The sequence below is a fragment of the Weissella sp. ESL1177 genome, from assembly GCF_058107185.1.
This window is the reverse complement of record NZ_CM176591.1, coordinates 2,074,577-2,132,247: the sequence shown is the minus strand read 5'-3', so window position 1 is coordinate 2,132,247 and position 57,671 is coordinate 2,074,577. Positions and strand designations below refer to the sequence as shown.

49 protein-coding genes, 3 tRNA genes and 1 riboswitch (2 of these 53 running past the window's edge) are annotated in these 57,671 nt (G+C 38.1%); of the genes, 5 read left to right on the top strand and 47 right to left on the bottom strand.

Annotated features, from left to right (window positions below):
• From AC3B5D_RS10340 to AC3B5D_RS10255, 18 genes are all read right to left on the bottom strand, one after another.
• On the bottom strand, positions 1 to 1,030 hold the 5' portion of the coding sequence (locus tag AC3B5D_RS10340; RefSeq protein ID WP_489840120.1) for an MDR family MFS transporter. It extends 167 nt beyond the left edge of the window; only the first 1,030 of its 1,197 coding nucleotides appear in the window; it begins with the start codon at positions 1,028 to 1,030; its stop codon lies beyond the left edge, outside the window.
• 94 nt (positions 1,031 to 1,124) lie between these two features.
• Positions 1,125 to 2,540 (bottom strand): replicative DNA helicase, encoded by a 1,416-nt coding sequence (dnaB, locus tag AC3B5D_RS10335; protein ID WP_489840121.1) that lies wholly within the window; start codon positions 2,538 to 2,540, stop codon positions 1,125 to 1,127.
• A 177-nt stretch (positions 2,541 to 2,717) separates the two neighbouring features.
• Positions 2,718 to 3,170 carry a 50S ribosomal protein L9 gene (gene rplI, locus AC3B5D_RS10330; RefSeq protein WP_489840122.1) on the bottom strand — a complete coding sequence of 151 codons (453 nt, stop codon included), beginning with the start codon at positions 3,168 to 3,170 and terminating at the stop codon, positions 2,718 to 2,720.
• Between the two features lie 19 nt (positions 3,171 to 3,189).
• Positions 3,190 to 5,193 (bottom strand): DHH family phosphoesterase, encoded by a 2,004-nt coding sequence (locus tag AC3B5D_RS10325; protein ID WP_489840123.1) that lies wholly within the window; start codon positions 5,191 to 5,193, stop codon positions 3,190 to 3,192.
• A gap of 147 nt (positions 5,194 to 5,340) precedes the next feature.
• A complete protein-coding gene (locus AC3B5D_RS10320) occupies positions 5,341 to 6,294 on the bottom strand; it encodes an ABC transporter ATP-binding protein (protein ID WP_489840124.1) in 954 nt (317 codons plus the stop codon).
• Complete coding sequence (locus AC3B5D_RS10315) at positions 6,294 to 7,397, bottom strand: ABC transporter ATP-binding protein (RefSeq protein ID WP_489840125.1); 1,104 nt, start codon at positions 7,395 to 7,397, stop codon at positions 6,294 to 6,296. Before AC3B5D_RS10315 ends, AC3B5D_RS10320 begins: the two co-directional genes overlap by 1 nt.
• Positions 7,398 to 7,414: 17 nt before the next feature.
• Positions 7,415 to 8,446 (bottom strand): ABC transporter permease, encoded by a 1,032-nt coding sequence (locus AC3B5D_RS10310; protein ID WP_489840126.1) that lies wholly within the window; start codon positions 8,444 to 8,446, stop codon positions 7,415 to 7,417.
• 14 nt (positions 8,447 to 8,460) lie between these two features.
• Positions 8,461 to 9,381, bottom strand: coding sequence for an ABC transporter permease (locus AC3B5D_RS10305; RefSeq protein ID WP_489840127.1), 921 nt, complete (start codon positions 9,379 to 9,381; stop codon positions 8,461 to 8,463).
• 424 nt (positions 9,382 to 9,805) lie between these two features.
• Positions 9,806 to 11,422: a peptide ABC transporter substrate-binding protein gene (locus AC3B5D_RS10300; RefSeq protein ID WP_489840128.1), complete on the bottom strand. Its 1,617-nt coding sequence runs from the start codon at positions 11,420 to 11,422 to the stop codon at positions 9,806 to 9,808.
• Between the two features lie 293 nt (positions 11,423 to 11,715).
• Positions 11,716 to 12,372: an amino acid ABC transporter permease gene (locus tag AC3B5D_RS10295; protein ID WP_489840129.1), complete on the bottom strand. Its 657-nt coding sequence runs from the start codon at positions 12,370 to 12,372 to the stop codon at positions 11,716 to 11,718.
• The gene (locus tag AC3B5D_RS10290; RefSeq protein WP_489840130.1) at positions 12,369 to 13,022 is read right to left on the bottom strand and encodes an amino acid ABC transporter permease; all 654 of its coding nucleotides are present in this window, start codon (positions 13,020 to 13,022) and stop codon (positions 12,369 to 12,371) included. The genes AC3B5D_RS10295 and AC3B5D_RS10290 overlap by 4 nt, the downstream gene beginning before the upstream one ends.
• On the bottom strand, positions 13,019 to 13,867 hold the full coding sequence (locus AC3B5D_RS10285; RefSeq protein WP_489840131.1) for a transporter substrate-binding domain-containing protein: 849 nt from the start codon (positions 13,865 to 13,867) through the stop codon (positions 13,019 to 13,021). The genes AC3B5D_RS10290 and AC3B5D_RS10285 overlap by 4 nt, the downstream gene beginning before the upstream one ends.
• Before the next feature lie 11 nt (positions 13,868 to 13,878).
• Positions 13,879 to 14,613: an amino acid ABC transporter ATP-binding protein gene (locus AC3B5D_RS10280; protein WP_489840132.1), complete on the bottom strand. Its 735-nt coding sequence runs from the start codon at positions 14,611 to 14,613 to the stop codon at positions 13,879 to 13,881.
• 178 nt (positions 14,614 to 14,791) lie between these two features.
• Positions 14,792 to 15,589 (bottom strand): DUF6681 family protein, encoded by a 798-nt coding sequence (locus AC3B5D_RS10275; RefSeq protein ID WP_489840133.1) that lies wholly within the window; start codon positions 15,587 to 15,589, stop codon positions 14,792 to 14,794.
• On the bottom strand, positions 15,589 to 16,053 hold the full coding sequence (locus AC3B5D_RS10270) for a hypothetical protein (RefSeq protein ID WP_489840134.1): 465 nt from the start codon (positions 16,051 to 16,053) through the stop codon (positions 15,589 to 15,591). The genes AC3B5D_RS10275 and AC3B5D_RS10270 overlap by 1 nt, the downstream gene beginning before the upstream one ends.
• Positions 16,054 to 16,059: 6 nt before the next feature.
• Positions 16,060 to 16,635, bottom strand: coding sequence for a guanylate kinase (locus tag AC3B5D_RS10265; RefSeq protein WP_489840135.1), 576 nt, complete (start codon positions 16,633 to 16,635; stop codon positions 16,060 to 16,062).
• Between the two features lie 379 nt (positions 16,636 to 17,014).
• Positions 17,015 to 18,433, bottom strand: a complete 1,419-nt coding sequence (gene pepV / locus AC3B5D_RS10260; RefSeq protein WP_489840136.1) for a dipeptidase PepV — start codon at positions 18,431 to 18,433, stop codon at positions 17,015 to 17,017.
• Positions 18,434 to 18,510: 77 nt separating this feature from the next.
• A complete protein-coding gene (locus tag AC3B5D_RS10255) occupies positions 18,511 to 19,356 on the bottom strand; it encodes an NAD(P)H-hydrate dehydratase (protein WP_489840137.1) in 846 nt (281 codons plus the stop codon).
• A gap of 160 nt (positions 19,357 to 19,516) precedes the next feature.
• Between AC3B5D_RS10255 and AC3B5D_RS10250 the strand changes: the two genes are divergently transcribed.
• Positions 19,517 to 20,572, top strand: coding sequence for a Gfo/Idh/MocA family oxidoreductase (locus AC3B5D_RS10250; protein ID WP_489840138.1), 1,056 nt, complete (start codon positions 19,517 to 19,519; stop codon positions 20,570 to 20,572).
• Between the two features lie 624 nt (positions 20,573 to 21,196).
• Here the strand turns inward: AC3B5D_RS10250 and AC3B5D_RS10245 are convergent.
• The 11 genes from AC3B5D_RS10245 to AC3B5D_RS10195 form a co-directional block, all read right to left on the bottom strand.
• Positions 21,197 to 22,126, bottom strand: a complete 930-nt coding sequence (locus AC3B5D_RS10245) for a Ppx/GppA phosphatase family protein (protein WP_489840139.1) — start codon at positions 22,124 to 22,126, stop codon at positions 21,197 to 21,199.
• Positions 22,127 to 22,149: 23 nt separating this feature from the next.
• Positions 22,150 to 23,169, bottom strand: a complete 1,020-nt coding sequence (gene trpS, locus AC3B5D_RS10240) for a tryptophan--tRNA ligase (protein ID WP_489840140.1) — start codon at positions 23,167 to 23,169, stop codon at positions 22,150 to 22,152.
• Positions 23,170 to 23,270: 101 nt separating this feature from the next.
• Complete coding sequence (gene helD, locus AC3B5D_RS10235) at positions 23,271 to 25,565, bottom strand: RNA polymerase recycling motor HelD (RefSeq protein WP_489840141.1); 2,295 nt, start codon at positions 25,563 to 25,565, stop codon at positions 23,271 to 23,273.
• 81 nt (positions 25,566 to 25,646) lie between these two features.
• Complete coding sequence (locus AC3B5D_RS10230; RefSeq protein ID WP_489840142.1) at positions 25,647 to 26,009, bottom strand: type II toxin-antitoxin system PemK/MazF family toxin; 363 nt, start codon at positions 26,007 to 26,009, stop codon at positions 25,647 to 25,649.
• Between the two features lie 13 nt (positions 26,010 to 26,022).
• Positions 26,023 to 27,537 carry an alanine racemase gene (gene alr / locus AC3B5D_RS10225; protein ID WP_489840143.1) on the bottom strand — a complete coding sequence of 505 codons (1,515 nt, stop codon included), beginning with the start codon at positions 27,535 to 27,537 and terminating at the stop codon, positions 26,023 to 26,025.
• Positions 27,538 to 27,761: 224 nt separating this feature from the next.
• Positions 27,762 to 29,306, bottom strand: coding sequence for a degradosome RNA helicase CshA (cshA, locus tag AC3B5D_RS10220; protein WP_489840144.1), 1,545 nt, complete (start codon positions 29,304 to 29,306; stop codon positions 27,762 to 27,764).
• 293 nt (positions 29,307 to 29,599) lie between these two features.
• Positions 29,600 to 30,862 (bottom strand): UDP-N-acetylglucosamine 1-carboxyvinyltransferase, encoded by a 1,263-nt coding sequence (gene murA / locus AC3B5D_RS10215; protein ID WP_489840145.1) that lies wholly within the window; start codon positions 30,860 to 30,862, stop codon positions 29,600 to 29,602.
• Between the two features lie 339 nt (positions 30,863 to 31,201).
• Positions 31,202 to 32,812 (bottom strand): CTP synthase, encoded by a 1,611-nt coding sequence (pyrG, locus tag AC3B5D_RS10210; RefSeq protein WP_489840146.1) that lies wholly within the window; start codon positions 32,810 to 32,812, stop codon positions 31,202 to 31,204.
• A 212-nt stretch (positions 32,813 to 33,024) separates the two neighbouring features.
• On the bottom strand, positions 33,025 to 33,615 hold the full coding sequence (gene rpoE, locus AC3B5D_RS10205; RefSeq protein ID WP_489840147.1) for a DNA-directed RNA polymerase subunit delta: 591 nt from the start codon (positions 33,613 to 33,615) through the stop codon (positions 33,025 to 33,027).
• A 79-nt stretch (positions 33,616 to 33,694) separates the two neighbouring features.
• Complete coding sequence (locus tag AC3B5D_RS10200; RefSeq protein ID WP_489840148.1) at positions 33,695 to 34,531, bottom strand: Cof-type HAD-IIB family hydrolase; 837 nt, start codon at positions 34,529 to 34,531, stop codon at positions 33,695 to 33,697.
• Between the two features lie 16 nt (positions 34,532 to 34,547).
• Entirely contained in the window at positions 34,548 to 35,924 is a 1,377-nt protein-coding gene (locus AC3B5D_RS10195) for an HD domain-containing protein (protein WP_489840149.1), read from the bottom strand.
• Between the two features lie 103 nt (positions 35,925 to 36,027).
• On the opposite strand from AC3B5D_RS10195, the gene AC3B5D_RS10190 reads away from it, so the two are divergent.
• Complete coding sequence (locus AC3B5D_RS10190) at positions 36,028 to 36,474, top strand: YwiB family protein (protein ID WP_489840150.1); 447 nt, start codon at positions 36,028 to 36,030, stop codon at positions 36,472 to 36,474.
• 343 nt (positions 36,475 to 36,817) lie between these two features.
• Here AC3B5D_RS10190 and AC3B5D_RS10185 read toward each other — a convergent pair whose 3' ends face one another.
• From AC3B5D_RS10185 to yycF, 6 genes are all read right to left on the bottom strand, one after another.
• Positions 36,818 to 38,050 (bottom strand): S1C family serine protease, encoded by a 1,233-nt coding sequence (locus AC3B5D_RS10185; protein ID WP_489840151.1) that lies wholly within the window; start codon positions 38,048 to 38,050, stop codon positions 36,818 to 36,820.
• 110 nt (positions 38,051 to 38,160) lie between these two features.
• The gene (locus AC3B5D_RS10180) at positions 38,161 to 38,961 is read right to left on the bottom strand and encodes an MBL fold metallo-hydrolase (protein WP_489840152.1); all 801 of its coding nucleotides are present in this window, start codon (positions 38,959 to 38,961) and stop codon (positions 38,161 to 38,163) included.
• Positions 38,962 to 39,197: 236 nt separating this feature from the next.
• A complete protein-coding gene (yycI, locus tag AC3B5D_RS10175; protein WP_489840153.1) occupies positions 39,198 to 40,016 on the bottom strand; it encodes a two-component system regulatory protein YycI in 819 nt (272 codons plus the stop codon).
• Positions 40,017 to 41,342 (bottom strand): two-component system activity regulator YycH, encoded by a 1,326-nt coding sequence (gene yycH, locus AC3B5D_RS10170; RefSeq protein ID WP_489840154.1) that lies wholly within the window; start codon positions 41,340 to 41,342, stop codon positions 40,017 to 40,019.
• Positions 41,329 to 43,212, bottom strand: coding sequence for a cell wall metabolism sensor histidine kinase WalK (gene walK, locus AC3B5D_RS10165; protein WP_489840155.1), 1,884 nt, complete (start codon positions 43,210 to 43,212; stop codon positions 41,329 to 41,331). The genes yycH and walK overlap by 14 nt, the downstream gene beginning before the upstream one ends.
• A gap of 84 nt (positions 43,213 to 43,296) precedes the next feature.
• Positions 43,297 to 43,998: a response regulator YycF gene (gene yycF / locus AC3B5D_RS10160; RefSeq protein ID WP_489840156.1), complete on the bottom strand. Its 702-nt coding sequence runs from the start codon at positions 43,996 to 43,998 to the stop codon at positions 43,297 to 43,299.
• Between the two features lie 220 nt (positions 43,999 to 44,218).
• Here yycF and AC3B5D_RS10155 point away from each other — a divergent pair.
• Positions 44,219 to 44,291: transfer RNA gene (locus AC3B5D_RS10155), tRNA-Lys, on the top strand.
• Positions 44,292 to 44,353: 62 nt separating this feature from the next.
• Here the strand turns inward: AC3B5D_RS10155 and AC3B5D_RS10150 are convergent.
• Both AC3B5D_RS10150 and guaB read right to left on the bottom strand, forming a co-directional pair.
• Positions 44,354 to 45,217, bottom strand: coding sequence for an IMP dehydrogenase (locus AC3B5D_RS10150; RefSeq protein ID WP_489840157.1), 864 nt, complete (start codon positions 45,215 to 45,217; stop codon positions 44,354 to 44,356).
• Complete coding sequence (guaB, locus tag AC3B5D_RS10145) at positions 45,217 to 46,368, bottom strand: IMP dehydrogenase (protein ID WP_489840158.1); 1,152 nt, start codon at positions 46,366 to 46,368, stop codon at positions 45,217 to 45,219. Before guaB ends, AC3B5D_RS10150 begins: the two co-directional genes overlap by 1 nt.
• A gap of 78 nt (positions 46,369 to 46,446) precedes the next feature.
• A riboswitch (purine riboswitch) is annotated at positions 46,447 to 46,549 on the bottom strand.
• A 131-nt stretch (positions 46,550 to 46,680) separates the two neighbouring features.
• On the opposite strand from guaB, the gene AC3B5D_RS10140 reads away from it, so the two are divergent.
• Both AC3B5D_RS10140 and AC3B5D_RS10135 read left to right on the top strand, forming a co-directional pair.
• A tRNA-Lys gene (locus AC3B5D_RS10140) sits at positions 46,681 to 46,753 on the top strand.
• Between the two features lie 106 nt (positions 46,754 to 46,859).
• Positions 46,860 to 46,932: transfer RNA gene (locus AC3B5D_RS10135), tRNA-Lys, on the top strand.
• A 50-nt stretch (positions 46,933 to 46,982) separates the two neighbouring features.
• On the opposite strand, the gene purD is transcribed toward AC3B5D_RS10135, so the two are convergent.
• The 10 genes in view from purD to purK are tightly spaced (at most 22 nt apart) and all read right to left on the bottom strand, a layout consistent with a single transcriptional unit that may run on beyond the window.
• Positions 46,983 to 48,218: a phosphoribosylamine--glycine ligase gene (gene purD / locus AC3B5D_RS10130; RefSeq protein ID WP_489840159.1), complete on the bottom strand. Its 1,236-nt coding sequence runs from the start codon at positions 48,216 to 48,218 to the stop codon at positions 46,983 to 46,985.
• Positions 48,219 to 48,235: 17 nt separating this feature from the next.
• Complete coding sequence (purH, locus tag AC3B5D_RS10125; protein WP_489840160.1) at positions 48,236 to 49,765, bottom strand: bifunctional phosphoribosylaminoimidazolecarboxamide formyltransferase/IMP cyclohydrolase; 1,530 nt, start codon at positions 49,763 to 49,765, stop codon at positions 48,236 to 48,238.
• Between the two features lies 1 nt (position 49,766).
• Positions 49,767 to 50,351: a phosphoribosylglycinamide formyltransferase gene (gene purN, locus AC3B5D_RS10120; RefSeq protein WP_489840161.1), complete on the bottom strand. Its 585-nt coding sequence runs from the start codon at positions 50,349 to 50,351 to the stop codon at positions 49,767 to 49,769.
• Positions 50,351 to 51,367 carry a phosphoribosylformylglycinamidine cyclo-ligase gene (gene purM / locus AC3B5D_RS10115; protein ID WP_489840162.1) on the bottom strand — a complete coding sequence of 339 codons (1,017 nt, stop codon included), beginning with the start codon at positions 51,365 to 51,367 and terminating at the stop codon, positions 50,351 to 50,353. The genes purN and purM overlap by 1 nt, the downstream gene beginning before the upstream one ends.
• 22 nt (positions 51,368 to 51,389) lie before the next feature.
• Complete coding sequence (gene purF, locus AC3B5D_RS10110; protein WP_489840163.1) at positions 51,390 to 52,841, bottom strand: amidophosphoribosyltransferase; 1,452 nt, start codon at positions 52,839 to 52,841, stop codon at positions 51,390 to 51,392.
• The gene (gene purL / locus AC3B5D_RS10105; protein WP_489840164.1) at positions 52,826 to 55,060 is read right to left on the bottom strand and encodes a phosphoribosylformylglycinamidine synthase subunit PurL; all 2,235 of its coding nucleotides are present in this window, start codon (positions 55,058 to 55,060) and stop codon (positions 52,826 to 52,828) included. Before purL ends, purF begins: the two co-directional genes overlap by 16 nt.
• Entirely contained in the window at positions 55,053 to 55,739 is a 687-nt protein-coding gene (gene purQ, locus AC3B5D_RS10100) for a phosphoribosylformylglycinamidine synthase subunit PurQ (RefSeq protein WP_489840165.1), read from the bottom strand. The genes purL and purQ overlap by 8 nt, the downstream gene beginning before the upstream one ends.
• A complete protein-coding gene (purS, locus tag AC3B5D_RS10095) occupies positions 55,736 to 55,999 on the bottom strand; it encodes a phosphoribosylformylglycinamidine synthase subunit PurS (RefSeq protein WP_489840166.1) in 264 nt (87 codons plus the stop codon). The genes purQ and purS overlap by 4 nt, the downstream gene beginning before the upstream one ends.
• 5 nt (positions 56,000 to 56,004) lie before the next feature.
• A complete protein-coding gene (gene purC / locus AC3B5D_RS10090; protein WP_489840167.1) occupies positions 56,005 to 56,742 on the bottom strand; it encodes a phosphoribosylaminoimidazolesuccinocarboxamide synthase in 738 nt (245 codons plus the stop codon).
• A 2-nt stretch (positions 56,743 to 56,744) separates the two neighbouring features.
• Positions 56,745 to 57,671 carry the 3' portion of a 5-(carboxyamino)imidazole ribonucleotide synthase gene (purK, locus tag AC3B5D_RS10085; RefSeq protein ID WP_489840168.1) on the bottom strand. Its footprint extends 207 nt past the window's final position, so 927 of the gene's 1,134 nt are visible here — the last part of the coding sequence; its start codon lies beyond the right edge, outside the window; its stop codon occupies positions 56,745 to 56,747.

Sequence of the window (57,671 nt, the reverse complement as noted above, 5' to 3'; positions counted from 1 at the left end):
AAGGTGCAGCAGCAGATAATCCTTGGTAACGTCCTTTCAAAGCCATTGGTGTTAATTCATTAACTAATGCAGGAATCATTGGGAAAGCAGTTGCTTCACCAATCGTCGTAATAATCATGGCCAAAGCAAAACCACCAAAATGATGACTAAAAGGCAACACTAGAAAGGACAAACCAAACATAATAATACCGACAAATATTTGAATAAACATTGATCGTCGATTAGCCGATAAATTTAAGGCATTCATCCCTAATTGAATAATTGCAATTAATACACCATTAATCGTCCATAAAATAGAATATTGCCAAAGCGGTAATTTCAGAACACTATTCATATAAACAGAAACATTTCCTTGCCATTGCGCATATGAAATCCATAAAATCACTAAGCCTAACACACTCGCATAAATAAGTACGAGATTCCATTTCGGTAATCTTATTTTTGTTGCTAATGTTTCCCGACTCTGATTGCCCAAATCAATCCGGAATTTCACGTGTACAATCACAAACAACACGATATACAATAGTAACGCCAATAAAAATAGCCATGTGATACCGAAAGGATAAATTGGTCCAACTAAAGCCGTTGAAAATACCATCCCAAAATTACTCATAAAATACAGCATGTTAAATACGAATCGCCCATCATGTGACCGAACTTGTGTCCCATAGGCATTAATTGCGGCTGTCAACCAGCCACCAAAAAAGCCAACCATCGTTAAAATAATGGCATATATTGGCCAACCATGCCATAAAATGAACGCAATTTGCAAAATCATCATCGATATCACACCAAACTGAATCAGTTGATAGGGTTTAAAGCAATCAAATAAACGTCCACTAATAATTGAACCAATTGCTTGACCAATTGCATTCGCCATCATAACCCACCCAATAGTTACAAGGGTTTGATACAGCTCATTGTATAAATAAACCGAAGTGAGTGGCCAAATAAAGCCAAACGCGAAACTATTAATAAAACTTGCTGTTAATAACCAGCGCAATGACATTCCTTGCGCACTACTTTGCATGATAAACCTCTTTTCATTTTGCCCACACAAAATAGAGCGAGGTTAATGAATTTAATCATCAACCTCGTTCTTCACGATTTACGACACCTACATGTTAACCAAAACCACCTGGCTCTTCATTATGAAAATCAATATTAGAAAATTTATTGTATGACTTTACAAATAATAATCGTGCAGTTCCACGAGCACCAGAACGATTTTTCTCTAAAATAACTTCAATTTCACCAATATCTTGCTGCTCTTCCTCACGTGGATCATTTTGGTTATCCGCATCATCGTTTGATTTTTCATAATAATCATCACGATATAAAAATGCCACGATATCCGCATCCTGCTCAATAGAACCAGATTCACGAATATCTGATAACATTGGTCGTTTATCTTGGCGTTGCTCAACACTACGTGATAATTGTGACAATGCAATGATTGGCACATTCATTTCCATCGCCATCATCTTGATTGCTCGTGAAATTGCCGAGACTTCTTGTTGACGTCCTTCATTACGAGTTCCCTCAATCAATTGCAAATAATCAATGATCACAAGTCCTAAGCGTCCTTCACGCTTATAAAGGCGTCGTAACTTTGAGCGAATCTCTGTCACCTTAATACCTGGTGTATCATCAATGTAAATGTTCGTTCGTGCTAATGAACCAGTTGCCACGGCCAATGCGTTCCATTCGTCTGACTCTAACTGTCCCGTTCGCATATGTTGTGAATTAATATTACCCTCTGCTGCTAACATACGATTAACTAACGCCGTGTCTGGCATTTCCAAAGAGAATATGACCACTGGCAATGTCGGATCAGCAACCGCCACTTTTTGCGCAATGTTTAGCACGAAGGCCGTTTTACCTACGGCCGGACGGGCAGCAATAATAATCATCTCGCCTTCATGAAAGCCTGTTGTTAAATTATCTAACGCTGGAAAACCCGAAGCAAGTCCCGTTACTGTTTCATCAGTTCTTGAATTTTGTTCAATTTGTTCGAACGACTTATTAACAACATCGGCAATATTTTTAAAATCGGCACTTTTTTCGCCACCGTTAATTAAGTCTAACTTTGTCGAAAGATCTGCCACAGCATCATCAACTGAATCACTACCCTCATATGTTTGTGTCAAACTATCCTGCAGTGTATCAATCATATTACGGCGCACTGAACGTTCACGCACAATGCGTGCATAATACAATGCATTGCCTGCAACTGGTACGCTTGATGCTAATTCGGTTAAGTAGGCCATGCCACCAACATTTTCAACTTGATTATCTTTATCCAATTCATCAGTAATTGTTAAGATATCAATAGCACGTTGTGACTCATCAAGTGCTAAGATAGCTGAATAAATTAAGCGATGTGCTGTCCGATAAAAATCATCTGGTTCCAGAATTGTCATTAAATCAGCTAATAGATCTTGTGGATCCGTTGCTAATAAAATTGACCCCAGTACAGCTTGTTCTGCTTCAACATCTTGTGGCACTTGTAATGGTGCAGCCTCATTTTGATCAGCCATGTGAACATAACCTCCTTTCACAAATAATCCATTTCTCATTGTATCAAATAACCAACAATTTTGCCTATCGTTACTGTCATCTTTTGACACTAGTTTAAAACCAGCAACCCACCAAATAAAAATGGTTAGATTACTGGCTCTTTGATGAGATATGATGACAATATCTCAACTGATAGGTTATTGTTCATCCGTGTGAACACGAATTGTTGCTTCAACATCACGATGAAGTTTCACCTTAACATTACGATAACCCAATGCGCGAATAGGTTCTTTCATATCCATTTTGCGCTTATCAATTTTAATATCGTACTGGTTTAACAAAGCTGCCACTACTTGTTTTGATGAAATCGCACCAAACAAACGCCCATCTTTACCTGCTTTTGCTTTTAACTCAACAACAGTTGCATCATCTTCTAATTTATTTTTTAAAGCAATTGCTGCTTCTTTTTCTTCAGCAGCCTCACGATCCGCCGCTTTCTTCTGACCACGTAAAGCAGAGACATTAGCATTTGTTGCTGCTTGTGCCTTATGATTCTTAATCAAGAAATTATTAGCATAACCATCTGGCACATTTTTTACTTCACCTTTTTTTCCACGACCCTTAACATCTTCTAAGAAAATAACTTTCATTATTCATACCTTCTTCTAACTAATTTTCTTGATCACTATCTTTATTAAGTTCGGTCAACAGCATCTGGTAAACATCTTCAGTGGTCGCTTCTTTAACTTGGGTAGCCGCGTTACTTAAATGACCACCGCCACCCATTGCTTCCATTACTAATTGGACACTAACGGTTCCTGTAGAACGGGCCGAAACAGCAACAGTATCGGCATCTCTACGAGTAATAACATATGCTGAAGACACACCAATCATTTGTAACAACGAGTCTGATGCTTGTGCTGCAACGACTGAATCATACTGCACATCATCTTCACCAACAACAATGGCAACTGTATCATGTATTTGCGCACGCTCAATAAGATGTGCCCGATTTCGATACGAATCAACCGATTCTTTCATAAAGTCTTGTAATAAAGTTCCGTCTGCGCCCACGGCACGTAAATAACTTGCCGCATCAAACGTTCGTGTACCTGACCGTAATGTAAATGACTTCGTATCAATTTGAATACCAGCTAACATTGCCGTTGCTTCCAAACGTCTAAGTCCTTGGGCACGACGTGGTTGATACTCAAATAATTCTGCAACCAATTCTGAAGTTGATGACGCATACGATTCCACATACACCAATTGTGGTTCTTCAGGAAACTCTTCACCGCGTCGATGGTGATCAATAATAACAACACGGTCTTTCATTGCTTCGTATACTTCTTGTGACTCTGATAACGATGGCTTCGAATGATCAACAATAACTAACAAACTTTGATCCGTCATCTGACTTAACACTTCACTCGGTGTGAGCATCGCATTCTCATCGGAAGCATCTTCTGCTAACTGACCCAATAATAATTGAATATCAGAGTGCTCTTGGCCCGTTTCTTCATAAACAATCCAAGCTGGTTTACCCAACATTTCAGCTAACCGCCGAACACCTAAGGCGCCACCAAACGAATCCATATCTGGTCGTTTATGCCCCATGACAAACACTTGATCCGCTTGGTCAAACAAATCAGCCAAAGCTTGTGAAATCACACGTGCACGAACACGCGTTCTTTTTGCCATTGGATTTGTATTTCCCCCATAGAATCTTGCAGAACCAGTAGATGACTTCACAACAACCTGATCGCCACCACGACCTAATGCCAAGTCCAAGTTAGCTTGTGCATTTTCAGCTAATACATCGATAGCCATTTCATTATAAGCAATCCCAATACTTAATGTAATTTGTGCATTTTGCATTGAAGTTGACTCACGAATGGCTTTTAACAGATTAAATTTATCATTTTCTGCTTTCTTCAATGCTTCGCGGTAACCAATCATTAAATACCGATCAACTGATAAACGCCGAACGTAGATATCGTGGTCCGCCATCCAATCAGATAACGTTTTCGTAACATATGTACGTAATGTCGATGCATCTGCATCACTCATGCCTTCGGTTACTTCATCATAATTATCAAGCGATACAATCCCTAAAAATAATTTATGATTTTCATAATCTGCTGATATTTTAGCAGATGTTGTCCGATCCATTAGATAGACCGCATTCAACTCTGGCTGCACTTGTAATTGAAAAATATGACCCAACCAATTCAATTCTGTTATTCTCTTAGTTTCATCTGGCCACACAGTAACAATTTCAGCTAATTGCTCAGACACCTGCTGCAAATCGCTGCCAACAATCGTTTCATCACCTAATAATTGTTGCAAATAAGGATTGACCCATTCAATTTCTCCATCATCTGTACAAAGAATAACACCTAGTGGCATTTGAATAATGGCTTCTTGCTCACCACGATTAATGCGATAAGATAAATTTTCAATATAATGGGTTGTTTGTTCGCTCAAGCCTTGTAGTGTTTTAAAAATGACTATTAGCGCAATGACAACTAAAACTAACCAAATAATACCGACAATCCAATTGACCAACCAGGCCAAAATTGCCCCCACAATTGCAATGAACGATACTAAGGTTGCCATGCCAGCAAGGCGCTGATTTTTAAAGAATGTCGGTAACGCTGTAAAATTCCTCACCCGTCTCACCTAACCTATTCTTTTATTTGTATCGTATAATTATAACATAAACGCTCATCACGATAAAATTGACCCTAATAAAATAAGACGAAAGATTGTTGCTCAAATCAGTCAGAGCTTACACATTCTTCCGTCTTATTTTCATTTTTAATCAATTAACCCGAATTCACGAGCACGTTCTTGATACATGGCAACTTCATCTTCACCGGCCCAAACAAAATGTTGTGGGGCGATTTCAACCATTTGTCTATCACGTCCATCTAATTCATCAGTTGGATCATATACCAATGGTACACGTTGCTCTTCAACGCTTGGATCGGGTACCGGGATCGAGCTCAACAATGAACGCGTATAATCATGTAGCGGATGATTATAGACTTCATCGGCAGATCCTATTTCAACCATTTTACCCCAGTGCATAACACCAATACGATCTGAGATATACTTGACCATCGACAAATCGTGGGCAATAAACAAATAAGTTAATCCTTGTTGGACTTGTAAATCTTTCAGCAAATTAACCACTTGTGCTTGAATCGAAACATCCAATGCTGAAATAGGTTCGTCAGCAATGATGAATTTTGGACGCACTGCAAGTGCCCGCGCAATACCAATACGTTGTCGCTGACCACCTGAAAATTCATGTGGGTAACGACTAGAATGGTCACGGTTTAAACCAACAATTTCCAATAGATCTTCGACTTGCTTAGAACGATCCGCTGCATCCTTTGCTAAATGATTAACATCAATACCTTCCGCTACAATATCCTTAACTTTCATACGTAAATCAAGAGATGCTTGTGGGTCTTGGAAAATCATTTGCACTGCTTGATGGAACTTGCTTAGTTTATCATGCTTCTTTAACTTTGCAAGGTCTTCACCTTCAAATAAAATCTTACCATTTGTTGGTTCATATAGTTTCATAATGGCACGACCTATTGTTGTCTTACCTGATCCTGATTCCCCAACCAAACCAAAAGTTTCACCTTCATAGATATCAAAGGAAGCATTTTGAACCGCTTTTGTTTCATTAGATTTTCCTTCATTAAAAGTAATATCTAATCCTTGTATTTCAACTAACTTTTTACGATCATCAGCCATTATTTGCCACCTCCATTTCCTAGAACAGCAGCATTATCGACTGGAACAGCCTTTGAACGGTCCGCTTCTGGATGTTCAGCTTGGAAACGTGCCCATCGCTTTTGCACCTCTAACGGTGGCTCAACTTCCGGTGCTCTTTCGTCTAACAACCAAGTTGCAGCATAATGTGTCTGTGATAGCTTGAAGTAAGGTGGTTTCACCTTTTCATCAGCTGCAATAGCATAGCGATTACGTGGTGCAAAGGCATCACCAGCCGGTGGATTCAATAGATCAGGTGGCGTTCCTGGAATAGCTTCCAACTTACCACGTTCTGTTTTAGTCGTCGGCATTGAATTTAGCAAGCCCCACGTATATGGATGTTGTGGAAAGTTAAAGACTTCATCAACTTTACCAATTTCAATAATCTCACCAGCATACATTACAGCAACACGATCAGCCATTCCGGCAACCACACCCAAATCGTGCGTAATGAAAATGATTGATGTCTCTGATTTTTCTTGAATATCCTTCATTAAATGAAGAATTTGGGCTTGAATAGTCACATCCAAAGCAGTCGTCGGTTCATCAGCAATCAAAATCTCTGGATTATCAATCAGTGCAATCGCAATAACAATACGTTGTCGCATACCACCAGAAAATTGGTGGGGATAATCATTAATATGAGCTTTTGCATTGGGAATACCCACTAATTTCATCATTTCTAAAGCTTTTTCCCAAGCTTTTTTCTTACTTAAATGTTGATGTTTAATTAACGGTTCTGCAATCTGTTGTCCAATTTTCATCGTTGGATCTAATGATGTCATAGGATCTTGGAAAATCATTGCAATTTCAGAACCACGAATTTTTTGCATTTGTGCTTCTGATTTGCCAATGATTTCCTCACCTTTAAAGGTAATTGATCCCTTTTCAACACGGGCATTTTTGGCTAACAATCCCATCAATGAACGTGTTGTGACTGATTTTCCTGATCCTGATTCACCCACAATTGCTAATGTCTCACCTTTGTACAAATCAAATGAAACATCGCGGATGGCCTGAACACTTCCATTATAAGTATTGAAATTGATTTTAAGGTCATCAACTTCAAGAATTTTCTCTGCCATATCTTCACTCTCTTCCATTAATCCTTTGTACGTGGATCAAACGCATCACGTAATCCATCACCTAATAAGTTAAATGCAATCATAATAATTCCTAAAACGACTGCCGGAATAACTAATTGATAAGGGTAGAATTGCATGGCTTTTTGTCCATCATTTAACAAAGTACCCAACGATGCCATCGGTACCGGAATACCCAATCCAATAAATGAGAGCAATGCCTCAAAGAAGATTGCAGATGGAATGGTAAACATTAGTTGAACGATAATTGTCGAGCTTAGATTAGGTACCAAATGCCGTAACCCAATCCGCCAAGTAGACGAACCTAATGTCCGTGCAGCTAAAATATAATCTTGTTCTTTCGCTGTCAAAACTTGTGCCCTGACCAATCTGGCCATCGACGTCCATGATGTCAAAGCAATTCCTAATGAAATTGAAAGCATACCTGGCTTCATAACTAAAATCAATAGCACGAAAACAACTAAATTAGGAATTGATGACACGATTTCAATAATTCGTTGCATGACCATATCTGTCTTACCACCACGCCAACCTGAGAGAATACCATAAGCAACACCAAAGGCCAAATCCATCAAAGTTGCAATCAATGCAACTTCCAATGAAATACGCGTACCATATAAAACACGTTTGAAGATATCTCGTCCAAATTGATCTGTTCCAAACCAGTAATTTTTCTTATCAGAAACCCCTGCTGATTTGTATTGGTCGACCTTTTTTCCATCCAGCTTAGCTTCACCAGTAAATCCAGGAATATCACCTAGTACACCTGGTAAACGAGCCGGTAAGTTTTGAATCGTCACATCTTGACGAGCAGTTGCGGTTGAATTAGCAACTGGCGTTGAAGCAAATGCAACTACAAAAACAAAGATCAATACCCAAAGCGAGATAAAAGCACCCTTATTCTTTTTTAAACGACGCCAAGCGTCTTTTAAGAAACTGACAGATGGCTTTAAAATCTTTTCATTGTCAGTTTGACGATCAGCGGGAAGCAATTGAAAATCATCTGCTGTTAAATTTACTTTTTCAGACATTAGCTACTCCTTCCTTATTTGGCCAATCGTATACGTGGATCAATAATTCCGTACAAGATATCGGTTAACAACAAAACGACCATCAACATCATTGAATAAACAATCGTTGTTCCCATGATGATTTGATAATCATTTGTCAAAATTGAATCAACGAATTGACTACCAATACCAGGAATCGAGAAGATGTTCTCCACAACAATTGATCCAGTCAACAAATTAACCGCCATTGGTCCAATCAATGTGACCAATGGAATCAATGAATTACGCAAAGCATGTTTCCAAATAATTTCATTCTTTGACAAGCCCTTCGCACGAGCTAATTCTATGTAATCTGAACCAAGCACATCAACCATTTCAGTTCGAATGAAACGAGCTGACGTTGCTAATGGACTCATGCCTAAAGCGATGGTTGGCAAAATAGTTGCTGCAAAACCTTTCCAACCAGCAATTGGTAACCAACCCAACTTTAGTCCAATCCAGTATTGTAGTAAAGCTGCGAATACGAATGAAGGAATTGAGATACCAAGAACGGCTAAGATTGATAGAAATGTATCAGTCTTAGTATTACGACGAACTGCAGCTGCTGCACCAAGACCAGTACCCGCAATCAAGCCAAAGATTAATGCTTGAATTCCTAGTTGTGCTGAAGGACCAAGGCGCTGGGCAACCAAAGTCGACACTTCTTGATTTGCGAATTGGAATGAAACACCAAAATTAAAATGTAGTGCATCCCAAAGATAAGTCACATATTGCACAATAACGGGCTTATCCAATCCATATTGAGCTTCAATCAACTTTTGTTGACTGGCAGATAAACGTTCCGCGTTAGCCAACGGTGATCCTGGCATCAACTTCATTAAGAAAAATGTTGCCGAAATAATCAAGATCAAAGTTAACACAATAATTGCTAACCGTTTAATTATATATTTGAACATGGCCATGCCTTCCCTATTTTTGTTTCTACTCATAATATGCTAGAAAGTCATTTCGAAAACAACCATACTCTCATATCTCATAGCTATTAATTAGATGTTTTTAATTTTACCAGACGTTGTGTGATTGTAAAAGAGTTTGTTATAAAAGCTCACATAAATATTTAATTTTTTATTAAAATGCCATCGCTTACATTGATGAAAAATCAATTTTTATTTAATGGGTTTTCATTTATTTTTTCTTTTGTCACACTGTTTTGCAAACTAATAATGAAACTCACGCTTATTTTCTAAAAATCCACTTTTTTAACCAATAATATTGTGTATTTTTAAAGATAAAAAAATGAGAGAGCAGGACAAATATATTATTTGTCACACCCCCTCCTTTTTTTACATCAGTCGATTTTTATCAGTTTCACTGAGAATATTACTTCTTGTAAGCCCACTTCCAATCGAATGGTGCGCCAACTGTATTTGAAACAACACCCTTAACTGATTGATTCAATAGTGATGGCTTAGCTTGGTAGTAAACTGGTGCAACTGCGGCATCCTGTTGTAGTAACTTTTCAGCCTTAGCATAGTCAGCGTAACGCTTCGTTGCGTCATTTACATCAGTTGTCTTAGCTGCCTTCATTGCATTATCGTAATCAGTATTCTTCCAGCTACCATTGTTAAATGATGAGTCAGATGTATACAAGTCCAAGAACGTTGATGGATCAGCGTAATCAGCACCCCAAATAGTGTTAACCATATCAAACTTCTTTTCATCAGATAATGAGATACGTTGCTTGAATGGCACTGTCTTAATTGTCACCTTCAAACCAGGCAACTTTTCCATTTGTGATTGGATAAATTGTGCAGAACGCTTTGCACCATCAGTATCGTCAGTCAAGTATTGCAAGGTAACCTTCTTCTTACCAGTTTCCTTCAAACCTTGCTTCCACAACTTCTTTGCTTCTTTCAAGTTGTAGCCAACAGCTGACTTATCAGAAGCCACCTTAGCGAAGTCCTTACCAGTTGCTGGATCCTTTGCTAACTTAGTTGATGTAAATGAAGTTGCTGGTGTTCCAGTACCACCAAGAATCTTTGAAGCCATTGTCTTACGATCGATCGACTTTGACAAAGCCATACGGATATTTTTATTATTCAAAGGCTTCTTGTGTTCATTAAATTCAATGAACGCTGTTGAAGCTTGTGAAATAACAACATAATCTTTCTTATTCTTTGAGGCCTTATATTGGTCAGGTGATAAGGTTGTATAGTCAACCTTCTTTGACTTGTACAAGTTATATCCTGTATTTTGATCCTTAATTGTTTGAATCGTAATCTTTGGCGTCTTTACAGTCTTAGCATCCCAATACGTTGGGTTCTTAACCAAAGAGAACTTGTTGTTTGAACCTGTCCAACCCTTCATCGTATATGGTCCGTTTGAGATCGTATACTTTGCAGCAGTACCATACTTCTTACCAACTTTATCAACAAACTTCTTATTTTGTGGTTCAAAAGTTGCCATTGTTAATACTGATTCTAGTTGTGGCATTGGTCGCTCAAGTGTGACTTGCAATGTCTTATCATCAAGTGCCTTAACACCTAAATCACTAACCGGCTTATCACCCTTTTGTACTTCATCGGCATTCTTAATGCCTGAATATAGGTAAGCATATTGTGAAGCAGTCTTTGGATCGTTCGTACGTTGCCAACCATAAACATAGTCACCTGCAGTAACAGGATCACCGTTAGACCACTTCATATCACGCAAATGGTATGTCAAAGTTAAGCCATCGTCTGACTTATCAACAGATGTTGCACCAGCCAATTGTGGCTTACCAGACTTGTCCATACGGTACAATCCCTCACCGATTGATTGTAAGTAATTAAAATCAATGGCGGCAGTTGTCTTCGAAGGGTCCATTGTCCCAACATTAGCACTTTCAGTCCAATTAATTGTCTTATACTTAGCGGCACTGGCCGTTACTGGTACAAAAGCTGATCCTAAGATAACCGCACCAGACAACAAGGCACTAACCTTTAATGTCTTATTCATATTTGTCCCCATTTCCTAACCACATTCATATAACGTGATAACTTTTTCATAATCATATAATAAACTTAAATCATAGTCAACGATTTTTTAAGTTCATTTTAATAAAACAATCTGTTTGAACATATGAATAACGCATCATTTATATCTTTATAAATGTTTGCTAACGCTATTTTATTTTTAGTCATCTATCTCATAATCAGCTCATTTTATACTGTTGTCATTTTCTCATTTTTCCTAAATAAAAAGGAAGTTCTCAACGATTAAGAACTTCCTTTCATAAAAACATCACCAATTTAGGCTGTCATACGTCGATCTAACATATCACCAATCTTTGAAATAATAAAGTTTAGGATAAAGTAAATGACTGCTAATGCAAAGAACATTGAAATGATTGCGCTAGGTTCTTGTGCATACACGATTTGGGCACGATAAGTCACTTCAGGCAACATAATAATCGTTGCCAGTGACGTATCCTTAATCAAAGACACAAATTGTGACACAATTGGCGGAATCATTTTCTTATAGGCTTGCGGTAAAATAATGTGCCACAAAGCTTGCTTAAAGTTTAATCCATTTGATAACGCACCTTCTAATTGGCCTTTAGGAACAGCTAAAATACCTGAACGAATAATTTCTGCCAGCATTGCAGATTCAAAAATCGTCAATGCAAAGATTGTCGATGTGATGACACCAAAATGAATCCCAATTTTTGGCAGAGCAAAATAGGTGAAAAAGATAATTAATAGCAATGGCAAATTACGAATCAAATCAATAATAAATCCGACAATTTGTGAGACATAAGGAATTTTGACATACCTAACCACTCCCAAAATTGAACCAATAATGAAACTCAGGATAATTGAAACAACTGCTACCTCAATCGTTACTCCTAGTCCCATCATCAAGAAACGCATATTCACCCACGAAAATGCTGAAAAGAACTCACTCATGCGCGACCTCCATTCTTTTCAAGTCTGTTTTCCAAATAACGCATATAATAACTCATTGGCATCGTTAGAATAAGATAGAATATACCAACAATAATAAATGGACCAAATGTGTCAAAAGTCATTTGTGAAATCTGATTTGCTTGATACATCAAATCTAGCCCTGCAACGAACGCTAGAACTGATGAGTTTTTAATTAAATTAATAAATTGATTACCAAGTGGTGGAATCACCAGTTTGAATGCTTGTGGTAAAACAATATAACGCATACCTTGCCACCACGAAAGTCCATTTGACATAGCACCCTCTAACTGTCCTTTTGGAACAGCATTAATACCTGCACGCACTGTTTCAGCAATAAACGCTGACGTATATAGTGTTAATCCAAAGGTTCCTGCTGCAAACCCACTGATTTTAATAACATTGGCAATAACAACATAAAAGAACATTGTGATAACCAATAGCGGAATATTTCTAACAACTTCGATATAAATACGCCCGATGATGTTGACTAATTTATTAGGCACAACTTCCATTAAGGCAAAAGCTGTTCCTAATATTAATGAACCAATCAAAGCTAGAATTGATGAAGCAATTGTCCAGCCAAATCCAGTCAGAAATTCACCAGCGTGTGATTGAAATAATGAGATCATTCTTTAGCCAACTCCTTCCAGTTCATACCCTTAACATTGCCGAACCATTTCTTGGCCATCTTAGCATAAGTACCATCTGACTTAATATCATCAATTGCCTTATTGACAGCCTTCACTAACTTAGGATTTTGTTTTTGCATTGCCACCCCGTATGGTTCCTTCGTAAAAGTACCACCACGAACTTCCAATGTCTTCGACCCTGCTGCCATACCATAGAGAATACCATTATCAGTTGTTAGGGCATCCCCTTGACCAGCTTTCAAAGCAGTTAATGCTGTAGCGTAATCTTGTAACCCAACAACCTTGGCTTTTGGCGCAAACTCTTTAATTTCATCAATTGATGTTGATCCTTGCACAGCTAACACACGTGCTTTAGGTGTATTCAATTGTTTGACATTATGATACTTACTTGATTTTTTAACCAAAATCGATTGTCCGGCATTAAAATATGATTGTGAAAAATCAACGACTTTTTGTCGATCAGGTGTAATCGACATCGTTGCAATAATGGCATCAATATTACCGTTTAACAACATTGGGACACGTGTACCAGATGTAATTTGTGTATATTCTACTTTAGCTTTTGGATTGACACGCTTTGTAATTTCCTTAGCCATATCAACATCAAATCCTTCAAGTTTACCTGTCTTGATGTTCATCAAACCCATTAATTTGGTATCACCTTTCACACCCCAATTCATGCGATTAGTTTTCATAATGCGATTATATGTCTCGTTTTTAGCAGTATCTGCATGAATAACTGTTTCCCCGGTTGCCCCAGCAAATAAGGTGACTGCAGCAGCTGCAAGAATTGACTTCATAACAACTTGAAACTTACTTTTCATGTTGCGCCTCCTTAACGAATAATTTGTGAGAGGAATTCCCGTGCACGTGGCTCCTTTGGATTAGCAAAGAATTCTTCAGTAGGTGAATCCTCTAAAATTTGACCCTTATCCATAAAAATAACACGGTCCGCAACTTTCTTAGCAAAGCCCATTTCGTGAGTCACGACTAATGTTGTCATTGATGAATCACTAACGATATCTTGAATAATCTGCAATACACCATTAATCATTTCAGGGTCCAACGCTGAAGTTGGCTCATCAAATAATAGGGCCTTTGGCTTCATTGCAAGTGAACGTGCAATGGCAATACGCTGTTGTTGTCCACCAGAAAGTGCAGCAGGTGACTTTTCAGCCTGATCAACTAATCCAACACGTTCAAGCAGTTCCATCGCAACTTTCTTATTTTCAGTCTCATCACGATGTAACACCAATCGTGGTGCTAACATAATATTTTCTAATACTGATTTATTCGCATACAAGTTGAAGTGTTGAAAAACCATACCAACATTCTTACGTGTACGGTTCATATCAGTCTTGGGATTCGCTAAATCTTGCCCATTAACGATTAGCTGTCCCCCCTGAACCGGTTCCAAACCATTTATCGTGCGAATTAACGTTGACTTTCCTGAACCAGATGGTCCAATTAAAACAACCGTTTCCCCAGCCTCTACCTTTAAATTGATGTCCGTCAATGCATGAAAATCTCCATAAAATTTATTGACATCTTTGAATTCGATCATCGACATAGTGGTTCCTCCTTGATAGATAACTCACCTCATGAAATTATCTTAGTATATAAAAATAACCCGTCGCGATTTTATTCGTGACGGGTCGCTAAACTAATAATAATCTTAAATTATCTAAAATGTCAATCATCTTGTTAAGTTTGTTGACATGAGAAATAATTCGATTTTAATGAATTAATTACTTTTTTGTATATGCTAATTCTACTGCTAATCGATACGGTTGTTCAACTGGCATCAAGGCCTGACGCCCACGCGTTTTGCCTGGGCCACCAGTAATAACGACAGATGCGATATATAAATTGTATGATTTTAATGCCAAGTCAACTGGTTGTAACCCAACTGTTTGAATGCGCGCTAACCGTGATGAAAGCATTTCATTTACCCCACCGTAAATAGCTAAGCCACCCCGCTCTTCTTCTAAACGAAAATAAGGTAATGGGGTTCCCGGGTGATTTGCAAAAATTGCTTGTTGCCCAGTTGCCAAAAAAGCCAATTGGTCTTTTTCTGACAGACCACCGTAATTATCAGTGACCATACCACTTTCACGAAGTTGTTCAATAACCTTCTCGATTTCCGCAACCATATCATTATCTGAAACAGCCGTTGCTGGTAAAACTTGCTTTTTATTGTAAAGTCCATTTGCTGGCACATAGGGCATTGCTTTCCCCGTCGCCTCTTGCTTAGCGGCTTGGGATCCACCCAAAAGTTTCTCCAGCTTTGGCGAAATATCCCAACGAACTGTCTTTTTTGTGTAGTAATAAACACCATTCAGGATGGCACAATACAAAATAAACAGAAAGGCAAGTGCCAAACCAGCGCCTCGTAGATAAGCGCCATTTTGTGTGTAACGTATTGCCAAATATAAAATATAAAAATCACCGACAGTTGCGAGGATCGTATAAACTTGCCCCTTCCAACGTGCATTCACATTAAAAAAGCCAAGATAATGATTCAGTAAATCTAAGATTGATAACATTAGTTGGTTGTTCCTCCCTGTGTTGCGTTATTGGTTGTATTACCAGTTGTATTATTGGTCGTACTATCTGTTGTTGTCCCACCAGTCGTCGTCGTTGATGTATCAGATGATGCTTGATCTGTATCTTCAGAACTACTTGAAACTGATGCATCATCCGCTTCGCTACTACTTGAATTACTAATTGTTGATTTTGCACTTGAATTGACTGCATCGTCATCACTAACCACATCACTACTTGTATCATCTGATTCACTCGATCGACGTGATGATTTCTCTGTATCACTACTTGTCGAAGTTGAACTTTTCACACTAGATTGTGTTGTACTAGATGATACGACTGATGATTTTGCTGCTCCGTTTGATGTATGTGTTGATACATTAACAATTGCATTGGCAGCACTTAAAGCTAAAATAATAGAAACTAATGCGACTGGTGTAATAAATGGTGGTGTCCGATATGCCATATGTTGCTACTCCTCCTTCAGGTCATTAACGACAGCCTGTTTAACAATATGATCAATCTCTGCTTTTGCATTTTGCCAGTCATCGTTTACAATAACGTGCGCAATGCCTTGCAATGATTGTGGTAACTTGATATCTCGTTGATATTCTTCACTTGATAAGCGTTGTTGCATTTCTTCAAGATTATCCCCGCGTTTTGACAATCGCCCTAATAGATCAACAGTCTTTGTTACTGTCAAAAAGATGATGACAGCTGTATCTCCTAACTTTTCAGCATAGGTTTTAGCGCCTGCTGTATCAAGTACGATCGTGATCAAAGGATTCTTTTGCCAGGCTCGTTCTAATCCTTCATACGAAGAACCATATTGGTAATTTGCATATGACACACTTTCCAAATAATGATTATCTTGGAAACTTTGCGTCGTTTCAAAATAATAATCCACCTGATCAATTTCCCCTTCACGTGGCGGGCGTGTTGTATGCGTGATAACCTGTGGCATTTCATAAAATTCATTTAAATAATTTGCAACAGTGGTTTTCCCTGTACCTGTATTTCCCGTTAGTACGAAGACTTTGCGATCCATAACCCTATCTACTCTCTTTTTACTATTCTTTAGTATAAAACGCAATGCTTAAGTTTCCCTAATATTGTTTATGTTTCGACTAACTCGTTTCGTCAAAAATACAATGATTTTGCTAAATAATCATTGCAACATGTCGGCATATCATGAGTCATTGACGTTGACCGACCCGCGATCATCAAATATACTGTCATATAATTGTAACATATCTTTATTGTAAATGAAAAAATCATTCGTAAAGAATTCATCTGCGGGTAATTGAAAAGCCGTTAATCAACCAATGGTTAGATTAACGGCTTTTCACAGCGACATGCAGCCAGATTTCACTGTCTAAACAAACAATGAACAGATTGTTATTTCATTAATTTTCAATATTTAATAATTATTTGACATTTGCCAATTCATACATTGCTTGACCAAAAATTGCCATTGCACGTGTCAAATCAGCAACGGGGTAAAATTCATCAGCTTGATGCATCGTATCAGGCACCCCTTCAAACATCGCACCAAACGCAACCCCACGTTTTAGCAAACGACCAAATGTGCCACCACCGATGACTTGTTCACCAGCAGGTAAGCCAGTATGTTCACGATAAACTTGTAATAGCGTTTGAACAAGTGGATCATCACCAGATACATAATGTGGTACTTGTGCATGACCCTCTTGCTTTGCAACGGCATCAAAACCTGCAGGCAATGACTCAGCAACATGTTTTTCAATTTCTTCAGCAGTTGTATTTTGTGGGTAACGGAAATTCGTATTAATAAATCCGTCTTCACCATCAGCAAAACGTTGAATACCCACATTCATTGATAAATCATGCATTAATTCATCATGTTTAATCGCACCAATTTTCTTGGCAACCGTATCATCATGAAGTTGTGTCCCTAAGAAAGTTAAAAAGCCTGCAGCGTTGCCGCCAAAATCTTCTGTTTGTAAGAAGTTGGCAAGATAGGTTCCGGCATTTTCACCAGTTTCCGGCATAGCACCATGAACTTGCTTACCATAGAATGTCAACGTCACTTGATCACCTTCAACGGTTGCTTCACCTTTCACACGATTTTCATTAGCCAAGTAGTCGTGCATATCCTTAACCAATGCGTCTGAAGCAGGTGTCTTAACAACAGCCTTCGCAACACCAGGCACCATGTTTGGGCGTTGACCAGCAGTAAACGAAATAAGCTTTAAGGCACCACCTTGAGTACCAGCAAAGCGCGTAACAATTGATACATTTCCCTTTTCACCATTAATGATTGGGAATTCAGCATCAGGAGAGAAGCCCATCGTTGGTTCACCATACTCAGCAAAGAAGTCATCCATCCCTGTCCAATCTGATTCTTCGTCAATACCAACAACCAACACTAATTTACGATTCAACTTTAACTTCAAATCTTTAATCATCTTCAATGCATAGTAAGCTGCAAAAGTTGGCCCCTTGTCATCAGAGGCACCACGAGCATAAAGGCGACCATCTTCAATAACAGGTGTCCAAGGATCCTTTGTCCAGCCATCACCTTCTGGCATAACATCTAAATGACCGATAATGGCAACTGTTTCCTCGGCATCTTCAGGTCCTAATTCAGCATAAGCAACTAAATTCTTGTAGTTCCCAACTCGGAATCCATCACGCTTCGCAAATTCCTCAAATTTCAACAATGCTGCTTTAGGTCCTGGTCCTAAAGGTGCATCTGCGGTTGCCGCTTCATCATCACGTACAGACTTGATTGCTAACATTTCTTTCAAGTCTTCTAATAAATCATCTTCATATTTTAATGCTTCCGCACGCCATTGTCTTGCCATTTTAAAATTCCTCCAAGATTAACATTGTCCTCAATTATACACTTCTTTATAATATTTCACATCTGATAACGTATGCATTATAAGTTAGATTGAATGCGTGCCATATAGTTTGGCAAGGCATCTGCAATAAATGATGGCTTTACGACATAACTATGACTTGCCATCTCCTGAGCAATCATGGAATGTGCGTACACCGCTGCTTCAACTGCCTTTAAATGATTACTTTTAAATTGACCAACAAAACCACCAATCACACCAGCTAAAACATCTCCCATACCGCCAGTTGCTTGATATGCACCACCAATCATCAACTGTTGCAATTCATTTTCTGCATAAATTAACGTATGATGTTGCTTTAACACTAACACATCCAAGTTGAGAATTTGGCGTTGTACTTCATTTAATTGATGCTCTGTTTGATAATTTAATTGTACACCACTCAAGCGTGCCCATTCCATTTGGTGTGGTGTCGCTATCGTGTAGGGCTGACGCGGGAACATCAGATTATTTTCAGCCATAACAGTTAATGCTGACCCATCAACGACTAAAATATGCTGTTCGTTAACTGCGTCAAAAACTTTTTTAACTAAAGATACTGCTTGTTCATCTGTTCCTAAACCAGGTCCAATGACAATGACATCATTCTTTTCAATATTAGCCAATAACTGTTGATCATCTTGCCAATCTAAAAACATTGCCTCAGGTGTACGGGCATGTAACGCCGTTAAATTAACTCGATCAGTTGCAACAGTGGTTAAACCTGCACCAGCCCCCACGCTCGCTTGACTTGCCATTAAAATAGCACCACCAAATTGCATGCTACCACCTATTAGCAAGACACGACCATAATCGCCTTTATGACTATTATCAGGGCGCCTTAAAATAACTTCATGTAAAATATCTGATTTTAGTTCACTAACCATGGTGATTCTCCAGTTTTTTATAGTATATCGATTATACCGCGTCCATGTAGTGGTATAAAAACTTGTTTATCATTCTACTTAATACTACTATTCTACCATCTATTGCACAAATACATGAATTACGTGAAAATGGTCATAGAACATATTTTGGAGGTTCCTTATGCTTAACATCGCCTATATTGGGTTCGGTAAAAGTACAAATCGTTACCATATTCCCTACATTCGTCAACGTTCTGACAAATTTCACATTAGTCGTATCGTTGCCCCGCATATTAATAAAAGACCGACTGATCGAGCAATACTCGAAAAAACAGGCACTATTTTTTCAACTGACATCGAAGATATTATTGCTGATCAAACCATAGATTTAGCAGTTGTTGTCACACCAGCACCAACTCATTTTGCGGTTGCAAAGCAATTATTACAGGCTGGTAAAAATGTATTAGTTGATAAGCCAGTCGTTGCGACAGCCAATGAAGTTCAGACACTCATGGATATCGCTAACAAAAACCATTTATTCTTTATGTCTTTTCAAAATCGTCGCTTTGATAGTGACTATCTCACTTTACAGCATGTCCTGAAAACAGGTTATGTTGGTCGTCCAATTGAATTAGAATTACATATGGATCATTACCGTCCGCATGATGTAAAAACCTCAGGTAATACAATGGATACAACCTGGTTTGATCACGGTGCCCATTTAGTTGACCAAATCGTTGCTTTATTTGGTGCTCCCAAAACGGTAGCTTACGATTTACGAACGACCCGTGAATTAACCGCAACCCTTTCTGACCAATTTGAGGTAAATTTATTCTATGAAAATGCCTTTAAAGCAACGATCCAGTCTAGTGAAATAACCGCTGTCCATTATCCAAAATGGATTCTTCATGGTACAAAAGGTTCTTATATTAAACATAATATCGATCAACAAGAATATGATCTAAAGGCTGGTATTATGCCTGGTGATGTTGGTTTTGGTTTGGATGCATCACAAGATTACGGCAAGTTAACTTACTACAACCAAAATAATGATCGTTTAGAGAAATTTATTCCTTCAATAATCGGAGATTATGGTCGTGTTTATGATTCAATTTTTGAAACGCTTGTTCATCAACAACCAAAACTAGTTTCTGACGAGCAGTTATTGACAACCATGCAAGTGCTAGAAGCTGGTACAACTGGCTCTAATCCACATATTGTTCATTTTGAACATTAATATTGAACTTTTTATTTGTAAACGCTTCCATCGCGTGTTATTATAATGGTGTACCAAAGGAAAGGTAGGTAGATGATTTGAAAATTGATTTCTCTTCAACCTCAAACATCGCTTTATCTACTAAAGTCCGTATGGGCGTGTCACAGTAATGATGCAAGATAACTTTAGTATCAAATTGAACGATAAACATTATGTCATGAGTTGACAGTCTTGCAGTCATTAGCATCGGTTACTTTAACAGAATACGATAGCTCTTTTTAAAGGGTGTAAGCATGTATTCTCGTCTGAAGGCTGCTCCCGACACGGTTCGCTTTTGAAACGAATAAATGTGGATGAGTAGTAGTTGCAAGCAAGATGTATTTGGTTTAGGTAATACTAGCGACAGTCGTTTAAATCTGCAGATTAAACCTCTAGTTATTACCATTACAATTGAATATAGGGTCGCAAATTTAAGTGCTCCCCTTGTTATCGCCTTTATAGGTATAACAAAAGTTACCGCGGGTCAATGTACCGGCGGTTTTTTAATGCATAAGATTGCTCATAAGAAATTGATTCGTATTCATTTTTGTTATTAAAATATCATCTAGCAAAAAAGCGGCGTCTTAGTAACGTCGCTTCTATGTATTAATTATTCATCCGATATTCTTGTAACAAACCTTCACGAACACCAGAAGCAGAAAAAATAACTTTACTTGAACCAGTTCGCTTAATCAATGTAATTAATGGTAATAAACCACTGATAATAATATCAGCACGATTTGCTTCTAATCCCAGCAATTTTTCACGTTCAACTCTTGTCATCTTAACTAACTTGTTATATGTTGCCATCACTGCTGCTGTTGTCATTTCATAACCATGAAAATCTGAATCAGAAGGCAATCCATGTTGCACACGATCTAACCTTGCTAAAGAACGGTTGGCACCACCCAATAAAATAATTGGTAATGTAATCGTGTCATCTAACCATGGTAATTGGCGATATTGCTGATCAACATACTTCGCTGCTTTCTCAATTGCTTCTGGTGAAACCACACCGTCTACATTTAATTTAAACTTTTCAGATAAATTGACCGCCCCAAATGGTAAGCTCATCATATTCGTTGCCATACGATCTTCAATGCCTACCAATTCAACACTTGCACCACCTGTATCCAATAACCATGCATCAGATATATCCAATGCTGATACTGAACCCAAATAATCATAGTAAGCTTCTTGATCACCAGTTAAAATACGAATCTCAACGCCAACAGCGCGAAAAACTTTATCTAAAAATTCAGCTTGATTAGTTGCCTCACGAACAGCAGCTGTTGCAATACCAACAACTGTCACATCATCAAACATCATATAGTCTTGTTGAAATTCTAACAATGCGTCAACAACTCGGGTCATTGCCGCATCAGTTAGCTCACCATCATTTTCGTCCATTCCCTCTGCTAAACGTGTATCTAGTTTACGGCGACGTAATTCAATAAAATTCCCATCTGCTTGTAGTTCTTCAACTACCATTCGGGTGGAATTTGAACCCAAATCAATGACTGCCAAATAACTCATTTCATGCTCCTTCAAGGTATTAATTAACCCCAGTAATCAACACCCATTGCATGGCGTACTTCTGCCATTGTTTGTTGACCAATAACACGGGCCTTTTCAGATCCTGCTTTCACAATATCCAAAACTGCTGCTTTATCTTTAGCATATCGCTCACGACGCTCACGAATTGGTGTCAGTTCTTTGTTTAATACTTCAAATAGATACTTCTTGATCTTCATATCACCTAAACCGCCAGCCTCATATTGCGACTTTAAATCCGCAACAGTTGCTTTATCTTCATCAAAAATATCCAGATAAGTAAAGACCATATTGCCTTCAACATGACCAGGATCCGTCAATTGAATATGCGTTGGGTCAGTATACATTGACTTGACTTTCGTCCATAGTACCTCTTCATCATCACTTAGATAAATCGCATTACCCAAAGATTTTGACATTTTTGCGTTACCATCTAATCCCGGTATCCGTCCTTGACCCTTTGGTGGAAAAATCCCCTCAGGTTCTAATAAAATATCTGTATTGTAATAACGATTGAATGTTCGGACGAGCTCACGTGTTTGTTCAAGCATTGGCTCTTGGTCATCCCCAACTGGCACAACTTGGCCTTTAAACAAGGCAATATCTGCAGCCTGTGATACTGGATAGATAAAGAATCCTGCTGGAATACTCTCACCAAAACCCTTTTGTTGAATTTCAGCTTTCACGGTTGGGTTACGTTGTACACGAGCAATTGATACTAAATTCAAAAAATATTCTGTTAATTCAGAAAGCTCAGGTACCGCTGATTGTACAAATATTGTTGTCTTTGCTGGATCAATACCAACAGCTAAATAATCCAAAACAACTTCCAAAAGAGAGTTTTGAATTTTTTCAGGATTTCGTGCATTATCAGTAAAAGCTTGCTTATCAGCTACCATAATATACGGATCATACAAACCCGAGTTTTGCATGGCAACACGATTCTTTAATGAACCAACATAATGTCCGATATGTAGTTTACCGGTTGGGCGATCCCCAGTTAACAAAACTTTCTTTTCACTCATATTTTTTCTTCTTTCCATTGTGAGCATTTCACAGATTAAAATTCGTCAAAACCAATTGTAAAAGTTTTTTAATGTGATAACAAGCACTTGTTAATTTATTATCAGATTGTTTCTTTATTCAGTGTTTTTTCCACTTGCGTAATCAATGGTGACGCTGGTCCAAGACTGATTAAACAGAGTGCGTGCATCGCCCGAGAAGCTAATGTATATAACAACCCGGTCGCTTGACTATCAGGATAATTAGACTGTGAAACATCATAGCCAATCACGGCATCAAATTCCAAACCTTTTGCTAAATAAATCGGCATAATTAACACATTTGCCAGTCGTGATCGATCTGTTGCATGTAGTAATTGTACTGACTCTTTATAACCACGTAAAGCATCCATCACTTGTTCAGCCTGTAGGGCTGTTTTTGTCAAAATAGCGACCGTTTGATTTGATTGACGTAAGCGCGTTATTTCATTTGTTAATACACTAGCACTTTCCTTAGCATTCGTTTGCAATAAAAGTGGTTGTTCACCATGCCTAGTAAACGTCATAATGTCATCACCATCTGGTAGTAATGCTTTGGCAAAGTTCATAATTTCTTGAGTTGATCGATAAGCTTTATTAAGTTTGATCAACATTGGCTTTTTTGCCTCAAAAGCTTGCGCATATTTATTTAATAACATTTGTGGTGTTTCGACTTCACGAAAGAGTGCTTGCTCCGAGTCACCTAGTACCGTAAACTTTGCTTTTGGAAAAGCATGCTTTAAATATAACAATTGTGACAACGCATAATCTTGCATTTCGTCTACAAAGACATATGCCATCGCCTGATTTGTTCCACCCGCTGTTAATGTATCTCGTAAAAATAATAACGGTGCTGCATCTTCTAAATCAATACGATGATACTCTAATTGTAAATCAAACCGTCTCTTTTTAGCTTCCCACCATGAACTTCTTTGGACATCGTTGAAGCTTAAATACTTTAAGAAATCTGAATATTGTTCATAAATATCTAAGAAAAAATGATTATAAAGCGCATCATCAATAATTTGCCAATGTTTCATTAAATAACGTTTGGCAACTAACGACATCACATCATCGACATCTTCTGCTGCTAATGATGTTTCAATGTCTTCTTCTCCCAATAAGGCTTGATATTCCTGATCAGTTAAGTTATCTAGCTCAGCAAGCACCCAATCCGAATTTTGGGAACTTGCAATGCGATCTGTCAGCACATGCATAAAATGTTTTTGTACTTGATCAATTCGTTCGCGCATAGCGTAACTATCTGATAGTGTTGCAGCGTAATCACTAAATTCTGTTGCACTAAAGAATATTTGGTCTTCGTAATAAATATCCACAAAATGTAAGTCATTTATTTCTAGTTGAGTGACATATTGTTCAACCAGCGACAAAATGTTTGCACTTTCTAAAATTGCTCGAATACTTTGACTAGCGACACCAATATTTTGTTGTTCTTTTTCATATCTATCAAACAATGTTTGCACCGTTAAACCCTGTAAACGAGCACTAAAAAATTCAGCCAGTGTGACCTGTCGCATGTTCCGCTCACCTAAGGAAGGCAATACATCTGCAATATAACTAGAAAATAAACGATTTGGCGAAAACAACACAATTTGATCAGAGTTTAGGGATTCACGGGCATGAAAAAGAAGAAAGGCAATTCGTTGTAAAATAGCCGATGTTTTCCCCGAGCCAGCAACACCCTGCACAACTAATAAATCACTGGTTGTATCTCGAATAATTTGATTTTGCTCTTGTTGAATCGTTGCAACAATATTTCGCATCACATCATCATTTTGTTGTCCCAATGCGAACTGCAACATTTCGTCACCAACAGTCTCATTCGTGTCAAACATACTAGTAATTTGGCTATTATCAATGACAAACTGTCTTTTTTTCTTGAGATCAACGATTTGTTCCCCATTGGGAGTTGGGTAACTGACTTGTCCCAACGTACCATTATAGTAAACACCACTAATTGGCGCCCGCCAATCATAAATCAAAAACTCACCATGATCATCCTGTAACGACGATAAACCAATGTATAACGTTTCTGGCAAATGATCTTCAACAATATCAACACGACCAAAATATGGATTAGGACGTAACGTTTTCAATGTTGTCACAGTTTTTGCCATGATATTTTCAGTCTCAGTAACTCGTGCAACAATATTTCTTTGTTGTTGAATTTCAGCATTGGTTTCCATGGCATCGTCCACTTCAGCAGTATTAATTGATGTATTAGCAATATAGTTGCTTTCAACTGCTCGCGTTTCAGAATGTGCTTTTGTATAAGCTTCTTTAGCCTGCAGTAACTGTTTATCAATAATTTGAACAACTTGATTCAATCTAGCTTGTTCAATTGCTTGTTCTTCATGCATGTTACGCCTCCTCTAATAAATTTTACTAATAAAAACAGGCGGATAAAACCAAAACGTTTTATCCACCTCATTGTTATTAAATTATACTAAACCAAGACTGATAAACAAGGCTTGATCAATTTTTACGACTAAATTCGTTGGTACAGTACCAATCTGATCTTGCAATCGTCGCTTATCAATGGTCCTAATTTGTTCTAATAAAATCACTGAGTCCCGACCAATACCAGTATTTGGCAACTCTGAAGGTAACCCAACATGTGTTGGTAATTTTGGCTTTGCAATCTTTGCCGTAATTGGTGCCACAATGACTGTTGGTGAATGTTGATTCCCAACATCATTTTGGACAATGACAACTGGTCGTTGACCACCTTGTTCTGACCCAACCACAGGTGATAAATCTGCAAAGAAAATATCACCTCGTTTAATATCATTTTTCTTTGCCATACGTCTCTCTTTATTATATTAATTTTCGTGGTAAACGTGTTGATAAACTTGTTGCAACCTCATATGGAATCGTATTTAAACGATCTGCAAGATTTTCAAGTGTTATTTCTTCATGACCCACTTTACCAATTAATGTAATGACTGTGCCAATAGGTAACTTTTCTGGCAATCGAATCATTAATTGATCCATTGCAATTCGACCAACAATTTCAACATGTCGACCGTCAGGTAGCAGTCCATACATACCTTGCAACTGACGCGAATAACCATCTGCATAACCTATAGGCAACGTACCAATCCATTCTGGTTTTGCCGCTTTATATGTTGCCCCATAAGAAATGGCACTTCCTGTCTCAACACATTTCACATGAACAAGTGCCGCTTTTAATTGCAATGCTGGTACTAACTGATTTGTTTCTAAAACATTTCCTGATGGATTAAAGCCATACATTGCTGCCCCAACTCGTATTGCATCAAAACTTGGTTGCTCATGCCATAATGCTGTTGCAGAATTTGCTAAGTGTTGCCAAGTATCTATCGGTAACGGTAAGCCATCTACTAACTGATGCCAGGTTGCAATTTGTTTCTCATAGTAATCCGTATTCTTTTCATCTGCCGTTGCAAAGTGCATGCCAATCCCTTTTAGTATGAGATTATCTGCTTGATTAATTTTAGTCACAACATGTTGTAACACGTCGCGTTGTCGTATACCAATGCGCCCCATACCAGTATCAACACCAATAGATACTTGTAGTCTGGCAGCTAATGGTAATTCCTTTAGTAGTTCATCTAACCATCCCTCACTTGTCACAACAGGTATTAGATCATACTTTACTAAATCAGCCACATAAGTAACTGGTGTAACACCTAATATAAAAATTGGCTTTTTAACACCATATTGACGTAACCAAATGGCCTCATCAATTGTCGCAACACCAAAACCATCTACACTCGCACGCTGTGCCGCTGTCACAACCTGTGCCAAACCATGGCCATAAGCATTTGCTTTTACAATCGCAATAAAATGTTTAACTGCTGTTAATTGACGTACTGCATCAATATTATGCTTAATCGCTCTCTCCGAAATTTCTAACCAGGCAGGTCGTCGATTACTAATAACCGCTTGATTGGCAATTTGTTTATGATTAATCATTTCCTGTTGTGAAGTTTGTGACTCTAAAATGACTGAACTATGTACCGTATCACCCGTATGTGAAATAGAAATATGTACCACTGCTTCATTTTGTCTTGGATGATTAACCATCACTGGCTGTCCAGACTGATTAGGTAAAATTTCAATATCTTGCCAACTAGCTTGTGAACCAATACCAGTACCAATCGCCTTACTGTAGGCCTCTTTAATCGAAAATCTACCTGCTAAAAACTCCAATTGATGCTTGCCTTTTCTTTGGTCATACACCGCACGCTCTGCTGGTGTCAAAATAACATCAATAAAACCTGGTCTCCGTTCAGCAACAGCAGCAACTTTACTGATAATTTGCGCATCAATGCCATGCCCAAGAATCATATCCCCACCTCCCAAAATATTATTTTCATTATAACCTCTATGGTAATCACTGCGCTCGCTTATTTTTTATTATATCAGAAAGAAAAGTGAGAAAAGGTTAGCTAATTTACCACTTAGTAACTAAAATGAAATAGTAAATCTCTTATTTTGACATATATATCGAAAAAGCTGAAGCTATCCAAATTAATGGCAAACTTCAGCTTTAAATCATTTAATTTGTTAAATTAGTCGTTGTTTTTAATGACAAAATTACGTGATTGACGACGTGGCGCACCTGAATGACCACGTTGTGACCGGTCACCTGAACCAGTACGTGAACCACGATCGTATGAACGACGCTCACGTTGACCACGGTTACCACGATAACCACCACCATGACGACGATCACCGTCACGACGACCGCGATAACCACCACTACGGCGTGATCCACCATAGTTACCATGCTTATGTGGCAATGGGCGTTCGTGTGATAACTTAAATTCAGCATCCATTTCTTCAACATTAGCAACCGCACCTAATAGTGCAGCAGCTAATGCTTTTGCATCATATTGTTCAACCAATTGGTCAACTTGCTCTGAATCGGCAACATTTGCAGTTGCTTTGACAATCTCCGCAACTGATTCAGCAGCAACACTCATACGTCCAGCTAGTGCTTCTTCACGAGTATATGGCTTTAATGGCTGCATACGCTTCTTCGTTAGCTTTTCAATATCTTTTAAGTAATCCATTTCTGAATTACTTACAAAGGTAACAGATGTACCATGTGCACCGGCACGACCAGTACGGCCAATACGGTGAACATATGATTCTGAATCTTGTGGAATATCAAAATTATAAACGTATGTCACACCAGAAATATCCAAACCACGTGCTGCAACGTCAGTGGCAACCAAAATTTTAATTTCACGGTTTTTAAATTGTTTCAAAACCTGTGTCCGCTTTTGTTGTGTCAAATCCCCATGGATACCAGCGGCTTTAAATCCACGCAAAGTTAATCCACGAGTTAACTCATCAACGCGACGCTTTGTACGTCCGAACATAATTGCTAATTCTGGTTGTTGTACATCCAAAATACGCGTCAAGACATCAAACTTTTCAAAGTCACGCACACGAACATAGTATTGATCTACTAAGTCAGTTGTTAATTCTTTGGCTGCAATTTGAATATGCTCTGGATTCGTCATAAATTGCACACCAATACGCTTAATTGCAGGTGGCATAGTTGCTGAGAATAGCAATGTTTGACGTGAATCAGGTACGGCCTTTAAGATTGATTCAATATCTTCTAAGAATCCCATGTTTAACATTTCATCAGCTTCATCTAAAACTAATGTCTTAACATGTGATAAGTTAATCGTACCACGACGGATGTGATCGATTAAACGACCAGGTGTTCCAACAACGATGTGTGCACCATGGTTCAAACCATTAATTTGACGACGAATGTCGGCACCACCAAAGACCGCTTGGACACGAACATGCTTGTCACGTCCTAATTTGAATAGTTCCTCTTGTGTTTGGATAGCTAGTTCACGGGTTGGTGAAACAACTAGTGCTTGCACGTCTTTGTTCTCATTGTCAATCATCTCTAGGATTGGCAATCCAAATGCAGCCGTTTTTCCAGTTCCTGTTTGTGCTTGACCAATAACATCTTTACCAGCCATGATCAAAGGAATTGTCTTTTCCTGGATTGGTGTGGCTTCTACATAACCATGCTTTTCAATGGCCGCTAATAGGTCTTGACTAAGACCCAACTCTGAAAACTTCAAAATTTTTCCTCCGGTAACGATTGCCGCAACAACCGTTCTTTAATATCGTGAACTTATCAACATAAAAACAAACTAGACACAATCCGGCGTCCATACTACGTTTGATTTTAGTAATCGTCCTTTATTTTCGTAACTTATCTAGTTTATCCTGATAATCATGAATTAGCAACCATTATGGCTTCTTTTTTCTTTGTAATTATTTTAAAAACAGCAAAAGAAAAAATGTCTGCGCTTTCATTGTACGGACCACCAATTTTTGCTCAGACATTTTATTGTTTATCTAATTTGATGCATTATTCTTCAGAAATCTCAATATCAGCATTCAACATCGTTAACTTATGGATAATATGATCATAACCACGCAAAACATGCTCGGCATTCAAAACTTCCGTGACACCATCAGCCATTAAGCCAGCCGTGACCAAAGATGCTCCCGCACGTATTTCTGCAGCAGAAACGCGTGCACCATGAAAGTGCTGACACTTCGTTACGGCAATTTGCCCGTACGCCGCATTAGACACATTTACTCCCAGTTTTTGTAGCTCTGGTATGTGACGTGTTCTTTCCGGATAAATTGTTTCATAAATTAAACTAGTCCCCTCTGCTAACGTCAATAATGGCGTAATTGGTTGCTGTAAATCAGTTGCAAATCCAGGAAAAGGTGCTGTTTTAATTTGAATAGGTTGCAAGTTGACAGACTTTGGTACATAAATACTGTCTTCACGCACATCTAATTGCACGCCCATTTCTAATAACTTTGCCGTAAATGATTCCAAATGCTCTGGGATGACATTCTTAATCAAGATACCATCCCCCTGTGCAGCTGCCAGTGCCAAATATGTACCAGCTTCAATACGATCTGGAATAATTGTGTGTGTATTTTTAGAGACTAATTTATCAACACCAGTAATTCTGATGACATCTGTACCAGCACCGCGAATTTGAGCTCCCATATTATTCAAGAATGTCGCCAAGTCAATAATCTCAGGTTCACGGGCAGCGTTTTCCAAAATGGTTGTGCCTTCTGCATGAACAGCTGCCATAATAATATTCATCGTGGCACCAACTGATACCACATCCAAGAATATTCGAGCTGCTTTTAAACCATGCTCAGCATTAATATAAACAGTATCATTTTCTTCATGTACTGTTGCGCCTAATGCCTCAAACCCTTTAATATGTTGATCAATTGGTCTTGGACCAATGTTATCTCCACCTGGGAAAGTGACTGTTGCTCGTCCAAATCGACCAAGCAATGAACCCATAAAGTAGTATGATGCACGTAATGATTTAATTGCTGTTGATGGTAACTCTGACTCAACAATCTTGGTTGGGTCAATCATGAGCTCACCACCTTCAAATGTTGAAGTAACATTCATTGAGCTTAAAATGGCTTGCAAATTATAAACATCCAAAATATCAGGTACGCTATCAAATTTTACAGGTGTTTCAGCTAAAATTGCTGCTGGAATTAAAGCTACGGTAGAGTTTTTTGCACCACCAATGGTTACTTCACCACTGAGCCGTCGTCCACCATGGATTACCAACTTCTTCATTTTTATCAATCCTTTTAGAGTCTTTACTCTATCATCCTTAATTAAGGTCCATTCATTCAAAATTTTTTGTTATCCCTCATTCGACTATCGCCAAATGAAAATGGTTACGTATATTCAAAATATAATATACTTAAACAAGTTTACATTAGTTACATTTAAATGACAATAAGATGTCGTTAGTTTTTCTTTCCCACTTAAAATTTCACTAAAAAATAGCATAAAATTACTAAAAACTTAAAAACAACCGTTTCATCCATTATAACAATCGAATACTATAATAACCTAAAAAAATGATTGATAACAAAAATTATCAATCATTTTTTTCTTTAAATTATCAAATTATTTTTCTTTATGTGCTAATGCCGCTTTGACAAACCCAGCATACAAAGGTTCTGCATGATTTGGACGTGACATAAACTCTGGATGATATTGTGCAGCAACAAAGAAATCATTTGCCGGTAATTCAATAATTTCCATCAAACTTTGGTCAGGTGATGTACCAGCAAATACCATACCAGCGTCTTCGAACTCTTGACGATAAGCCGTATTAAATTCATAACGATGACGATGACGAGCTTCAATCTCTGATTGATCACCATAGAGTTTTTTAGTTAGACTGCCTTCTTTTAACATGGCTGGATATAGTCCTAATCGCATAGTCCCACCACGATTGGTAATTTCTTTTTGATCATTCATCAACGCAATGATTGGCGTATCTGTTTCTGAATCTAATTCAATTGAATTAGCATTTGCATGCCCTAGAACATGGCGTGCAAATTCTACCGTGGCTAATTGCATACCTAAACAAACACCTAAGAATGGCAAATTATTTTCACGTGCATATTGAATTGCTACAATCTTGCCTTCTGTACCACGTGGTCCAAAACCACCTGGCACTATCACACCATCAGCATCAGCTAAAATATCTGCCACATTTTCTACAGTCACCTTTTCAGAATTAACAGCATTGATCTCAACATCTGTGTCAATGGCATACCCACCAGCACGTAAGGCTTCATTAACAGAAATATAAGCATCTTGCAAATCAGCGTACTTACCAATCAATGTGATTTTAATTGACTTCTTCAAATGACGAATGCTATCAATCATTGCACGCCAACTCGTTAAATCAGCAGCTGGTGCTGACAGTCCCAAACGCTTTAGGATAACATCATCCATCCCTTGCTTTTGCATGTTAAGGACAACCTCATACAAAATATCAACATCCAGTGACTCAATAACAGCTTCAGGTGCCACATCAGTGAATAAAGCTAATTTATCACGCATACTCTGAGTGATATGCTGTTCCGTACGAACGACCAACATATCAGGTTGAATTCCTAATGAACGCAATTCTGCTACAGAATGTTGTGTTGGCTTTGTTTTCATTTCACCAGCTGCACGCAAATAAGGAATCAATGACGTATGAATGTATGCCACATTTTCAGGACCAACTTCACGTTTCATTTGACGCAAAGCTTCGATGAATGGTAGTGATTCAATATCACCAACTGTCCCACCAACTTCAGTGATCACAATATCAGCATCAGTAGTTTCAGCTGCACGCATCATTTTTTCTTTCAAAGCATTCGTAATATGTGGAATCACTTGAACGGTTGCCCCATCATAATCACCGCGACGCTCTTTTGCTAAAACTTCTGAATAAACACGACCAGAAGTAACGTTTGAATATTTATTTAAATTAATATCAATAAAACGTTCATAATGACCTAAATCCAAATCCGTTTCCAGGCCATCTTCTGTCACGAATGTTTCCCCATGTTGATAGGGTGACATGGTTCCTGGATCAATATTGATGTATGGGTCAAACTTTTGTACCGCAATTTTAAAACCACGATTTTTTAATAAACGTCCTAGTGAAGCTGCAACAATACCTTTACCTAATGATGAAACTACACCACCAGTAACAAAGATGTATTTAGCTGTCATATAAATATATCCTCCGAGTTCTATGTCGATGCCAATAAAAAATAAAAAAGCCCCCAATGCTTAGGTAGCGTTGGGAGCATTAATCAACTTTGATTACGCCTTGTAAGTAAATACAAGAGCCCGGAATTTAATAATACACGAAAATTCCAAAAGTGTCAATTAATAATCAAATAAAATTGTTTGACAATTTTCAGTTATCGAACCAACAACAATTAGTGTTCAATATCACCTGAACCATAATCATCATCAACATCTGTCTTAATACCACTGATTTCGTCACCGAGACCACCTGATACTTCATCGTGCTCAAAATCATCATCAGCACTAGTATCATCGTCGTCATCATCGTCAACATCAGCTGTATCATCATCAGCATCAGCTGTATCCACATCAAAGTCATCATCTTCAGGATCGTCATCATTATAGTCAATGACATCATCGTCGTCATCAGCATCAGCCAAGAAGGCATTGATCTTCTTGCGTTTCTTCTTCTTTGGCTTGCCTTCAACTTCTTCTTCTAGATCCAAGTGAACAGCTTCATCAATTGAGTCAATTGGGTACCATGAACGTAAGCCCCACATTGTATCACCCAATGAAATGAATGAACCGTCAATATTCAAATCAGTATAAAATTGTGATAAGCGCGCACGAATCTCTTCATCCGACTTACCGGTAAATGCTTGTACTTCATTCAACAAGTCATTAAATCCCATTGTTTCATGACGGTCAGACAAAATTGCACGAGCAACTTCAATCATTGAAAGCTCATCCTTATTTTGGCCGTCAAATTGTGTTAATGCCAAATCACTACACGTCCTTTCGCGGTCTTACTCAATGTCTAATATTACAATATTTTTGTCATTTCGGCAAATATTTTCCAATTTAATTTTCTAATTCAGGCACACGCTTGTTCAAAACCCACTTTTCAACAGCAACCCCCACACCATCTTCATTTTGCGATGTCGTGATGGCATCCGCAATTGCTTTTACCTCTGGGACGGCATTTGCCATTGCGACACCCAGACCAGCAGCTTGTAACATCGTTATATCATTATGCTGGTCACCCAAAGCCATTGTTTCTGACATCGCAATGCCTAATCTATCAGCTAATAATTGCAAACCTGCACCTTTTGTAGAATTTTTATGCATGACTTCCAAGAAATTAGGTGTCGATTTAACAATATAATAGGTGTCTTTTAACGCTTGTGGTATATTTTCAACAATTTCATTAATTTTGTCAGCTTCATCGATAAACATAAATTTTACATAGTGTTCATCTTCCGTCATTGTCGCAATTGACTGAAACTTTAAGGGCATACGAACCATATTATTCTCACCATTTGCATGTCGATTAACCATTGTGTTAGCAGTAATGGCATAACTAAGTGATTCTATTTGTATATAAGCTTGATGCTCATCGGCAATCGCTTTAAATTTTTTATAGTCAGCTAACGTTAATTCATGTCCGCCTAATTGTTGGCCAGCCGTTGTTTGCACAACACTGCCATTGTATGTCACTGCAAATTGATCGGTTTGCTTTGCTAAACCCAACTCACTGAGATAATTTTGAACGCCAGACAGTGGACGACCAGTTGCTAAAACAATTTTAACGCCCTTAGCCTTTGCTTCTTGCAATGCTTTTTTTACTCGTGGTGTAATTTGTTTTGCTGAATTCACCAAAGTATCGTCAATATCGATTGTCACTAACTTAATTGCCATAATTTAAAAACACTCCCTATTCACCATCTGTCTTTGCCGGATTAATTAACGTTTCATTGTGCACATATCGCTGAAAGTCATTATAAATCGGTGCCATAATATCACCTACTGCATGTTCTGCTAACATTTCACGCGGGAAAAAGAAACGCGCATTCCCAAAAATCCGTCCAGTCATTGCTTCAACAAGTGGACTTTGCGTTGATAATTCTGTTAACGAACCATCCAACTGCATAATTTCAATTTGCGTTCGTGGCTTTTTATCTTTTGGATTGTACGCATCATATGGTAAATCAAAACTATCATTTTCAGCCGTATAATAGCGTGTATCAAACCCGGCAGAATCGATCAATCCCTTAATAATTGGTAACAATTGACGCGTTTCATCCGTAATGACAATTGACTTTAGTGGTTTACGATTAATAAAGCGTGTGGCTAAATCAGCTAAAATAGCATCTTCAGCGTAGCGCCATGAATTGATATTAGCCAACATTAACGAATCATCTAACATCAAATATTGCTGTAAATCTAAATTACCCGCAAAAAGTGGCTGGAGTGTCTTAGAAATAAACGTGCCATCCACTCGCGAATCCGTTTGGCTTTCATCATATACAAATTTTGCTCGTTCAAGTAAATGCTGTAAGAGTACTTCAAACGAACGTGATACCGGATGAAAATAAACCTGGACATACATCTGATAACGCGACACAACGTAATCTTCGATAGCATAAGAGCCCTTTTCATCAAAAGCAATCCCGCCTGAATAAGGGCGCATCACATGAATGATACGAGATAAGTCAAATTGACCGTATGTTGCACCAGAATAATAGGCATCACGTAATAGATAATCCATTCGATCTGCATCAATTTGACTAGAAATTAACTGAACAACTTGTGGATTAGGGTACGTTTTAGCAATGACACTGGCAACTTTTTGTGGAAAATCGGGTGCAATTTTTGCCAATACCTGGTGCACTTCAGTGTCTGCTGATAAGATAATATTTTGTGTGTAAACTTCATGATCTGTATTAAAAATATGCTCAAAAGTATGTGAATATGGTCCGTGACCAACATCGTGTAGCAATGCCGCACACAACAAAACAAGCCGTTCGTTAACATCCCATAATCCATCCCCAGCTTTTTGCGAAGGATAAAATTGTTCTAAATGATTTGCAAAACGGCGAGCAATTTCGTAAACACCTAATGAATGTGAAAAGCGTGAATGCTCAGCACCATGGAAAACAGCACTAGCAACACCTAATTGTTTTATTCGGCGCAGACGTTGAAATTCAGACGTCCCAATTAAATCAAGAATGACTTGATCTTTTACCCGTATTGAATTAAGTACGGGATCCCGAAAAACCTTTTCTGAACCTGTTTTAATAAATTGCGTCATGATTTCCTTTCTAATTCTGTCGAATATGCCGTATATTTATTACATTATACCCTATTGAACCCTGTATAATGGACTGAAACAATCATATTTCAAGGAGTTTTATATGCAACCTATGAGAAAATCATGGTCAACCCGTATTTCGTTAACAACTCAGATTAAACAAGCTGATGATATTGAGCAATTTCAATTTGAAGAAGAGGCAACATTGACGTTAACAGATAACGCCCTCTATATCCGATACACTGAACATCAACAGGGCGTTAATGATACGCCAGTAACATTTAAAATAACAACGACGAATGATATTTTATTGCATCGTCACAATTACTTTACTGATGTGCAATTACATTTTATGTTGGGACAATTTTTTCAAACACATTATGTCACACCACAAGGTAACATCCCAATTACTGTACAAACTGATGAATTATTCAGTGATATATCGCCCCAACACCCCTATGGTAAATTAACAGTTAGTTATACCTTACAAAATAACCACGTTGACGTTGGCCGTTATCAACTAGCCTTAGTCGTTATACCAAAATCATAAAAATAAAAGTCGTTTACAAAAAAGTTGACAATACAGTCAAACCGTCTTTTGTAAACGACTTTTTTCAATAAAAAAAGACCACCGTGCAAGAGGGGGAACGCAACGATGGTCCGCCGCCGGCTACTATCGCAACCAGCGAAGGGGGGATACATAGTTTGGGGAACTATGTAATTTTTCATATACTTTGGGGAGTAATGAATTCCACTAACAAAAGCGGATATACACAATATAAACAATGAACTTTTCATAAAGGTTTCACAAATATTTCAATTTGTTTACAAAACACAAAGAAGGTCTGAATTTCTTCACACCTTCCTCACATTTTATTTCTAATTTATTCACTTTATTGTTCGCTACTTAATGAACTAGTTGATTTATTAAGTTTAACGGTAGTTGTCGATTCTTTACCATTTCTATAATAAGTCAATTTTACTGAATCACCAATTTTATGCTTATACAATGCATCTCGCAATTCACCTGAATCAGTGACCGTCGTACTATCAATTTTTGTAATGACATCATACTTCTTCAAACCAGCATTGGCTGCTGGTGAGTCGTCTTCCGTATTAATCACCACCACACCACCAGAAACACGAGATGGCAAATTTAAGACATCACTCTGGTCACTGGCCGAAACATTACTTAAATCTACCATTGAAACACCGAGTGCTGGTCGTTCGATTTTTCCATTCTTTTCTAGTTCGTTAATGATGCTAACAACTGTGTTAGAAGGAATCGCAAAACCCATACCTTCAACTGACGTACCATCTTCAGATGAAGCTAATTTCATGGAATTAATACCAACAACTTGTCCTGCCAAGTTAACTAATGGTCCACCAGAATTACCTGGATTAATTGCTGCATCTGTTTGCAATACAGTCGCTTTACCAAGGGAGTTACCACTTTCATCAGTTGCATCCACTTGACGTTTCGTGGCAGAAATAATTCCCTCTGTCACTGACGTTGCATAATCTGAACCTAATGGTGATCCAATTGCTAGGACTGATTGACCCGCTTCAGTTTTAGACGAATCCGCAAAATCAGCAATTTCCGTTACTTTACTTGCTGAAACTTTCAAAACAGCTAAGTCAGTTTGCTCATCTGTTCCAACCAATTTTGCTGTTAGTTTGGTGCCATCACTTAATAGTACTTGAATAGCATTAGAATCTGCGACAACATGATTATTTGTGACAATATACGCTGTGTTATCAGTCTTTTTATAAATAACACCTGAACCTTCTGAAGCAGTTGCTAAACCGGAAGAATCACTGCTTGCTGTCGAATCATCATCCGTCGTGCTACTCCCATATGTACCGGATTGTAACGATTGTTGTTTTTGTAAGTTAATGACCGACACAACGGCTCCAGAAACCGTTTTAAATGCTTTTGTTGCGCTTGACGTCCCCTTAACATTACTACTGTTGACCTTAACAGGTACTGTTTTACCTGTCGTTACTTTAGTTGTAGATTGATTTTCATGTGAAAAATAAGTCACCCCACCAGCAGCCACACCCCCACCGACTAGTCCAGCGACGACACTCATTACCACAATTTTTGTTCCTGATGATAATTTCATATTCATGCCCCGTATCTTATGTTTTACCATTAATTTTATCAGTCTATATAAATGTTACTTTAAGCTAACACCCTTTAAATCGCCTTAACCTTAATATGTACCAAGGCTTTTCAGATTTGTATTAAGCGTGTTGCAATTGCTGGATCTGTATCTAACAATTGGAAATCATGATCAACACCAAAATCATTTTCTTCTAATACTGATTGTACTGTGATATGTGCTAATGGCTTTTGATTGTTTTCTTGACTTAAATGACCAAGATAGACATGCTTCGTTCGATTACCTAATAATTGTGTTAATGCCATTGCACTATCTTCGTTTGATAGATGACCTTGATCACTTAAAATACGCTGTTTTAACGACCATGCATAACTACCCATCCTTAACATTTCATAATCGTGATTTGCTTCCATCAAAATAGCATCTGCGTTTTTAATTGATCCAATAATACGATCATTAACATACCCTGTGTCCGTTAACATGGCAAAAGTTTTATTGTCATGATGAAAAGCGTAAAACTGGGGATCTACTGCATCATGTGACACACTGAAACTTTCAATATCAAGGTCCCCCATTAGTTTTGTTTGACCCGGTTCAAATAATTGCTTTTGTTCAGAATCAATATGACCAATTTTATTCGCCATTGCATCCCACGTTTTTTTATTAGCATAAATATCCATCCCATATTTACGGGCTAACACCCCAACACCAGCAATATGATCACTGTGTTCGTGAGTCACAAATAACGCATCAACATCATTTAGTGAGCGACCAATTTGCGACATTAAATTTGCAATCTTCTTTCCTGACAAACCAGCGTCAACCAACACATTATGTTGAGGCGTTTCAATAAACGTAACATTACCTTTACTACCAGATGCTAACATTGACACCTTAAAATCATTTGCCATTCTTAACTCCTTACTAACATTAAAGAATCTATCCTAATAATCATTAAATTCTTTCACCATATCCTTAACTTTATGATGCTATCAATGACATCTTGTTATATACACTTAGGGCACAAAATTCACACCATTATGGTGGCAAACTTTGTGCCTCTTACTAAGGTAGACGTGCTTATTTACACCAACGTCTTTTCATTATTATTCCACCACAAATTATATTTTAACACGTGATAGAAGGTCTATTTCATAATTGAACCATTAATTGCATTAACTGAGACAACTTCCGTTGTTTTACTACTATTTTCAATCAAAAATTGCCATACCGGCACAAAGATAATATCATTTTTAACCGTGGTTAATGTCGTATAACCCATCGTTGACAGTTTAACTGTACTATTATTAGGCAATTCATTATATTGATATAAACTAATCAACGCTTGTTTTTCAGAAATTAATTGCATATCATCTCTTAAAAACTGCGTTTGATTAATATATTGTTGACTATAACTCTTCAGCCGATGATGATGATCTACTTCAAAAACGATTTGCGCACGATCTGCCAAAAATTGATGTTTATCTGTTGGTACCTTTTGTACATAAACATAGACGTTTGCCGCTTGCTTATTTTCAGACTGAACGATTTGCGTCATTTTTTTACTGTACTGATAATGTGTCCCTGCAATCACTTGATCACGCTTTTTGATCAACTGATTAAGAGCCTGAACATCGCTGACGGTATCCGTTCCTAATGCCATTGGCGTTTGTGCAACAACTTTTAACTGATTATTTGAAAATGAGGTTTGCCAACGTGGACGAAGTTGCTGCACATGCTTCATCAACATTTGCTTACCGCTTTTCCCAGCAAGATATGAACCAATCTGATGATTTTGTGATAAATTTTTATACACAATGCCATCATCACTCATTTCATCTAATATTTGTTCATCTGTTGGCCGATTATCACTAAATGGGTATTCTCGTACCCATTGAATACCCAAAAAGATATCTAAAGCAACAAAAACTGCTAAGAAGGCTGCTAAGACTTTACGAAAATCCATCTAATGCCCCCTCTCCTCATTGTTAACTTGATCATTAACCGATCGCCAAACATGTCCTTGTTCAAAATACCATTCTGGTTGCAACGTCACAATTTGATTATCTGTATTCAGTTGCCAACGATAGCCAATTGACATCTGCTCAATATCATCTTTTGATACACCAACATTTTCTAATTTTGCCATCGCATCTGTCATTGGTGCCAGTATCATTTTATTCTTTTGATCTGTTGGTAATGGCACTCGTAATGAATATTGCGACATCACAATTTCTTCATGCTGATTAGGTAATTGTTTCACCTGAACGGTGCCATCAGTCGATTGATTAAATATCGGTAATCCATTCACAAATAAGCGATATGTCAATGTTTGACCACGATTTTGCTGTTCAAAATAATATAAATTATCTGACAATTGATGTAAAGTAGTTAGCCAACGATAACTTTGATATTGACGCCGGTTAAATGTATCAACATTGTGATGGATCCCATATGCATCATAGTTAATCACCCCTGTTGTCACATTGTGTTGCATCCGTCGATTATTACCATTCGTATAAGTCAAAATTTCTTGACTATGATTGACTTCTCTTGTGCCGCTATCTGGAAATAACTTGGTTAAACGAGAAATCGTACTATCAACATCTAACAGATAACTATAACTTTGCAACGTGGTTGACTCTGTTGTCGCTGCCATGACGCTCTTACCCAGCCATTCATATTCAACAGTGACAACTTTTTTATTATTGGGGCGTTTCTGAATTTTTTGTGGCATATTTGTTGCTTGAAAAGTATAAATCTTGCGATGACGATCGTCATAAAAGGCAATTCTATTACCTTTATTTCGTGGTAATTGCACGTGATTGATCATGGCATTATTTGGTAACTTGATTTGTTTACCAAAGATTTTTTTGACGATGCTGCCAGAAACTGAATCTGGAAAACTCATCACAACCACATTATCCCGTGCTAACTTATTAATATAAGTCTGCTTTTTGACAACTTGACTGCCCTTACTACTTAAACTCCATGTTTGCACACGATTAATCATTTTAGACGCTAAAGTTCGATAATCAATCACACTCAGTTTTTTTTGTCCATGATTATAAGTAATTTGTGACACACTATACACATCCGTTAAATCTTTACCCGCAACATTTTCTTGATTTGTTTCGTCAGATTGCTGGTTTTGTGTTGATTGCGTTGGACTTTGCCATAATTGAACTGATAAAAAGATACTAATAAAAATAGCAATAACTAAGGCAATAATGAGACCATATTGTTGCCTAAAGTATCTGATTTTTATTCGCCATTGCTTATTCTTCTTCATCCCAAGCACCATCGTCCCATTCATCGTCTAGTTCGTTATATGGTTCATAAGGTAATGCAATTGAGAACGTTGAACCTTCACCTTCAGTTGACTCAACCCATACACGACCACCAAATCGTTCAATAATTTCTTTGGAAATTGCTAATCCCAAGCCAGTACCACCCTGCGCTCTTGAACGCGCTTTATCAACACGGAAGAAACGATCGAAAATTTGTTTCATATCTCGTTTTGGAATTCCTAATCCTTGATCAGTAATACTTAAGACAACTTCTGTTTGACGATCGACTAAGCGTGCCGTAATCACACCACCATCAGGGGAGTATTTAATCGCATTATTCATAATATTGTCAATCACCTGTGTAAATTTCGATGTATCAATTTCCACCCAAATTTGTAATTGTGGGATAATCCGCTTAATGGAATAATACTTAGCTGGTTTATCGTCATTCGCAATGATCATATCAAATCGGTCCAGGATATAATTAAATAAATCCGCAATATTCGTGAATTCATTTTCAAGTTTCATTGTACCTGAATCCATCCGTGATAACTCTAACAAATCATTAATCATGTGGATCATACGGGTCGTTTCATCCTGGGCAACTTTTAAGAAACTATGCGATACTTCCGGATCTTCGACCGCGCCATCTTGTAGAGCATCAACATATGATTTGACAGATGTTAGCGGCGTGCGTAACTCATGTGATACGTTTGAAACGAATTGACGACGTTCACGTTCAATTCGTTGTTGTTCAGTAACATCATGCAAAACAATGACTAATCCAGAAATAAAGCCTGATGCACGCTCAATTAAACTAAAGTAAGCCCGAATCATTAATGGGTGTTCATCAGTGCTAAAATCTAATAGTAATTCATGATGATTATCTAACAAATCACGAAGACTATATTGATCAGCAATTTGTAAAACATCTAAGATGGACTTTCCCACCGCATCTTGACTATCTATAGATCCTGTCATTCGTAAGGCAGCAATATTAATGATATTAATACTACCTCGTCTATCGGTGGCAATAACACCATCCGACATATGCTCAAGCACAGAATCCAAACGACGACGTTCAAAATCCATTGAGTTTGTGGTTTCCTCAATGCGTTCCGCCAAAACATTAACATCTTGTGCTAATTTTCCAATTTCATCATTCGTTCGAACAACGATACCGCCAGAATAATCTCCTTGAGCAATCTTAGTTGTTCGCTCACTGATCTCAGCAATCGGCTTTGTAATACTACGCGAAATAAATATCGCCATGATTACACCTAGAGCAACAGCAAATACTAACGAAGCAAAATAAATAAATGATATCTTCGTTAAATTATCATAAACCGTTTCCAGACTGGCACGAACAACCACAACTCCTACAATATTACTTTCGCCATTCACCGTATTGACCAATGGTTTAATCACCAATTGATACCTTGTACCATTTTGAGTAATAATTGGATTCTTCGTATATTTATTGCCAGCAATAGCTGCTTTAATATCTGCATCTGTTGTCTTTTGCCCAACCTTGTCCTGATTATTAACATCATTGGTACCACGCAAAATCCCGGCTGTATCAAAAACCTGAATTTCAGAAATAGCCGCATTATTAGTTGAGTTCAAAATCGTATGCACATTTTGATTAACTTTCTTTTGACTACTACTTGCTAATTGCTGCGTCAAAGAATCATCAACATAAACAGGTAAGGAAATTTGATCACGAAATGATGATAGACTTTGTCGTTCTAGTTGCCGCACAAAAAAAGCACCCACTAATTCCAAAGTAACAATCAATGTTAGCGTAAAGACTAGCGCAATTTTAAAGTGAATAGATGAAAAAAAATGGCGCCATTTACGTCTGATTTTCATAAATCTGATACTGCCTTTCCTAATGACAAAAAAAGCCAGCACCATGCCATTTGGCAAGGCACTAGCCTTTTACAACTTAATTCTTTATTCTTCAGATACTTTTAGATAATAGCCAACACCGCGACGTGTCATTAAGATTTGTGGATGACTAGGTGTCTCTTCAATCTTTTCACGGATACGACGAACAGTGACGTCGACTGTACGAACATCACCAAAGTAATCATAACCCCAGACAGTTTGCAATAAATCATCACGTGTCATGACTTGACCAATATGTTTTGATAAATGGTGTAATAATTCAAATTCACGATGAGTTAATTCAATATCTTGACCATTTTTTGAAACCATGTAAGCATCTGGATGAATAGTTAACGCACCAATCTTAATATCACCACTATCATCGACTTGTCCTTGCCCAGACGATGGGGTTTGACGACGCAAGTTTGCTTTAATTCTTGCCAAAAGTTCGCGATTTGAAAATGGTTTTGTGACATAATCATCGGCACCCATTTCCAAGCCCAATACTTTGTCAATTTCTGAATCTTTTGCTGTCACCATAATGACTGGTGTTTGAGACTTCGTCCGAATTTGACGCAACACTTCAGTTCCTTCAACCTCGGGTAACATTTGATCAAGAAGAACTAAATCTGGTTCCTCACTATCGAACAAATCCAAAGCCTCACGACCATCCATTGCCACAACGACGTCATAACCTTCTTTTGTTAAATTAAATTTTATGATATCTGAGATCGGTTTTTCGTCATCTACGACCAATATTTTACTCATTATTATGTCCTCCCAATGGTGGGTCTCTGATTGATATTATAACATGCAAGCGAATTTTACCAAAATAAAATTTTATCAAAAATTTAAAAAAACGATATAATGCCAATTTTTTAGACTGTCATTTTAATCAATGTTATTATACTGGCCTTTTTTATTTTTTTATTGCAATCTATTTTTATCAGTGGTATATTTATTTTCGTTGTTGTAAAACAATTTATTTGGACAAGTAGCTCAGTTGGTAGAGCAACGGACTCTTAATCCGTGGGTCCAGGGTTCGAGCCCCTGCTTGTCCACTATAAAGACCACACAGATATCAATTTGTGTGGTCTTTTCTTATTAGGGATAAGTTTATTATTTATACACGATGATAGTTAGGCGCATCCCGAATTAAGGTAACATCGTGGGGATGACTTTCTGTTAATCCTGCTGCAGTAATTTGGACAAATTGACCATGTTGTCGTAAAGTAGCAACATCTCCCGATCCGGTATAACCCATACCCGATCGTAAGCCGCCACTAATTTGGAAAATATTATCTGCGATAACACCGGTCATCATTTGATCATCTACCATCGTAGCAACTGCACCCGCAGCTAATGCTTTGACAACATCTCCAGAATATTTAACACCTGATCCAAGAATAACATTCTTATCAAATTTCGCTGCCAATGCTGTAAAAGCCATGACCGTTGTCACAATGTTGGTTAAAGGATGATTATTGTTGCCAACAATAATCGTGTCAGCACCTGCTTCTAAAGCATCTTGCGCATCTTTTAATGAATCCGTCGGTCCAACCCAAACTGGTAATGTCGGAAATTGCTTTTTTATATCATGAATACTTCGCATCAGTAATGATGTCTGTTGCGTTGTGGTTGGTAATTGCAACACATTTATGCCCGCAGTTACTAATTCATGAACTCTAGTTATCATACTAGCAGACAAGTTGATTGAAACACCAACTAGATACGTTGTATCAATTTGCTTCATTTTTTCAACAATGATCGGTGTTGCTAATGTTTCTGGCAAAATTGCTAATGTGCCTGCTTTCGCAAAGGCAAGTGCATGATCAACAGTCGTAAAATTAGTGGCACCAATAATTGGCACTGATAGTTGCAAATGCTGTGTGACTTGCGTACGAATATCGATTTCATTTGGTAACACATCTGATGCACTGGGCACTAATAATACCTCATTGAGTCCTAATCCTTGTTTGCTGAGCATTATATCAACTCCTCCTTTTTGATGATCAACCGTATATTCTGTGGCACATTCGCATAATCTGGGGTTGTTGTGGTAACCAATAATTGACCCTCATTAGCTGCCTGTGTGACTGATGTTAAACCAGCCTGCTTTAAATTGACCATTGTCGTTGCTAACAATGGTTCTAATACATCTAACAAAGTGCCCTTGTATGCTGTCTTTCCTTCAATACCTTCAGGAACCATTTTATTAGCTTCATTAACTTCACCTTGAAAATAACGATCTTTTGACCCATTTTGCATCGCAGCAATTGATCCCATTCCTCGGTAAGCCTTGTATCGTAAACCAGTTTCTGGTGTGGTTATAATCTCACCAGGCGTTTCAAAAGTACCTGCTAACACTGATCCTAGCATAATGGCATGACCACCAGCTAATAATGCTTTACTCATATCTGAAGCCGTTTTAATGCCACCATCCGCAATAATCGTTTTATGGTATATCTTTGCCGCTTCTTGGGCTGCGACAATCGCTGAAATCTGTGGTACACCAACGCCAGCGACGACCCGTGTTGTACAAATCGAACCTGGTCCAATACCAACTTTAGCAACATCAGCACCAGCATCGTATAATGCCATTGCACCCGCTTTAGTAGCAATATTACCAGCTATAATATTAATATTTGAAAAAGCCTGGCGAACTTCATGAATTTTACGTAAGACGCCTTCCGAATGACCATGTGCTGAATCTAGAACAATCGCATCAGCGCCAGCTGCTACTAATGCGGCAACTCGTTCCAGCGTATTAGAAGTCACACCAACGGCCCCAGCAACTAGTAAACGACCCTGTGTATCCATTGCTGCATTCGGAGATGCTTTAGGGTCGACTTTGACAGCTTTAACTTGTCTAACCTCAGCAGCCTGATCTGCAATTAGCATGTTCTTGTGAATCACGCCTAGTCCGCCAAATTCAGCTAACGCAATTGCCATAGGTGCTTCAGTAACCGTATCCATTGCTGCTGATAAAATTGGCCGATTTAATTTTAACGTTGGCGTCAATATAGTTTGCATATTTATTTTTTCTTGCGCATTTTCTGTTTGATGAATTGGTAATGCAACATCTTGAAATGTTAGCCCCATTGGTACAAATTTATTTGCAAAACTATAATTAACCATAATTCCTCCATTTTTTTGTATAAAAAAAGCATTTACAGGATAGTATATAATCCTACAAATGCTAGTTAACTGTACAGTTATACCTAATCATTTGTAGATTGTCGCCTATTATTGGGTAGGCGGTAGAAACTTGTTAGCCCGTTTATCTAACGATTAAATCTACAACAATTAATTAATATTTATTTATCAATTGATTTTACTCGGCTAAAACAAAATTGCAAGACCTAATTGCTAATAATTTTCCTAATAAAAAAACTTGTATCATGATCCGTTTTATGGTATATTTGTATTCGTTGTTGTGAAACAATTTTTGGACAAGTAGCTCAGTTGGTAGAGCAACGGACTCTTAATCCGTGGGTCCAGGGTTCGAGCCCCTGCTTGTCCATTTTAAAGAACTAATACTAATTGGTTCTTTTTTTCACTTACAACAAACACTTGCATATATACTCATTGTATGATATATTATTGTTTGTTGTTGTGAGACAATTTTTGGACAAGTAGCTCAGTTGGTAGAGCAACGGACTCTTAATCCGTGGGTCCAGGGTTCGAGCCCCTGCTTGTCCACTACTTAAAAAAGAACGGCAAAATGTCGTTCTTTTTTTATGCCATCATAATCATTCGTTTAAATCACGAAAACCAATATCGGTGCGATAATAAAAATCATCCAGTACTAAATGGTTTAACGATTGATTAACCTTCTTTTGCGCCTCCTTAAGAGTTTTAGCGTGTTCGATCAGTGTAAAAATACGACCACCAGTACTATAAAGGTGCTGTCCTTTAACAATGACTCCAGCATAAAAAACATTTGCAGGTAGCTTTGGCAACTTAATTTGCTGCTGTGGGGCAATTGGATAACCCGGTGCAACCACAACCGTTCCTAAATAATAATCATGATTTTGCCAGACCATTTGTGGTGTTTTGCCAGCAATTAAGTCTGTTACGGCTTCATAAAAATCACTTTCTAATTGTGGTAATAAAATCTGAGTTTCTGGATCACCCAATCTCACATTGAACTCGATCACTTTAATACCAGTACTAGTCAATATACAACCAATATATAATGTTCCAGCATACATCAACTGCTCTTTACGCAAACCTGCCATTATCGGCTTAATAATTGTTCGTTTAACTTGGTCAATAACATCTGATGTCATATGAGGTACCGGTGAATATGCCCCCATGCCACCCGTATTAGGACCAGTTTCAGCAGCAAAAATTTTTTTATGATCCTGTGATACCGGTAAAATCACCGGCTCAGGACCACCCAAAAAAAGCATTAATGAAAATTCTTCACCCTGTAAAAATTCTTCAATGAGTATTTGATCACTATTATTCAAAGCAACTGTTACAGCAGCTACGACATCAGCCCATGTCTTGACAATTTGAACGCCTTTTCCACCTGCTAAACCATTTTCTTTGACCACAAGTGGCAAAGTTAATTTTTGAGCATATTCTAATGCCTTATTTGCATCTGTAAAGGATGCAAATTTTGCCGTCGGCACTTGATTACGAACCATAAAATCTTTCGCAAATTTTTTATTACTTTCTAACTGTGCTGCCATTTGATTTGGTCCAAAAATACGTAAGCCTTTTTGCTGAAAAAAATCAACGATTCCCGCTGCTAATGGCGCCTCAGAACCAACAAAAATTAGATCGATTCGTTGTTGTACCGCAAAATTCGCCAACTGTTCAAAATCATTTTCAGCAATCGCCATCGTTTGAATACCATGTTGTTGCATCCCTGGATTACCTGGTACACAAAAAACAGCCGTTACTTGACTGCTTGCAAGAAACGTTGCTGCAATCGCATGTTCACGCGCACCTGAACCAATGACCAATACCTTCACCATTAAAAACTCCTTTCTAATTAATGTCGAAAATGACGGACACCAGTTGTTACCATCGCAATACCATACTTATCCGCCATCGCAATTGAATCTTTATCCCGAATACTCCCCCCTGGCTGCACAATTGCTTTAATATTGTGTTGCGCTGCATATTCAACACAGTCATCCATTGGAAAGAAAGCATCAGAAGCCAAAATGGCATTTTCGTAACCCGCCTTCGGCATCGCTTTGTTTATCGCAATCTTAGTGGCATCAATGCGATTTGGTTGTCCCATGCCAACACCCAGTGTTTTCGTTGCGGTTGTTACAACAACCGCATTACTTTTAACAAATTTAACGACATGTTGCCCAAATTGGAGTGCTTTTAATTGTTCTGGTGTTGGTTGTGTTTGCGTCACAACTTCAAAAGTCGGTATTTCTGCCACTTCGCGATCTGTTTCTTGCACTAGTAACCCACCACTAACAGTAACCGCCTCAAAGCGTTCAGCTTCCTTTCGATGGCTAAAATCAGCTTGTAATAAACGAATATTTTTCTTTTTTGCCAGTACTTCTAATGCATCTGCACTAAATGACGGCGCAATGATAATTTCCAAAAAGATTTCGTGCATTTTTTGAGCTGTGGCAAGATCAACTTCACGATTAACGGCAACAATACCACCAAAAATTGACATCGGATCCGATTCGTATGCTTCATCCCAAGCGCGTTCAATCTTATCAGCTATACCGACGCCACAAGGATTCATGTGTTTCATTGCTACAACGCATGGTTCATTAAATTCACTAACCATATTCAATGCGGCATTAGCATCTTTTAAATTGTTAAACGACAGTGCTTTGCCATGTAATTGTTTGGTAATGATCGACAATTTTGCTGGTATTGGTTCGCGATAGAAAGCAGCTGCTTGATGACTATTTTCACCGTAACGTAGGCTCTGTTGTTTTTCATACGTCAACGTTAACTTTTCAGGAAACGCCTCTGGTGTTAGATAATTGGCAATTAACGCATCATATGCCGCCGTATGCTGAAATACCTTAGCAGCTAATGATTTTCTGAATTTTAAATCATCCCGCCCAGATGCTAAGCGCGCTACGACTTGATCATAATCAGCAACATCGACTACCGTTAAGACATCTGTAAAATTTTTAGCCGCAGCCCGAAGCATTGCTGGACCACCAATGTCAATTTGTTCAATTGCCTGTGCCTCTGTTGTGTCCGGCTTTTCGATTGTCTCTTTAAAAGGATAAAGATTAACAATAACTAAATCAATTGGGGTAATTTCTGTCTCTTGCAATTGTTGCATATGTGCATCATTATCTCGTTTGGCTAATATGCCACCATGAATTTTGGGATGCAATGTCTTTATTCGTCCATCTAACATTTCAGGAAAACCTGTCACGTCTTCAACACCAATCACTGCAATACCACCTATCTCCAAAGCTTTTTTTGTACCACCTGTTGAAATAAGTTCAAAGCCTAAGTTAATTAATTGTTGTGCGATTTCAAGTAACCCAGTTTTATCAGAAACACTCAATAAAGCTCGTTTCGTCATTTTAAAATTCTCCTTTTTCTAATAACGCTTTAACCACATTTGGATAAAATAGATTTTCAACGGCATGAATCCGCCGTTCAAGATCAACTAGTCGATCCGAATCATACACAGGAACCTTTTGTTGGGCAATAATTTGACCTGAGTCAACGCCAGCATCTACCCAATGAATCGTCACCCCTGTTTCTTTAACACCTGCACGATAAGCATCCGCAATTCCATGACGACCAGGAAAATTAGGCAACAATGCCGGATGAATATTAACCATTTTGCCAATATATTTTTCTAACAAAGTGGACCCAATAATCCGCATATAACCTGCTAACAAAATAAAATCAATTTGTTCAATGGCTAAACGATGCGCAATGACCTCTTCAGCAGCTTTTTTACTGGCATAGTCTTTAAAATCAACGACTAACGTTGGTACTTGCACTGCTTGTGCACGTCGCAAAACATTGGCTTGTTGCTGATCACAAACAAGTAAACTAACCTTCACTGGTAATTTTTCATGACGAAACGTTTGGTATAAAGCTGTAAAATTAGTCCCTTCTCCCGAAGCAAAAATAGCAATTTTTTTAATTGTTGACATTATTGCAATTCACCCCTCATTTCAACCTCACCATCACCAGAGACGACTTGACCAATACGATAAACTTGTTCACCAGCCTGTTGCAATGCCGTCATCACTGTTGCTACATTTGTCGGCTTAACAGCTAATACCAATCCAATGCCTAAATTAAAGGTTTGTGTCATATCTGCAAAGGTAAGTTGACCGAGTGCTTGTAGCGATTTCATAATTGGCGGTACCGGCCACGTTTCAACGTTAATTTCAGCAGCAAGCCCGTCAGGTAGAATACGACCCACATTTTCAATCAAACCACCCCCGGTAATATGAGCAATTGTATGTAACAACCCTTGCTGCACTAATGGATAGACAGATTGCACATAAATCCGAGTTGGTTTAAGTAATTCTGTTTGTAAATCTTCATGATGATCAACCAACTTATCGGTTAACGCAAAATGATGTTGCTTAAATAAAATGTCACGAACCAAGCTAAAACCATTCGAATGTAACCCACTTGAGCCCAAGCCTAACAGCACATCCCCCATTTGCGTATTTTCAGCAGTCAATACCTGTGTTTTTTCAGCAATACCTACTGCAAAACCAGCTAAATCGTAATGATATTTTTCATACATATCTGGCATTTCTGCCGTCTCGCCACCTAACAGCAGAACATCTGCCTGCTTAATACCATCAACGATTCCCGTCAAAATATCCTTTGTTTGTCTCGCTTCTAAGTGACCAAGGCCAATATAATCCAAAAAGAATAATGGTTTTGCACCTTGTGCTAGTATGTCATTAACACACATGGCAACTAGATCCACACCGACTTGTGTATGTTTATTTGCTTGAATCGCCACCAATAATTTTGTGCCAACACCATCAGTGCCCGCCACTAAGACAGGTTCTTGGTAAGCGCTCATATCCAATGGCAACAAACCGCCAAACGAGCCCAATGCATCATTATGTGTTATTTTTTTAATTTGCTTGACTAGTTGATACCCGGCAGCAATATCAACACCAGCCTTTTTATAGGCATCCATTTTATGATCCTTTCTGCTTAGCTCAACTTACCGTTGTTTTTGTACAGTGATGTAACATTGCTTGTTCTTGATCATATTGTTCTTGATAGTCATAGAGAGGGGTTGGATAGTTGCCATCAAAATAAGCCACACACAAACTCCCATTGGGAGCACCAGTATTTAAACCAATCGCTTTAATTAAATTATGGACACTTAAAAAGCCTAATGTATCTGCTCCAAAAGTTTTTCGCATTTGATCAATCGTTTGATTGGCAGCAATCAATTCACTAGTATGCTGAATATCAATCCCATAAAAACATGGGTAACGTAATTCTGGTGAAGCAATTCTGAGATGAACTTCTAACGCACCCGCATCTTTCAATAATTTCACAATACGTCGGCTAGTTGTCCCACGTACAATTGAATCATCTACCAAAATAACGCGTTTACCAGCAACCACTCCCTTCACAGCCGATAATTTCATATTGACGCCTTGATCCCGTAATTTTTGCGTTGGTTGAATAAAAGTTCTTGCTGAATATTGATTTTTTATCAACCCCATTTCATATGGTAGCCCTGCAGCTTCGGCGTAGCCCATGGCAGCTGAAAGTGATGAATTTGGTACACCGATCACCATATCTGCATCAGCTGGCTGTTCTTTTGCAAGCAATGCTCCCATTCTCTTCCGAGCGGCATGTACATTCACGCCATAGATATTAGAATCCGGTCGCGCAAAATAAATAAATTCCATGGAACAGATAGCTAATTGCGTATCTGATGTATATGTGGATACAGATAAACCTTGCTGATCAATCTTTAATAACTGACCCGGTTGCACGTCACAATAAAATGCTGCCCCAACAGCATCTAACGCACAGGTCTCACTACAAACAACAAACCCACCATTTGGCAACTTACCGACTACCAATGGTCGAAAACCATTAGGATCTAGCGCAGCATACAAACGATCCTGAGTTAAAATCAGATAAGCAAACCCACCTTTGATTTTTCGCAACGCTTCTTTTACTTGATCATCCAAATTAGTTTCATGACTCAATCGAATGAGGTGCATTAAATTCTCTGAATCTGAACTAGAGTGATAAATTGCCCCTTGATTTTCTAGCTGTTTACGAATCGTCTGCGCATTTGTTAAATTACCGTTATGGGCTAAGGCAAATTGTGTATCACTGAAATTGAAGGGTAATGGTTGAATGTTTTCTAATGAATTGCTACCAGCTGTTGCATAGCGAACATGTCCCACTGCTGCTTGGCCGACTAATCCTTCAAGATCAGACGCATTGAAAATATCATTCAGTAGACCCAAACCACGTTTTGTACGTAAAGTACCCGCATCGTTAATTGTTATGCCAGCTCCTTCTTGACCACGGTGCTGTAGCGCAAATAAACCACAATATGTTAAAAATGCTGCATCTGGCGTTCCCCAGATACCAAATATCCCACATTCTTCATTTAAACTACTTATTTCAGACTGCATGCCAGGGCTCCTTTCCAAATATGCAAGGCTTTTGAAACTGGTAAATTAAACTCACCATCTCGCGCAACAACCTGTAAACGATCCTGATCAGTCACTCGTCCTAAATAAACCGCATGCTCATTCAGTAATGCTTCAAAAGCTATCTGGTTTTCAGCACTAATAGATATCACAAATCGTGATTGTGTTTCAGCAAAGAACTGACGAACCGTTAAATCGCTCACTAGCTGTAATCCCAATTGCTGAGCAAAAGTTGATTCTGCCAAAGCAACAATGAGACCACCTTCAGAAACGTCATGTGCACTTTGTACCAGGCCTTCTTGAATAGCTTGCGTCACTAATTTTTGCATTTTAATCTCATAATCTAAGTCAAAATGAAATAACTGTCCAGAAACTTGACCAGTCTGTAATTTTTGAATTTCTGTTCCATTGAAATCATCATGTGTCTGACCAACAACGTAGACTAAGTCACCCGCTTGCTTAAAGTCTTGTGTGGTGACATGTTCTAAGCCTTTCACTAAGCCAACCATTCCCACTAGCGGTGTTGGATAAATTGGCACATCATTAAATTCGTTATTTAGTGAAACGTTCCCCGATATTACTGGTGTTGCCAGCTTTTCGCAGGCTTCACTCATACCTTGAACTGCTTGATCTAATTCATAAAATTGTTCTGGTTTTTCCGGATTACCAAAGTTTAAACAATCAGTTATTCCTAACGGTACTGCACCGGATGCCACAATGTTTCGAGCGGCTTCTGCAACAGCCATTTGGGCACCAAGACGTGGGTTTAAGTATAAGTACCGGCCATTGACATCTGTCGTCATGGCTAATGCCTTATCATGATGTCGTACACGCACGATTGCCGCATCTGAACCTGGTTTAACAAGTGTGTTTGTCTGAACCTGCGAATCATAAGTTTCATAAATACTTTCTTTTGAAGCTATCGTTAATTGCGCTAACATCTGTTGCAAAACGTCCGTTGCTGAATCAATTTTTGGGATAAATTGTGTCATTTCAGCATTTTTCATACGATCCGGCATTTGACTTTCACGATAATAAACCGGTGCTTGTGAGACTAATGCATCAACGGGCACGTCAGCCACTACCTGACCATGATGTACCAAACGATAATGATCATTATCAGTCACATGTCCAATCACAGCTGCTTCAACACCGAATTCTGAAAAAACAGCTTGTATTTCGTCTTCATACCCATTTTTTACGCACAATAACATTCGCTCTTGTGATTCTGACAACATGATTTCAAATGGTGTCATATCAGTTTCACGTTGTGGTACCAGATCTAAATCTAATACCATACCATTACCGCCTGCTTTGGAGCCCATCTCAGCTGAAGAAGAAACCAAACCAGCAGCACCCATATCTTGGATCCCAATCAACGCATCGGCATGATGCTCACTAATTTCTAAGCATGCTTCCATCACTAACTTTTCAGTAAATGGATCCCCAACCTGAACGGCAGAACGTTGACTGTCATGTTCTGAATCAAATTGTGCAGATGCAAACGAAGCCCCATTAATACCATCTCGCCCCGTTTTAGCACCGACATAAATAATACTATTACCAACCCCTGCCGCAGCCCCAACTTGAATTTTTTCTAAATCCATCAGACCAACACACATCACATTGACCAATGGATTTTGAGCATATGCATCATCAAAAACCATATCACCACCAACGGTAGGTACACCAATACAATTGCCGTAAGCACTGATACCAGCAACCACTTGCGAAATCAAATAACGATCAGCTGGTGTACGTGGTGTCCCAAATCGTAAACTATCAAGGCTCGCAATTGGCCGAGCACCCATTGAAAAAATATCACGTAGAATACCACCAACTCCTGTAGTTGCCCCTTGAAATGGTTCAACTGCTGAAGGATGATTATGACTTTCGGCCTTAAAGACCACCCCTTGACCATCGCCAATATCAATAATGCCCGCACCTTCACCAGGACCTTTGACAACATGTGGCCCTTTCGTAAAAAACTTTTTTAATATAGGTTTTGAGTTTTTATAAGAACAATGTTCACTCCACATACCAGAAAAAAGCCCCATCTCAGTATAATTAGGTAACCGCCCGAGAACTTTATTTTTTAATAATTGATATTCGTCATCAGTTAAGCCAAGTGACCGATAAAGTTTTTGCGTTTCAATGTCAAATGGTGAAGATTCTCTGGCTTGATTGGTTGTGTTAATCATTTAAAACTCCCTCATGTTTTTTAACAAAATTAATCATGGCTATAAACAACCGATTACCATCATCAGACCCCAAAATTTTTTCAGTTGCTCGTTCAGGATGTGGCATCATGCCAAGTACATTTCCCATTTGATTAGTGATACCAGCAATGTCCGCCACACTACCATTTGGATTATTTTGATATTTAAAAATAATTTGGTGATTCATTTCTAATTTTTCCAATGTCTCCGCATCACAATAATAATTACCTTCACCATGCGCTATCGGAAACGTCACACTTTCTCCAAGATCGTATTGATTTGAAAATAAGCTTTGGTTATTTTCAACAATTAACGCTTGATTGCGACACACAAATTTCGCACTTGTATTTTTTTGTAATGTTCCCGGCAAGAGCCCTATCTCTGTTAAAATTTGAAAGCCATTACAAATCCCCACCACCGGTTGACCACTATTCGCAAAATTCTGTAGTGCTGATACAATCGGCGCGAAACGTGCAATCGCCCCACTACGCAAATAATCGCCATATGAAAAACCACCTGGCACAATCACTGCATCAAACCCACGTAACGAATTCGCTTTATAAGAAACCAACTCGGCTTCTTCATGAAGCACATCTGTTATCGCATAGTAGGCATCTCGTTCACAATTAGAGCCTGGGAATGCTAAAATAGCAAACTTCATTGTGTGACCTCACCTTCAGTAATTTCGTAACGATAATTTTCCATATTATAGTTAGCCAACATGCGATCACAAATTTCATTTACTTCACGTTCTAATGCTTGGCGACTCAATCCCTCTTCAAAAACGAGTTCAAAAGACTTACCCACTTTTAAATTCATAATATGCTCATATCCTAGCCGATCTAATGCTTGCTTAATTGCCTGTGCTTCCGGATTTAAAATAGACTCTTTATAGTTCACAAAAACATTCACGACTACCATATTAATTAAGCCTCCTCTGACTGTTGTAAACGATGCAGAATCTCTTCGTAGATAGGAACCATCTCTCCTAATCCTTGACGAAAAACATCTTTATCTAATGATTGCTTTGTCTCTGTATCAACTAAGCGGCAATTGTCAGGTGACAATTCATCTGCTAAGAGCACTTTGCCACTTGTCGTCAAACCAAATTCCAATTTGAAATCTACCAGCTGAATATGCATATCAACAAATCGTTTCATTAAACGTTGATTAATTTGTAATGCTAATTGACGAATTGTTGCCATTTGTGATTTTGTTATAATCCCTAAAGCAAATGCATCATCATCGTTCAAAAATGGGTCGTCTAAGTCATCATTTTTATAAAAAAATTCAATAACTGGTTGTTCAAATTTTTTAAGATATCCAACCTGATATCGTTTAACAAAACTACCAGATGCATAATTACGAACAACTGTTTCTAACGGTATCATTTGAACACGCTTCACTAACTGATCTGTTTCACTCATTTGCGCCATAAAGTGATTCGCTATACCTTGCTCTTGTAAATCTTTAAATAAGTGCGCTGAGATAGCACAGTTCACTTTACCTTTATCTTTCATTTGAACTTTACGCTTACCATTTAAAGCAGTTACTTGATCCATATAATGTACCCATAAAATATCTGGTTGATTAGTGGTATACATTTGCTTGGCTTTACCTTGATACAATAATGCTTGTTTTTCAATTGCTTCCAAATCAGTCATTGCTAATTTTCTCCCTTTAACATTGCCGTTGTTTCAAGTAATTGCTCTATATCATCACCAATAACTGTGATATGTCCTAATTTTCGTTGCGGTCTAATCTCAGATTTTCCATAGTCATGAAAATGCCATTCGGGATGTTCAACCAATAATTGACGTGCTAAATTTAAATCTGTACCCAATATGTTCCGCATCACCGCTGGCTTAATTTGCTTAATTTGTGGGATGGGTAGTCCACATATACTGCGAATATGGGCTTCAAATTGCGAAATATTACAAGCTTCAATCGTATAATGGCCTGAATTATGTGGACGTGGCGCTAATTCATTAACGACCAATTCATAATCATTTAATATAAAAAATTCAATGCCTAACACACCGTACAATTGCAACTTTTCAGCAATCTGTTCAGCATATTTTTGAGCTTTTTGTTGCAATATCTGAGAAAACTGATTTGAAGCAACCGTTGTATGTAAAATATGGTTTTTGTGATAGTTAGCCACTAACGGAAATGTCACAACTCGTTGATTTAAATCTCTTGTTACCATCATGGCCGCTTCTGCTTTAAAATTTTGACGTGCTTCTAAAATACACAGTCCATGATTATAAAGCTGTTTCGCTTTCATCATGTCCAATTGACTATTGATATCTAATTGACCATGACCATCATAACCACCACTAACTGTTTTTAAAATTGCTGGTAATCCAATCTTAGAAATTGCTTTTTTTAAGGAATCTTCGTCAGTCACAGCAGCAAAGTTTGCAATTGGCACATTCGCTTCTCTCAAAAAATTTTTTTCTCGTAGTCGCTGACCTGTCACATGTAATAATTGGGTTCCTTGCGGTAAATCTGCATACTCGCTAGCTTGTTTCAAAGTTTCTTCCGCAACATTTTCAAACTCATAAGTTAAAACATCACTACGTTGAGCGAG

Excerpts from the sequence above, each read along its gene's own strand:
- AC3B5D_RS10285 (WP_489840131.1), bottom strand. The coding sequence starts at position 13,867 with ATGAAAAGTAAGTTTCAAGTTGTTATGAAGTCAATTCTTGCAGCTGCT.
- purL (WP_489840164.1), bottom strand. The coding sequence starts at position 55,060 with ATGATTAACACAACCAATCAAGCCAGAGAATCTTCACCATTTGACATT.
- trpS (WP_489840140.1), bottom strand. The coding sequence starts at position 23,169 with ATGAGTGAAAAGAAAGTTTTGTTAACTGGGGATCGCCCAACCGGTAAA.
- murA (WP_489840145.1), bottom strand. The coding sequence starts at position 30,862 with ATGAAGAAGTTGGTAATCCATGGTGGACGACGGCTCAGTGGTGAAGTA.
- yycH (WP_489840154.1), bottom strand. The coding sequence starts at position 41,342 with ATGAAGAAGAATAAGCAATGGCGAATAAAAATCAGATACTTTAGGCAA.
- AC3B5D_RS10300 (WP_489840128.1), bottom strand. The coding sequence starts at position 11,422 with ATGAATAAGACATTAAAGGTTAGTGCCTTGTTGTCTGGTGCGGTTATC.
- AC3B5D_RS10190 (WP_489840150.1), top strand. The coding sequence starts at position 36,028 with ATGCAACCTATGAGAAAATCATGGTCAACCCGTATTTCGTTAACAACT.
- yycF (WP_489840156.1), bottom strand. The coding sequence starts at position 43,998 with ATGAGTAAAATATTGGTCGTAGATGACGAAAAACCGATCTCAGATATC.
- dnaB (WP_489840121.1), bottom strand. The coding sequence starts at position 2,540 with ATGGCTGATCAAAATGAGGCTGCACCATTACAAGTGCCACAAGATGTT.
- AC3B5D_RS10305 (WP_489840127.1), bottom strand. The coding sequence starts at position 9,381 with ATGTTCAAATATATAATTAAACGGTTAGCAATTATTGTGTTAACTTTG.
- AC3B5D_RS10295 (WP_489840129.1), bottom strand. The coding sequence starts at position 12,372 with ATGAGTGAGTTCTTTTCAGCATTTTCGTGGGTGAATATGCGTTTCTTG.
- AC3B5D_RS10195 (WP_489840149.1), bottom strand. The coding sequence starts at position 35,924 with ATGACGCAATTTATTAAAACAGGTTCAGAAAAGGTTTTTCGGGATCCC.
- purS (WP_489840166.1), bottom strand. The coding sequence starts at position 55,999 with ATGGTAGTCGTGAATGTTTTTGTGAACTATAAAGAGTCTATTTTAAAT.
- purQ (WP_489840165.1), bottom strand. The coding sequence starts at position 55,739 with ATGAAGTTTGCTATTTTAGCATTCCCAGGCTCTAATTGTGAACGAGAT.
- AC3B5D_RS10180 (WP_489840152.1), bottom strand. The coding sequence starts at position 38,961 with ATGGCAAATGATTTTAAGGTGTCAATGTTAGCATCTGGTAGTAAAGGT.
- helD (WP_489840141.1), bottom strand. The coding sequence starts at position 25,565 with ATGCATGAAGAACAAGCAATTGAACAAGCTAGATTGAATCAAGTTGTT.
- AC3B5D_RS10280 (WP_489840132.1), bottom strand. The coding sequence starts at position 14,613 with ATGTCGATGATCGAATTCAAAGATGTCAATAAATTTTATGGAGATTTT.
- AC3B5D_RS10230 (WP_489840142.1), bottom strand. The coding sequence starts at position 26,009 with ATGGCAAAGAAAAATGATATTAAACGAGGTGATATTTTCTTTGCAGAT.
- AC3B5D_RS10320 (WP_489840124.1), bottom strand. The coding sequence starts at position 6,294 with ATGGCTGATGATCGTAAAAAGTTAGTTGAAATACAAGGATTAGATATT.
- pyrG (WP_489840146.1), bottom strand. The coding sequence starts at position 32,812 with ATGACAGCTAAATACATCTTTGTTACTGGTGGTGTAGTTTCATCATTA.
- AC3B5D_RS10270 (WP_489840134.1), bottom strand. The coding sequence starts at position 16,053 with ATGGCATATCGGACACCACCATTTATTACACCAGTCGCATTAGTTTCT.
- purC (WP_489840167.1), bottom strand. The coding sequence starts at position 56,742 with ATGACTGATTTGGAAGCAATTGAAAAACAAGCATTATTGTATCAAGGT.
- AC3B5D_RS10310 (WP_489840126.1), bottom strand. The coding sequence starts at position 8,446 with ATGTCTGAAAAAGTAAATTTAACAGCAGATGATTTTCAATTGCTTCCC.
- AC3B5D_RS10200 (WP_489840148.1), bottom strand. The coding sequence starts at position 34,531 with ATGGCAATTAAGTTAGTGACAATCGATATTGACGATACTTTGGTGAAT.
- purN (WP_489840161.1), bottom strand. The coding sequence starts at position 50,351 with ATGTCAACAATTAAAAAAATTGCTATTTTTGCTTCGGGAGAAGGGACT.
- AC3B5D_RS10185 (WP_489840151.1), bottom strand. The coding sequence starts at position 38,050 with ATGAAATTATCATCAGGAACAAAAATTGTGGTAATGAGTGTCGTCGCT.
- AC3B5D_RS10275 (WP_489840133.1), bottom strand. The coding sequence starts at position 15,589 with ATGTTATCAATCTTAGATTTACTGAATCATTATCTTGGCTTTTTTAAT.
- rplI (WP_489840122.1), bottom strand. The coding sequence starts at position 3,170 with ATGAAAGTTATTTTCTTAGAAGATGTTAAGGGTCGTGGAAAAAAAGGT.
- purM (WP_489840162.1), bottom strand. The coding sequence starts at position 51,367 with ATGGATGCCTATAAAAAGGCTGGTGTTGATATTGCTGCCGGGTATCAA.
- purH (WP_489840160.1), bottom strand. The coding sequence starts at position 49,765 with ATGACGAAACGAGCTTTATTGAGTGTTTCTGATAAAACTGGGTTACTT.
- purD (WP_489840159.1), bottom strand. The coding sequence starts at position 48,218 with ATGGTGAAGGTATTGGTCATTGGTTCAGGTGCGCGTGAACATGCGATT.
- AC3B5D_RS10290 (WP_489840130.1), bottom strand. The coding sequence starts at position 13,022 with ATGATCTCATTATTTCAATCACACGCTGGTGAATTTCTGACTGGATTT.
- pepV (WP_489840136.1), bottom strand. The coding sequence starts at position 18,433 with ATGGCAAGACAATGGCGTGCGGAAGCATTAAAATATGAAGATGATTTA.
- AC3B5D_RS10250 (WP_489840138.1), top strand. The coding sequence starts at position 19,517 with ATGCTTAACATCGCCTATATTGGGTTCGGTAAAAGTACAAATCGTTAC.
- AC3B5D_RS10315 (WP_489840125.1), bottom strand. The coding sequence starts at position 7,397 with ATGGCAGAGAAAATTCTTGAAGTTGATGACCTTAAAATCAATTTCAAT.
- AC3B5D_RS10245 (WP_489840139.1), bottom strand. The coding sequence starts at position 22,126 with ATGAGTTATTTGGCAGTCATTGATTTGGGTTCAAATTCCACCCGAATG.
- AC3B5D_RS10255 (WP_489840137.1), bottom strand. The coding sequence starts at position 19,356 with ATGGTTAGTGAACTAAAATCAGATATTTTACATGAAGTTATTTTAAGG.
- AC3B5D_RS10265 (WP_489840135.1), bottom strand. The coding sequence starts at position 16,635 with ATGGATCGCAAAGTCTTCGTACTAACGGGAAATACAGGTACAGGGAAA.
- purF (WP_489840163.1), bottom strand. The coding sequence starts at position 52,841 with ATGCAGTCTGAAATAAGTAGTTTAAATGAAGAATGTGGGATATTTGGT.
- alr (WP_489840143.1), bottom strand. The coding sequence starts at position 27,537 with ATGATTCTTGGGCATGGCATTGATGCGCAAATTATCAGTAAAGTTGCT.
- AC3B5D_RS10150 (WP_489840157.1), bottom strand. The coding sequence starts at position 45,217 with ATGCTCAGCAAACAAGGATTAGGACTCAATGAGGTATTATTAGTGCCC.
- walK (WP_489840155.1), bottom strand. The coding sequence starts at position 43,212 with ATGAAAATCAGACGTAAATGGCGCCATTTTTTTTCATCTATTCACTTT.
- yycI (WP_489840153.1), bottom strand. The coding sequence starts at position 40,016 with ATGGATTTTCGTAAAGTCTTAGCAGCCTTCTTAGCAGTTTTTGTTGCT.
- guaB (WP_489840158.1), bottom strand. The coding sequence starts at position 46,368 with ATGGTTAATTATAGTTTTGCAAATAAATTTGTACCAATGGGGCTAACA.